Source organism: Pseudomonas sp. BP11-1-1 (assembly GCF_052112105.1).
In the GTDB taxonomy this organism is placed as follows: domain Bacteria; phylum Pseudomonadota; class Gammaproteobacteria; order Pseudomonadales; family Pseudomonadaceae; genus Aquipseudomonas; species Aquipseudomonas alvandae.
The window spans coordinates 226629-283542 of sequence record NZ_JAUTYU010000004.1; the positions used below are offsets into that span (position 1 = coordinate 226629).

A 56914-nucleotide genomic window follows, 5' to 3' on the forward strand; every position below is an offset into this window, starting at 1 on the left:
AGCAAGGTATCAGCCCAGAGAAGCCCGCTTCGGGGAAGGTAATGCTGCGCATCCGCCCGGAAGTGCACGCCGCGGCTACCATTGCAGCCCAAGCCGCTGGCAAAAGCCTGAACCAGTGGGCGGAAGAAGTGTTTGAACGAGCAGCACACGCTTGACCACAAACAAGCCCGGCACCAAACCGGGTCTTCAATGAAGCACTCTGCGGCTTTCCCCTATCCTTATGCGGTCAAGGGCGCGGTTTAACGCATCCAGCGCCTTTAAGAGTGCCTGTGCCTCGGCTTCCCGACCATCTCCCCACAGGCGCTCAGCCATCTTGTTGAGCGCCAGGATAGATCGCTCGATTTCGGCAGCACTGGCTGTCGTTTTGTCGTCTGGTTGTTTCTTTGGCATGTTCACTGATGCTTTCTTCAAGGTGGGTCGGCGCTTTCACATTACAGGCATACCACGAGGCACCCGACGGTGCACCTAAGCATCGCAGAGCGCCACGCTCAAGCCCAGATGGCCGACTCTCTGTGAATAATCAGCGCCAGCCTTAGCCTACTTCGCACCACCGTTGCCACGATTCGTCTGGGCGTCCTGGTCGGACCCGGGGTTTCCAGGCGGCGGATTCCAATCTTCAGGCCTCTCGCCAGTGCCCTGCTTTGGCTCAGACTCAGCCTGCTCAAGACCGGAACCATGTCCTTTGCCCGTATCAGGCGCTTTCTCATCTGGCCCCGGATATGGCGCTTCCGGACCGTTATTATCAATCACCATAATCCCTCTCCTGTCTGGAGCGCAGTTCTGCGCATACGTATGAGAGGGCTTGCTTACATAGGAAGTGCTATGTCCGCGACGAGTGGAAGACCCCTTCGAAAAGCGAAAAGGCTCGATGCACGAAACTGTTGAAGCGAGCGGCATCACGCCGCAACCCTGATTGTTGTCCGCCAATCAGGCACAGGTGGGCCACATGACCAATCACTTCTGCTTCGCCTGGCAGATGAGCCAAGCGGCGACCCGTTCGTATCGCGAAGTCGAGTCGTGTTGTGTCAACTCGCTGCTGGAACTCGCCTACCAACGGATCGTGCAGCGACCAGGCGCGGATGGAAATTTCCCGGCCAGGTTGTTTCTCAGCGGCAATGCTCAAGTAGCGTTTCAAGGTATCGCCCGCGCTACGCCCCTCCCCCGCATAAGCGAGCATGCGCTCCGTGTAGTCTTCTTCCCAGGCGGTTAGCAAAGTGCGAACAAAATCTTCGCGATTATGGAAATGGTGATAGAACGATCCGCGCGTCACATTCAATCGGCGCGATAGACTTTCGGCTGAAATGCCAATATGCCCTACCTGGTCGAGGGCCTCAAAACCAGCCGCGATCCAATGGTTACGCGTTAGTTTTTCCATTCGTTATTTCGCTCCTATTTCGCACCATACAGGCTGTGTATGGCGCGCAACCGATTGATACCTTGCGAATACCGGCAAAGATGGCCGTTGCGTTTCATACGCCAGCAGTTTTGATGGAGCTCGCCTTGAAGAAAATCGTTCTAGTTGCTTTCGACCAGTTCACGGATATCGACCTATTCCTGATGTGGGACATCTTGGGCCGCAACACCAAAGACTGGCACGTCCGAATATTGGCTTCCAGCGCTATCGTGCGTTCGGCCCATGGCCTGCCTGTTTCAGTGCACGGTCCGCTTTCCGAGGCCAACAGCGCCGACGCGGTATTGTTCGTCAGCGGCAAGGAAGGGATACCCGCCGCACTGGCCGCCCCGGATTTCCTGCCATCGTTCGAACTTGCCCCCAGACGCCAGCGAATCGGCTCCATCTGCGCTGGAGCTTTCATTCTCGAACGGCTTGGGCTGCTCAGCGGCCGGGCAACTACGCACCCGGATGCACGATCGGGCTTGCAAGCCCTGGGACTCGAATCCGTGGACCAGCCGCTTGTATGCCAAGGGAATGTGGCAACCGCGGGTGGATGCCTTTCGGCGCTCTATCTGGTGGGATGGTTGATCGAATCCTGGTTCGATGTCGACAAGCGCCGTGCGACATTGCTCCCTGTTCTGCCAGCGGGGCAACAAGCACTCTATGATGCCTTGATCGGGCTCAGTATCCGACAAGCAGAAATGGGCGCCGCCCAACAAAAAAAGCGACATGGCATGTCGTCTAATGGTAGTAGCACTCAGCAGAGATCCCCTATGCCCCGAAAATTTGAGCTCATCACGTCCGTGCCAGTCCCCTCAAGGTCCGGCATCACGCACCTTTACAAGTCGATGAACCTGGCGGACGCTTTTGCGATTCGGCTACCTGCGGGCACATCCGGCGATCCAGATTCGCTGGCTCGATTCATCCTTTCCAACCAACCATCCTGGATCGGATGGCTCATGAAAGTCCGAGACACCATCGCTGCCTGCTTTGGTCTCAAGACAGCCAGGCATCTGGCGACGCTTGCTGATCGGATTCAAATCTTCAAGGTCTACAGCACGAACCAGACCGAAATCGTCTTGGGAGAGGACGACAAGCACCTCGACTTCCGGATATCGATCCTGTGTTCAGGAGAGGCAGAGCCAGAGGGCAATCGCCAACTGGTGTTTTCAACCGTGGTCCATTGTCACAACCGTCTGGGCCGGGCCTACCTTTTTGTTATTGCTCCGTTTCACCGCTTGGTTGTCAAGGCCAGCCTCCGCCGTGCAGCGCGCGTTGGTTGGCCTATGGCTGCCTGAGGCGCGACACAAAAAATCCCGTGGCGAGGGAGCTTGCTCCCGCTGGGACGGTCCGACGCTTCGGGCGAAGCCGCCCCAAAAGGCATGGCGCTTTTTTCCAGAAAACCGAACAAAGATTGAAAGCGAACCGGGCTCCTCGCCTTACTTGGCTTTTGCGCCCTTGATGTCACTGATGATTTTCTGGGAAATAGCCTCGACCTGCTCCTTGGTCATCGCCGACATGACGCCTTCCCAGGCAGACGACGACGTGTCATACGTCCGGGTGCCGATCAGGCGGCCTGATTTCAAGTCCGAGTAATCTGCGCTGGAGTTGACCCACGCATTCCCCACCATGACTCCTGCACCGTAGCGTGCGCCAGGCGTCAGATAACGGAAATTGCTCACGTTGATCTTGATGCCAACCCCCTCTTTACCCCCAGGACTCGAAGCCTGGCCCTCCGCAAGGCTGTAGCCGGCGCGAGTCGCTTCGACTTGCAGTGCATCGTGCCATTCCTGTTTCAAGCGAGGCCAGTCCTCGTTCTGTTGAACCTTGCTGTTTCCCTGGAAGTTCACCACCAGGTTTTGCTTGGCTGACTCTTGGATGACCAGCGTTTCTGTCCCGCCGCTTTTGACGGAAGCAGCGCATCCGCTCAACATCAAAAGCGCAACAGCACAGGACAGTGCAATCGAAAGCTTGGAGTTGTTCATTGATTTCCCTATCCAAAAATCGGTGAGATGGAGGTCAAGTATGTCCGCCGGGGCAGACCGGTTATGAGCCGCCCATTAACGGGCGCTTGCCGGGGTCACTTCAGCACGAAGAGCGATCCATGCCAAGGCCGCAATCCACACGACGCATACCCCGTAATTAAGCCTTTGGTACAGGCCAAATCCATGCCCTTCGGCGAATGCCTTGGACATCATCGCGACCGTCACGACAGCCAGGATCAAGCAAAGCATCGAGAACCTTCCGAAACCAGGTGACGACAACAGTCGTTTGCCGAGGAAAGTCCACAACACAATGGCCAGCGCCAGCGTGACGAACATGATCAAACCCGCCAGGTTATGAACCTGCTGGGAAATTGAAGGCTGCGCCGGCGCACATCCCTGATCACACGAAAAATAGCCAGCAGCAAAGCTCGCCAAGCCATGGAGCAATACTAAAACGGCGCTGAACAGAGCGAGGCGCGATCCCCCGAAGTTGCGTATCAAACCTATCGCGAACAGTACGAATAGCACACCCAGCGGAAAGTTATTCACCCAGGCCGAATAACCATGCGTGGGAGCCCCTACCGCGCCCAACATACTCATCGCCTGGTCGAGATGGCTATAACCCGGATAGCCCAGCGACGTCAGCGCCACACCCGCGAACAACCAAAGAGGAATCAACAGACCCAGTCCCAGCAAAATCCGGTCAATGGTTTTCAAAGTACGACGCTCCTTTTTAATGGCAATGGACCGCTCCGTCTCCTACGAAGCGTCGTCATGCTAGCGGGCGTCCGGCATGGAGGGTATCTATTTTTGCAAGCCAGCGGGTAGATGCGTCATCCTGTGGCCCCTTCGAACCATGGACGGTCCTCATGAGCAAATGCTTGCCGAGCACTTTTTCGCCGATTGCGAGAAAGCTACTCATTGCTGCGCTAGGAATCTTATCGCTCATACAGCCTTCGTCTTCCTTCGCAGATAACGTCAACGGCGAAAAACTCTATTTGCAGAGATGTGCCATGTGTCACGGAACAGACCTCAAGGCAACGGGACCACTGGCTGGAAAAAGCAACCCTCCCACGCCTGACCTCACGACGTCCGCCTTCAAAAAGCGGCTGAGTGATTATCCGGGCGTAATTGTGTCATCGATAATCCTTCGTCCGAATGGCGACTTGATTCCGAAGACGTTGCGAGAGAATGGGGTACGGTTACCACCACATGCTTGGAGCGTTATGGATCTGCGGGATTTGAATCAGTATATGCGTGGGGTGATTGCGGGAAATCGGTGATCTTTGAAACGAAGATGGGTTTCAGAGTTGCGCGTGGACGTAGGCGCTGGGTACAGAGTCTATTTCACCATGCGCGGTGGAGTGGTCATCGTGCTATTGGCAGGTGGTGACAAATCTTCACAAAATGCTGATATTCGGCGAGCGAAAAAATTGGCAAAGGAGATTTGAACATGAGCCAAAACCTGACGACATTTGATATGGCCGCGCTGCTCGATAACGATGAAGCAATCAGTGAATACCTCTCCCAAGTGTTGGCTGACGGAGACAGCGAAGAGTTCCTCCGAGCGATTGGTTATGTAGCCAAGGCCCGCGGCAAGGCGCAGATCGCCAAGGACCCCGGCTAGGGACGAGAAAGCCTACATGCCCATCACCGGCACCGACTGCATCCCGCAACCCTGCTCATCGACACCGAAGCGCCTCTAGACGCAATCTCAATGCTGCAATGTGCTGGCTTCTGAGATTTGTGTAGGAATTTGCGCTAATGCCTTTCGCGGCGCTCATTTTGGCGCTGTCGCGAGTTTTAAAGATAGTTATCTTCTGCTGTGATGCTTCGTATTCAGCGCTTGAAAAGTACATTGCACCGGGCACACCACCCTTCAACTGCGCTCCGGCTCATTGGAAAACGGAGCAGAGGATGACCTGCATCGGCAACCGTCAAAACCAGAGAGAATCTTATGAATCTGCGCCGAATTTCGTCGGCTGGAACGCTCGTGCCTGCCCCTTCGACTATTTGAAGAACGCCGCCCGATACCTTGCTGTCAATCTGTTGCCACTCACACTGCCAGCCTGTTACCCACGTGAAGTCTTGAATTTGATAATCGCCGGTGGCGCTTTGGCATTGAGCGAGTTTCTTGTTGGAGGGGTCAAACACAAAAAATAGGGGGGTTGGAAAGCCGAGCAACTGATTATCGTCAAGGCTCAGACCTTCTTTTAGGTTGATGGACGCTACAAGAACTTTTGCTCGCCGCTTGCGCCGTATCAAATGCCATATGGAGAGGCAAAAAATAGAAATAGAAGCCAAGAAGAGCTGACGTCCTTCGACTGTAAGCTTATCGGGCGAAAACCGTATCATGCCCCACAAGAGTCCTGTCGTCGCAAGCCCCGATAACCAAGCGGCGGGGATCACTACACTGTTAGCGAGGTTAGCTCCGAGCGTCCTCAAACAGCTTGTCATAACTCCCCTATCCTTCTATTTGCCAAGCAAGCACGACTTGCTTCATTGCTGCCATCATCGCAATTAAGGCCAAATCCTGCTTATTTCCTGTCATCAAATTTTGCAGGCCACCTGCGGAGCCGCAGCAGGCGTCAACTTTTGGGGAATCACAATTGAAGTGCCAGGCACCGCGCTCAGCTCAAGAACTGCCAACATGCAAATAAGCGCTTGGTCGCCATCTTTGTTTGGACTGCTATCGACCCCTACCACTGCTTCGTAGTCCTTTCCCGGCTCCAGCTTGTAGACGAGCGCCCGGCCACCGCAGGTTCGGTAAGTGTTGCCATTGCCAGCAATGGTCGCGCCCCGGGTTGCGATTTGGAAAGGCAGATCCGTCCTGACGCGATATTCGGTTACGATCTCCTTGTATACCCCTTCCCCCCTCCGAAGCGCAGGGATGTACTGGGTCAGAGTGGGCCAAACTCTCTGCGGCATGCCTAAGCTCGCCGACTTCAGGGGATACTGCGGATAATTGATGTTCGCCGTTCCATCCTGCCCGAAACGTCCAGCTTCAGCCATTTTATGTTGGGTGGCAGGAGCACAACCGCCGACGATGCTATCGCCTAACACGTCGGAGTTCGTGATAACGCGTACACGCGCCGTGCCCTCTGATTGAGCAGGCTCTTCGTAGGGAACTGATGGTATTCCAGAGCAGCCAGCAAGTGCTGCAGCAAAAAAAGTTACGAAACCGACAACCCGCATGACCATATCCTTATGTAATCGAGGTCCGCCCAATAAAAGGGGCAAAATCCTGCTGTAAAATCCGCAGCCAACAAAAAAGGGCCCACCTTTCGGTGAGCCCTTCTAGACCGCCCAGCAGAGCGGATTTTGTTTGGTAGGCGCGATTGGACTCGAACCAACGACCCCCACCATGTCAAGGTGGTGCTCTAACCAACTGAGCTACGTGCCTGCTGTGAGGCGGCATTCTACGGAATTCCGGAGGGGTGTCAACACCTTTTTTTCACCTAACCCTATGAATATGCAAAATATTTAATTTCACCGATACAACGAAGATTTAGGGGTGGCTGGCGGCGGATTTTTATCTCGGGTAGGATCGCCGCATTCGTAAAAAATATAAAACAGAGGTTCCAGAATGGCGAACACATCCTACCCAGCGTCGTATTACGCCGCATCGGCCAATCCGGCGCCTTCGCGCCCTGCCCTGCAGGATGATGTCGAAACCGATGTGTGCGTGATCGGTGCGGGCTATACGGGGTTGTCTTCCGCGCTGTTTTTGCTGGAGCACGGTTTCAAGGTCACGATCGTTGAGGCAGCCAAGGTTGGGTTTGGTGCTTCGGGTCGCAACGGCGGTCAGATCGTCAACAGCTATAGCCGCGACATCGATGTGATCGAGCGCAGCGTTGGTCCGCAGCAGGCGCAGTTGCTCGGCAACATGGCGTTCGAGGGTGGGCGGATCATTCGCGAGCGGGTGGCGAAGTATCAGATTCAGTGCGATTTGAAGGACGGCGGTGTGTTCGCCGCCCTCACTGCTAAACAGATGGGTCACCTGGAGTCGCAGAAGCGTCTATGGGAGCGTTTCGGTCATACGCAACTGGAGCTGCTGGATCAGCGGCGTATTCGCGAGGTGGTGGCTTGCGATGAGTATGTGGGTGGCATGCTGGACATGAGCGGTGGGCATATTCATCCGCTCAATCTGGCGTTGGGCGAAGCGGCGGCTGTGGAGTCGCTGGGCGGGGTGATTTACGAGCAGTCGCCAGCAGTGCGCATCGAGCGTGGCGCCAGTCCGGTTGTGCATACGCCGCAGGGCAAGGTCAGGGCCAAGTTCATTATCGTGGCGGGCAATGCTTACCTGGGCAATCTGGTGCCGGAGCTGGCAGCCAAGTCGATGCCCTGCGGTACGCAGGTGATCGCCACCGAGCCACTGGGTGATGAACTGGCTCATCGCCTGTTGCCACAGGATTATTGTGTCGAAGACTGCAACTACCTGCTCGATTACTACCGACTGACAGGCGACAAGCGTCTGATTTTCGGTGGCGGCGTGGTGTATGGCGCGAGGGACCCAGCGAACATCGAGGCGATCATTCGACCGAAGATGCTCAAGGCGTTTCCGCAACTCAAGGATGTGAAGATCGATTACGCCTGGACCGGAAATTTCCTGCTGACGCTGTCGCGTCTTCCGCAGGTCGGGCGGCTGGGGGATAACATTTATTATTCGCAGGGCTGCAGCGGCCATGGCGTGACGTATACGCATTTGGCGGGCAAGGTGCTGGCCGAGGCGCTGCGTGGGCAGGCAGAGCGTTTTGATGCGTTTGCGGACCTGCCGCACTACCCCTTCCCGGGTGGTCAGTTGTTGCGTACGCCGTTTGCCGCGATGGGGGCTTGGTATTACGGGTTGCGGGATCGGTTGGGGTTCTGAGGCGAGTTCGCCATTTCACCGAGGGGCTGCTTTGCAGCCCAGCGGGAGCAAGCTCCCTCGCCACAGGGGGCTGTTCCAATCTTCAAATCCCGGAAACAAAAAACCCCGGTCTTTCGACCAGGGTCTTTGCTATCGATTGGAAGAAGCTCTTCAGCTTTCTTCTTAGCTTCAAGGCGTTCAGTGGGCCTCGAAGCAGATATGGCGCAGCGGACGGGACTCGAACCCGCGACCCCCGGCGTGACAGGCCGGTATTCTAACCGACTGAACTACCGCTGCGTATCGCTGTGGACTTTCGTCCATCTAACTCGTCTGATCAAAACCCGTAGGCTTGGATCTCGAACCAGGCGAACCTGCTTCGGAAAATATGGCGCAGCGGACGGGACTCGAACCCGCGACCCCCGGCGTGACAGGCCGGTATTCTAACCGACTGAACTACCGCTGCGCGTCGGTGGAGGCTTTTGACAGCTTCCATCTTGCTTTCGCAAGACTCTCAAGAAACATGGTGGGTGATGACGGGATCGAACCGCCGACATTCTGCTTGTAAGGCAGACGCTCTCCCGGCTGAGCTAATCACCCTTTGCTGCGTTGAGGCCGCGAAATTTACGCAGATACTGAAGCTAAGTCAATAGCAGGATTGAGTTTTTTTCAAAAACAGCTTCGAGCGGCAAGCGCCAAGCTACAAGTAAAAAGCACCGGACCCGCACCACGCTGCTTGCAGCTTAAAACTTGCCGCTTGCAGCTGCCCCTCACTCATAAATCATTTTCTTGGTCATGCCGCCGTCCACCACGAACTCCTGCCCCGTGACAAAACCGGCGTTGCGCGACAACAACCACGCCACCATCGCCGCCACGTCCTCCACCGTGCCTACCCTGCCCGCCGGGTGCTGGGCGTGATCGGCGTCGGTGAGCGGCTGCGCACGACGTTGTGAAGGGTCTCGCGCGTCGATCCAGCCAGGGCTCACGGCATTGACCCGAATCTCCGGCCCGAGGCTGATCGCCAAGGCGTGGGTGAGCGCCAGCAGGCCGCCCTTGCTCGCCGCATAGGCCTCGGTGTCCGGCTCCGATTGCGCTGCGCGGGTCGAGGCCAGGTTGACGATGGCCCCGTTGTGGGCACGCAGGTACGGAGCACAGTGCTTGGCCAGCAGCATCGGCCCACCCAGGTTCACCGCCAGGACCCGGTTCCAATAGGCAAGATCGAGGCTTTCCAAGGTGATGTTGTGCGGGTCGGCGATAGCGGCGTTGCATACCAGCGCATCGAGGCGTCCGAACTGCCCGAGCACCTCGGCGATACCTGTGGCGACCTGCCCTTCGTCCGCCACGTCCATGGCAATGAACCAGGCGTTGTCGCCCAACGCCTTCGCCACCTTGGAACCGCGCTCGCGATCCAGATCGGTCAATACGACCTGCCAGCCTTCACAGATCAACCAGGCGGCAATACCGAGGCCGATGCCCCGCGCGGCGCCCGTAACCAATGCAACCCGGCCATGAGTACCGCTCGGCGGCGTTGCCAGCTCAATCACAAGGCCGCCAACCCGCGAGCCAGGTCGGCTTGCAAATCCGCCACATCTTCGAGGCCGACCGCCACGCGGATCAGGCTGTCACGAATACCCGCCGATTCACGCTCCTGGGGGGACAGGCGACCGTGGGACGTGGTGCTCGGATGGGTAATGGTGGTCTTGCTGTCACCCAGGTTGGCGGTGATGGAAATCAATCGGGTCGCGTCGATGAAGCGCCAGGCGCCCTCCTTGCCCCCTTTGACCTCGAAGCTCACCACTGCACCGAAACCGCGCTGCTGACGCAAGGCCAGTTCGTGTTGTGGATGGCTCTTGAGGCCGGCGTAATGCACTTTCTCGATGCCGTCCTGTTGTTCCAGCCACTCGGCCAAGGCTTGGGTATTGGCGCAATGGGCCTTCATCCGCAGGCCCAGGGTTTCCAGGCCTTTAAGGAAGACCCAGGCGTTGAACGGGCTGAGGGTCGGCCCGGCAGTGCGCAGGAAGCCAACGACCTCTTTCATCTGCTCGCCACGACCGGCGACGACACCGCCCATGCAACGGCCCTGGCCATCGATGAACTTGGTTGCCGAATGCACCACCACGTCCGCGCCCAGCTTCAGCGGTTGTTGCAGCGCCGGGGTGCAGAAACAGTTGTCGACCACCAGCATGGAGCCCTTGGCATGGGCGATTTCCGCCAGTGCGGCGATGTCCACCAGCTCAGCCAGGGGATTGGAAGGCGATTCGACGAAGAGCAGCTTGGTATTGGCCTTGATGGCAGCGTCCCAAGCGGATAGGTCCGCCAAGGGTACGTAATCGACTTCCACGCCGAAACGCTTGAAGTATTTTTCGAACAGGCTGATGGTCGAACCGAAGACGCTGCGCGACACCAGCACATGGTCGCCGGCGCTGCACAGGCTCATCACCACGGCCATGACCGCGGCCATGCCAGTGGCGGTGGCAACCGCTTGCTCGGCGCCTTCCAGGGCGGCGATACGTTCCTCGAAAGCCCGCACGGTGGGGTTGGTATAACGCGAATAGACGTTACCCGGCACTTCACCAGCAAAGCGCGCAGCCGCATCGGCAGCGGTGCGGAATACGTAGCTGGAGGTAAAGAACATCGGATCGCCATGTTCGGCTTCCGGTGTACGGTGCTGGCCCGCGCGAACCGCCAGGGTATCGAACGCTACGCCGTCAAGGTCGCTGTCCAGCCGACCGGCATCCCAATCCTGACTCATGCTGCCACTCCTTTATTCGGTTGAACGCAAACCGGCCCCTCAGGGCCGGTTGGGTGTCACTTAGTTGTTGTACAGATCGATGATCGCGCTGACCGCCTGAGTCTTGGCCTTGGACGCGTCGTTACGCGCGTTCTCGATCCGGTTCAGGTAGGCCTCGTCGATGTCGCCGGTGACGTACTTGCCGTCGAATACCGCGCAATCGAACTGCTCGATCTTGATCTTGCCGCCACCCACCGCTTCGATGAGGTCAGGCAAGTCCTGGTAGATCAGCCAGTCGGCGCCGATCAGGTCGGCCACTTCCTGGGTCGTGCGGTTATGAGCGATCAGCTCATGGGCACTCGGCATGTCGATGCCGTAGACGTTCGGGTAGCGCACGGCCGGGGCCGCCGAGCAGAAGTAGACGTTCTTGGCGCCAGCTTCGCGGGCCATCTGGATGATCTGCTTGCAAGTGGTGCCGCGCACGATGGAGTCGTCCACCAGCATCACGTTCTTGCCGCGGAATTCCAGCTCGATGGCATTGAGTTTCTGGCGTACGGATTTCTTCCGTGCGGCCTGGCCCGGCATGATGAAGGTACGGCCGATGTAGCGGTTCTTCACGAAGCCTTCGCGAAACTTCACGCCCAGGTGGTTCGCCAGTTCCAGGGCCGCGGTGCGGCTGGTGTCCGGGATCGGGATGACTACGTCGATATCATGGTCCGGGCGCTCGCGCAGGATCTTGTCGGCCAACTTCTCGCCCATGCGCAGGCGCGCCTTGTAGACCGAGATACCGTCGATGATCGAGTCCGGGCGCGCCAGGTAGACGTGCTCGAAGATGCACGGGGTCAGGCTCGGGTTGGTCGCGCACTGGCGGGTGTACAGCTTGCCGTCTTCAGTGATGTAGACCGCTTCGCCCGGGGCCAGGTCGCGAATCAGGGTGAAGCCGAGCACGTCCAGGGACACGCTCTCGGAGGCGATCATGTACTCGACGCCTTCGTCGGTGTGACGCTGGCCGAACACGATCGGACGAATACCGTGCGGGTCGCGGAAGCCGACGATGCCGTAGCCGGTGATCATCGCCACCACCGAGTAGCCACCCACGCAACGGTTGTGCACGTCGGTCACGGCAGCGAACACGTCTTCTTCGGTCGGCTGCAGCTTGCCGCGCTGGGCCAGCTCGTGGGCGAAGACGTTGAGCATCACTTCCGAGTCGGAACTGGTGTTGACGTGGCGCAAGTCAGATTCGTAGATCTCCTTGGCCAACTGCTCGACATTGGTCAGGTTGCCGTTGTGCGCCAAGGTGATGCCGTACGGCGAGTTGACGTAGAACGGCTGGGCTTCGGCCGAAGTCGAACTGCCCGCTGTCGGGTAGCGCACATGGCCGATGCCCATGTGGCCAACCAGGCGTTGCATGTGACGCTGGTGGAACACGTCACGCACCAGGCCGTTGTCCTTGCGCAGGAATAACCGGCCGTCATGGCTGGTCACGATACCGGCAGCGTCCTGGCCGCGGTGCTGGAGCACGGTTAGCGCGTCATACAGCGCCTGATTGACGTTCGACTTACCGACGATACCGACGATGCCACACATGCGACGCAACCCCTACTTAATGGATCTGAACTGAACAACACTCACTGCGGCGTTTTGGCCGTCGGCAAGAGGTGTTCCTTGAACGGTATTTCAGCGGGTACGCTGATACCGCTGGCAAGCCACTGACTGCTCCAACCCAGGATCAGGTTCTTGGACCAGTCTGCGACCAATAGAAATTGTGGCACGAGCCGGGACTCCTGCCACCACGTATCCTGCTGTACCGGCCCCAGGCTCAACAGCCCGACGGCGACGACCACCAGCAAGGCGCCACGCGCCGCACCGAAGGCCATGCCCAGGAACCGGTCCGTCCCGGAAAGCCCGGTGACGCGAATCAGTTCGCCGATCAGATAATTGATCATTGCGCCCACCAGCAAGGTGGCGATAAACAAGATGGCACAGCCCGCGATCACGCGGGCCGACGGTGTTTCGATGTATCCGGCGAGGTACTGGGACAACGAGCCACCAAACATCCAGGCTACGACTCCCGCAATGATCCAGGTCAGCAGCGAGAGCGCTTCCTTGACGAAGCCGCGACTCAGACTGATCAAAGCGGAGATGGCGACGATTGCAACGATCGCCCAGTCAACCCAGGTAAATGGCACGGTGCAGCCTACAGACGGATAAGGCGGCGCATTTTAGCAGAGCGCAGGGCTGTCGGTAAGCTGCGTGATTCAAATCAGCCAAATGGCGGTCAACCGCGCTCTGGCTGGAAGCGCACCACGAAGCCCTTGAGGTTCTGCTGGCGATTGAGCAGGTCGCGCAGGCGGTCGGCCTCGGCACGCTCGATCAACGGACCGACAAAGACCCGATTCTTGCCATCGGCAGAACGGATGTAGGCGTTGTAGCCCTGGCTGCGCAGGTTTTTCTGCAGTTTTTCGGCGCTGTCACGACTGGTAAGGCTGGCCAGTTGTACCGACCAACTGACCGACAGGCCATTGGCATCCACACGGCTTTGCGTGGTGTCCGGCTTGGGGGCTGCGGTGATCGGCTGGGTCGGGGCTGGCTTGATAGCGGGTGCCGCCGGAATAGGCGTTGGCGCGACGGCTGGCTTGCTCGGCACAGTCGGAGCGGGCGCGACAGGCGCTGTTGGCGCAGCAGGTTCCTGGGCGAGTTCTTCATCGCTCGGCACCGGCTCCTGAGGCAGCGCCTGGGGCTCGGGAACCGCGACCTGCTCAACCTGCACAGGCGGCACCGAAGGCGCCTGCGGGGCGGCCGGCGCATCAACCGTGACCTGGCGCTGCTCGTCCTGACGGGAAAACAGCATCGGCAGGAAGATCACCGCCAGGGCCACCAATACCAGGGCCCCGACCATGCGCTGCTTGTACGCCTTATCCAGCAATGCCATCTGCAGCTTCCTCCGTGGAGCGCCGGGCCAGCCATTGCAGGGCCTCGGCAACGCAAAAAAATGAGCCGAACAACAGGATCTCGTCATCGGGTGTCGCCAGGGCACACTGCCCTTCCAGGGCGGCGGCGACGCTGCCATAAGCATCCACCGAAGCGCCACGACGCTGCAAGGCTGCCTGCAACTCTCTGGCCGGACGCGAACGCGGTGATTCCAGCGGCGCCACGGCCCAGTGCTGGACACTAGCATTCAACGCGTCGACAACGCCATCCAGGTCCTTGTCCGATAGCAGCCCGAACACCGCCAGGCGCTTACCTGTCACCGGACGGCGCGCCAGGCGTTCCGCCAGATACAGCGCCGCGTGGGGGTTGTGGCCGACATCCAGCAACAGGTTCAGGCGCTTGCCTTGCCAATCGAACGAGCGGCGATCAAGACGACCGACGACGCGAGTCGCCTGCAACGCCTGGACAATCTGCCCGGACTCCCAGGGCAAGCCCAGCAATAGGTAGGCCTGGAGTGCCAGCGCGGCGTTCTCCATCGGCAAGTCCAGCAGCGGCAGGTCATGCAGCTCCACCGGGTTGCCCTTGGCATCGCTGCCACGCCATTGCCAGTGCTGCTCGGTCATGGCCAGGTCGAAGTCCCGCCCACGCAGAAAGAACGGGCAACTCAGCTCGCGAACTTTATCCAGCAACGGTTGCGGCGGATCGAGATCGCCGCAGAGTGCCGGCGCACCCTGGCGAAAGATGCCGGCCTTCTCGAAAGCCACGGATTCACGGGTGTCGCCCAGGTAATCGGCGTGATCCACCCCGATACTGGTGACCAGGGCGATATCCGCGTCCACGAGATTGACCGTATCCAGACGCCCACCCAGGCCAACTTCGAGCACGACGGCATCCAGGCCGGCACGGGCGAACAGCCAGAACGCTGCCAGGGTGCCCATCTCGAAATAGGTCAAGGAAGTCTCGCCCCGCCCGGCTTCCACCGCCGCGAAGGCTTCGCACAGTTGAGCGTCAGAGGCTTCGACGCCGTTGACCTGCACCCGCTCGTTGTAGCGCAGCAGGTGCGGCGAACTGTAGACACCGACATTCAATCCCTGGGCCCGCAGCAGCGAGGCCAGGAAGGCGCAGGTCGAACCCTTGCCGTTGGTGCCGGTGACGGTGATGACCCGAGGCGCCGGCTTGGCCAGTCCCATGCGGGACGCTACCGCTTGCGAGCGTTCCAACCCCATGTCGATGGCCGATGGATGCAGCTGCTCGAGGTAGGCAAGCCATTCGCCCAGGGTGCGTTGGGTCATAGCCCGGCAGGCACTGGCGGAACTACGATCGGTTCGATCGGCGTGGCGACGAACTTGGGCGTCGGCAGGCCCATCAGTTGCGCCAACAGGTTGCCCAGGCGCGGACGCAGTTCCTGGCGATGAATGATCATGTCGATTGCGCCGTGTTCAAGCAGGAATTCACTGCGCTGGAAACCTTCCGGCAGCTTTTCACGCACGGTCTGTTCGATTACGCGCGGCCCGGCAAAGCCGATCAGCGCTTTCGGCTCGCCGACGATCACGTCGCCCAGCATCGCCAGGCTGGCGGAAACGCCGCCGTAGACCGGATCGGTCAGCACCGAGATGAACGGAATGCCTTCTTCACGCAGGCGCGCCAGTACCGCGGAGGTCTTGGCCATTTGCATCAGCGAGATCAGGGCTTCCTGCATCCGCGCGCCACCGGAGGCGGCGAAGCAGATCATCGGGCAACGGTTTTCCAGGGCGTAGTTGGCGGCGCGAACGAAGCGCTCGCCGACGATGGCGCCCATGGAACCGCCCATGAAGGAAAATTCGAAGGCCGAAACCACCACCGGCATGCCCAGCAGGGTGCCGCTCATGGACACCAGGGCGTCTTTCTCGCCGGTCTGCTTCTGGGCCGCGGTCAGGCGATCCTTGTACTTCTTGCCGTCGCGGAACTTCAGGCGGTCCACGGGCTCCAGGTCAGCGCCCAGCTCCACGCGACCTTCGGCGTCCAGGAAAATATCGATACGGGCACGCGCGCCGATGCGCATGTGGTGATTGCACTTGGGGCAAACGTCCAGGGTCTTTTCCAGCTCAGGGCGGTACAGCACCGCTTCGCAGGAAGGACATTTGTGCCACAGACCTTCAGGCACCGAGCTTTTCTTTACCTCGGAACGCATGATCGAAGGGATCAGTTTGTCTACCAACCAGTTGCTCATGCTTTCTTTCTCCAGTACCGGCGGCCCGAACGCTCTGGTTCGCGGCCCCGCGTATGCCCTTGAGCTTAAATTCATTGTGCGGCGAGGATCGAGGAACCACCGCGGTCAGCGCGAAACATGACCTGCGCCCAGCTCCACCATCCCTGCCATTCCCGACAACCGCTGCACCGCGATTGCCACTACGCTATCGGCCCACCCGGAGGCGGCGCCTGCCTGCTTTGTACAGTGCAGGTATGGACGGCGGCAGTCTGCCAGCCGTCACATTGACGATTGGCTGCTGCGCACAGCCGCCATGAACGCCCGGATCTTCGCCGGGTCCTTGATGCCCCTGGCCTGCTCCACCCCGCCGCTGACGTCCACCGCATAAGGGCGAACCCGCACAATGGCCTCACCGACGTTGTCCGCCGTCAGGCCACCGGCCAGGATGATCGGCTTGCTCAAGCCCTGCGGTACCAGCGACCAGTCGAAGGCTTCGCCAGTCCCACCCGGAACCCCTTCCACATACGTGTCCAGCAAGATACCGCTGGCACTGGCGAAGGTTGCACAACTGGCCGCGATGTCATCGCCCGCCTTGACCCGCAACGCCTTGATGTACGGCCGATGCCAGCCTTCACAGTCAGCCAGGGCCTCGTCACCGTGGAACTGCAAGAGACCCAACGGCACCGCATCGAGGATTTCCCCCAGTTCGCAACGGCTGGCATTGACGAACAGTCCCACCGGGGTCACGAACGGCGGCAGAGCCTGGATGATCGCCCTCGCCTGCTGCACCGTCACCGCCCGCGGGCTCTTGGCGTAGAACACCAGCCCGATGGCGTCCGCACCGGCCTCGACCGCCGCCAGCGCGTCTTCGACCCGGGTGATTCCGCAAATCTTGCTGCGAACGACCGGCATGGTGGCTAAAACCTCAGGCAAATCCGTGAAAGTCCCGGATGGTAACAAATGCAACGAAGGGCGTCAGCCGTCGAGTTCCGAGAAGCCCGTGAGGAAATGTGGCCCGATGTAACGCTCCGGCAGCTCAAACTCGTCACGGTATTCGACCTGCACCAGGTACAGGCCGAAGGGGTGCGCCGTCACGCCACCGGAACGGCGAATGCGACTGTCGAGCACTTCCTTGACCCATTCCACCGGCCGCTCGCCGGCGCCGATGGTCATTAGCACGCCGGCAATGTTGCGCACCATGTGGTGCAGGAACGCGCTGGCGCGGATGTCGAGCACGATCATCTTGCCGTGACGGGTCACGCGCAGGTGATGCAACTCCTTGATCGGCGACTTGGCCTGGCATTGGCCGGCACGGAAGGCACTGAAGTCATGCACACCCACCAGGTATTGCGCAGCCTCGGCCATGCGCTCGACGTCCAGCGGACGGTGATTCCAGGTGATTTCCTCGTTCAGGTGCGCCGGGCGAATCTGATCGTTGTAGATGACGTAGCGATAACGCCGGGCGATGGCCTTGAAGCGCGCATGGAAATGCGCCGGCATCACCTTCGCCCAGCTGACGCTGACATCGTGCGGCAGGTTGATGTTCGCGCCCATGACCCAGGCCTTCATCGAGCGCTCGACCTGGGTGTCGAAATGCACCACCTGGCCGCAAGCGTGCACACCGGCATCGGTGCGTCCGGCGCAATGCAGCGACACGGGCGAATCGGCGACTTTGGACAGCGCATTCTCGAGGGTTTCCTGCACCGTCAGGACACCGGAGGCCTGACGCTGCCAGCCGCGATAGCGAGAGCCTTTGTATTCAACGCCCAAGGCGATTCGAAAAAAGCCGTCGGCCGCCATTTCGGCGGCCGGGTTGTCTATGTTTGCCAAGGAATTACAGCCTGCTGAGGTACGCAAAGGCGGGCATTATAAAGCGGGTGCGGTGGGATGCCAGTGTAACGATGATCCGGGTTGGAACGACGGGCCCTTGTGGCGAGGGAGCTTGCTCCCGCTGGCTGCGCAGCAGCCCCTACCTTGGTGCGCCGGCTATTATTGCGAGCGCTGCGCACTCGAGCGGGAGCAAGCTCCCTCGCCACTACAGCCGCGTGAACTGCTTGCAAACAAAAACGGCAGCCTCATCGGCTGCCGTCATTGCTCATCCCGCCGACTCACGCCAGTCGCGACAACATCTCCTTCGCTTCGCTCTGCTGGGTCGCATCGCCCTCACTGAGGACTTCGCCAAGGATATCCCGCGCACCATCGTTGTCGCCCATGTCGATATAGGCCTGGGCCAGATCGAGCTTGGTCGCCACTTCGTCGGTGCCGCTGAGGAAATCGAAGTCCGGCTCGTCGTCGGCGGTCGCCAGGGCATCTTCAGCCGTGAAGGTTGGCTGGGCCAGACTGTCGGAGAGCCGGTCCAGCTCGGCGTTGACGTCGTCCAGCTCGGATTCGAAGGCATCCTTCGGCTGCTCATGAGCGTCCATCTCGTCGGCCAGGGACAGATCGAAATCCGCCGGCAGCTCAAGATCGTCCGACGGCGTATCGTCCAGGAGCGGCGTTTGCTCTGCTGGAACGTCCAGCCCCTTGAGGTCGTCATCCAGGTCCAACAGGAAATCTTCATCGGCCAAGGCCGGTGCCGGAGCATCGGCGCCGAGGTCCAGATCGAATTCCGGCAGATCGTCCAGGCTTTCATTAGCCTGGGTCTGCTGCTTGAGCACCGATTCGAAACTCAGGTCGTCGTCTTCCGGAAACGCGTCCAGCTCGGCCAGCGGCTCGGGTGCCGGGGCGGTCGGAGTTGTGTCCAGGTCATCCAGGCTCAGGTCGAAGGCGCTGTCGAGTTCTTCATCGGTTGCCGGCTTGTCTTCCAGCAGGTCCTTGACGTACTGCGCGTCCAGCTCAGCGGCCACAGCCGCTGCTGCCAGGCCTGCCGAGGCGGCGACGACCATGGCCGGGAAACGGCTCTTGAGCTGTTCCACCTGGGCATAGTTCTCGCCATTGGCGACCAATTGGCGCTCCTGGGCGATGAACGCATCGCGGTCGCCCTGCTGGCCGTAGACTTCCATCAGTTTCAAACGCAGGTCGCTGCGCTGAGGCTCGGCCTTGATGCCTTGCTCAAGCAGGTCAGCCGCCTGGTTCAAGCGACCACGATCGATGTGGGACTGTGCCTGGGGCAACACATCGTCGGAGCGGTCGGCGGCCGGGGCCACCAGCGGCGCGGCGATCGGTGGCGTGACGACGACGGGCGCGACCACCGGGGCTGGCTTCGGTGCCGGTGCCGGTACTGGCTTGGGTTCGAGTTTTACGCTGGGGGATGGAACCTCAATGCCCTCGAAGCTGCTCGGGGGCAGATCGAGCTCCGGGGAGAAGTCGGCCTCCTCCTCGAGGGCTCGGGCCATACGCAAATGTTTCTCGGCTTCCTGCTGGGCCTTGCGGCGACGCGCAAGCAGCAATAGCAGCAGCAACAGGACCAACGCACCGCCACCAATCAACCCCAGCAGGATCGGATTGGTCAGCAGGTCATTGTATTTTTTCTCATCGGAAGCCGCCGGCGTCGGCTCGACCGGCGTGGCCGGTGGGGTCGCTTCAGGAGCCGCCTCGGGAGTCGCTGCTGGCGCGGTTGCCGGTGCTTGTGCCGACGGTGCGGGCGTCAGTTCTGCCGACATCGCCGGGGTCGATCCGCCCGTGGGCGGGACAGCGGCGCCTTCGGCCTGCATCTTGGCCAGTTGATTGTTCTTCAGCTCGATCAGACGCTGCAGCTTATCCAACTGGCTCTGTAAATCCGCCATGCGACTTTTCAGTTCTTCGTTGTCGCGACGAGCCGAATCGAGGCTTTCCTGGGTCACGGCAAGCTTGTTGCTCAGCGCCTGGGCATCGCCCGCAGCCCCTTTGCCCTTGCCGCCCGCCTTCGCCGACTCGGCGGAAACCAGGCTCAGGTTATCGCGACCGGCGGCCTGTGCCGGCGCGCCTTCCTTGCCGCCACGCTTGGTGGCATCCAACTGTTGCCGGCCGTTACCCGCCACGCCTCGACGGCCCTGGCGCCAAGCGGCATTCTGGGCCGCCACTTCGGCGATCGCCTGGGGTTGCGGCAGCGCCGTGCTCTGCACCGGATCGGGCAGGCGCAATACCTGGCCGGTCTTGAGCAGGTTGATGTTGCCATTGATGAAGGCGTTCGGGTTCAACGCCTGGATCGCCAGCATGGTCTGCTGGACCGACCCACCGTTGCGTACCTTGGCGGCGATTTCCCACAGGGTGTCGCGCGGCGTGGTGGTGTATTGGGACGGCTTGGTCGCGCCAGTAACCGGCGTGGCAACCACTTGGGACGGCTTCGCCCGGGCGGCATCGGCGGCCTGCGGCGAGAATTTGGACGGATCGAGCAGTACGCTGTAGTCGCGCAGCAAGCGGCCGTTGGGCCACATCACCTGCACGAGGAACTTGACCATCGGCTCGGACACCGGCCGGCTGGACGTAACGCGCAGGACGCTCTTGCCGTTGGCGTTGATCACCGGGGTGAAGCTCAAATCGTTGAGAAAGGCTTGGCGATCAATGCCCGCCTTGGCGAATTCTTCGGGTGGGGCCAGGCTCGGCACCACTTCGGCAGCGGTCAGTTGCTGGACATCGAGCAGTTCGATTTCGGCCACCAGAGGCTGGTTCGGCGGCGATTTCAGGGTCAACTCCCCGAGCCCGAGCGCATGCGCCATACCGGAGGACAGCGCCGAGGCGGCCGCTATTGCTAACACCAGTTTGCGAACTTGAACCATAGCCTCTTCCTTTGTTTGAACATTCCTCGGCCAGCGAGAAGGTGTTGATGCCGCTGCCGTAAGGCATTGCGCGCAGCCCCGAAGCGACGGTGCGCGCGATCGTTTCACTCATGCCCGGGAAAGCGTCCCCGGGAGGGAGGTTCGCCTTCAGCACTCTGGCCAAGCATAGCGCCCAGCTAGAATCATTCGACAAATTGTTGCCAAGTATCTTTTACAGCAGGTCTTTTATCAACAACTCAGCCACCTGCACCGCATTGAGTGCCGCGCCCTTGCGCACGTTATCTGACGTCAGCCACATATTTAGTTCCGCCGGATCGTCGATACCGCCGCGCACGCGACCGATGTAGACCACATCCTGCCCTACCGCATCGCCTACCGGGGTCGGGTAATCCCCCGCCTCCACCAGTTCGATACCAGGCGCCGCCTCCAGGGCCGCGTTGACCTTAGCCAAGTCAACAGGACCGGCAGACTCTACGGTCACGCTAAAGCTATCGCCAAAAAACACCGGGGCTTGAATGCAAGTGACGGAAATCTTTAACAAAGGTTGCTCCAGCACTTGGCGCAACTCACTCACCAGGCGTCTTTCAAGCTGGGTATGGCCCTGCTCATCGGGAGTGCCCACCTGGGCCAACAGATTGAATGCCATCTGCCGATCGAAGAATTTCGGCTCGAGCGGACGAGCATTGAGCAACTCGGCGGTCTGGCGCGCCAGCTCGCTCACAGCTACACGGCCCTGGGCGGACACGGCGAGGCTGGCGGTCAGGCTCACGCGCTGTATATCCAGGCATTGGCGCAGCGGTGCCAAGGCAACGGCCAGGACCGTGGCCGAGGGGCTGGGGCTGCTGACCTGAAACGGTTTGGACAGGTTGGCCAGCACCTGCGGGTTGGCCTCCGGCACGATCTGCGGCGCCTGGTCGGCTGGCAGCGCACCGGACAGGTCGATCAGCGCGCAACCGGCGGCGGTGGCTCGCGGGGCGAAGCTCAGGGTCACTGCCGGCCCCGCCGCGAAAAACACCAGTTGGACTTTGCTGAAATCGAACTCATCGACCTCGCGCACCCGCACGTTTTTGCCACGGAACATCACCGAGCTGCCCGCCGATTCGCTGCTGGCCAGCAGGTGCAGGTTGCCTATGGGGAAGTCGCGTTCTTCGAGAATCTGGACGAGGGTTTCGCCGACAGTACCGGTGGCGCCGATCACGGCAATATCAAAGGACTGGCTCATGGGTCTACCTCAGGTAAAACGTGGGGAGCGGCACTTTACCGGGTGGTGGGTGGGCAGGCAATTGGCAAGGGATTTGCGGAGCCTGGGCTGGCCCCACATGCCTCAAGCGGCTCTTCCAATAAAAAACCCGCACCTCTCACAAGGCGCGGGTTCTTTCACAGCAGCAACCGATCAACGTTCAAGCAGGATCCGCAGCATGCGGCGCAGCGGTTCAGCCGCGCCCCACAGCAGTTGGTCGCCGACGGTGAAGGCACCGACGAACTGCGAGCCCATGTTCAGCTTGCGCAAGCGGCCCACCGGTACGTTCAGGGTGCCGTTGACCTTGGTCGGGCTCAGCTCCTGCATGCTGGTCTCACGGTTGTTCGGCACCAGCTTGACCCAAGGGTTGTGCTGGCTGATCAAGCCTTCGATGTCGGCGATCGGCACGTCTTTGTTCAGCTTGATGGTCAGCGCCTGGCTGTGGCAACGCATGGCGCCGATGCGCACGCAGATGCCGTCCACCGGGATCGGGCTCTTGAAGCGACCGAGGATCTTGTTGGTCTCGGCCTGGGCCTTCCACTCTTCGCGACTCTGGCCGTTCGGCAGTTCCTTGTCGATCCACGGAATCAGGCTGCCGGCCAGCGGCACGCCGAAATTCTCGGTCGGGTAGGCATCGCTGCGCATCGCTTCGGCGACCTTGCGGTCGATGTCCAGGATGGCACTGGCCGGGTTCGCCAGTTCATCGGCCACGGCGCCGTGGGTCACGCCCATTTGCTTGATCAGCTCACGCATGTGCTGCGCGCCACCGCCGGAAGCCGCCTGGTAGGTCATCGCGCTCATCCACTCCACCAGACCAGCCTCGAACAGACCGCCCAGGCCCATCAGCATCAGGCTGACGGTGCAGTTGCCGCCGATGTAGTTCTTGGTGCCCGCATCCAGCTGCTGGTCGATGACCTTGCGGTTCACCGGGTCGAGGATGATCACCGCGTCGTCCTGCATGCGCAGGCTGGAAGCGGCGTCGATCCAGTAACCCTGCCAGCCGGCTTCACGCAGCTTGGGGAACACTTCGCTGGTGTAGTCGCCGCCCTGGCAGGTCAGGATCACGTCGAGGGTCTTGAGCTCTTCGATGCTGTAGGCATCCTTGAGCACACCGGTGTCCTTGCCCACGGACGGGCCTTGGCCACCAACGTTGGAGGTGGTGAAAAACACCGGCTCAATGAGATCGAAATCCTGCTCTTCCAGCATTCGCTGCATGAGCACGGAACCGACCATGCCGCGCCAACCGATCAGACCTACACGTTTCATCGCAACTACACCTTTACAAAAGTGGGCCACCGTCGAAGCGGTGGGCCCGAAAGATTACAGATTCCGCAGCGCGGCGACTACTGCATCGCCCATTTGCTGCGTACCGACTTTGGTACAACCTTGCGACCAGATATCACCGGTGCGCAAGCCTCGGTCCAGGACCACGCTGACGGCTTTTTCGATCGCGTCGGCGGCATCGTTCAAGTTGAAGCTGTAGCGCAGCATCATCGACACCGACAGGATGGTCGCCAATGGGTTGGCAATGCCCTGCCCGGCGATGTCCGGTGCCGAACCGTGGCACGGCTCGTACATGCCCTTGTTGTTAGCGTCCAGGGAAGCAGACGGCAGCATGCCGATGGAGCCGGTGAGCATTGACGCTTCGTCAGACAGGATGTCGCCGAACATATTGTCGGTGACGATCACGTCGAACTGCTTCGGCGCGCGGACCAGTTGCATCGCGGCGTTGTCGACGTACATGTGGCTCAGCTCGATGTCCGGGTAATCCTTGGCCACTTGCTCGACCACTTCACGCCACAGTTGGCTGGAAGCCAAGACGTTGGCCTTGTCCACCGAGCACAGCTTCTTGCCCCGCACGCGGGCCATGTCGAAGCCGACCCGGGCGATACGGCGGATTTCGCTTTCGCTGTACGGCAGGGTGTCGTAGGCCTGGCGCTCGCCGTTTTCCAGCTCGCGGGTGCCGCGCGGAGCGCCGAAATAGATGCCGCCGGTCAGCTCACGGACGATGAGAATGTCCAGGCCGGAGACGATTTCCGGCTTCAGGCTCGAGGCGTCGGCCAGTTGCGGGTAAAGGATCGCCGGACGCAGGTTGCCGAACAGGCCCAGTTGCGCACGAATCTTCAGCAGGCCGCGCTCAGGGCGGATGTCGCGTTCGATCTTGTCCCATTTCGGGCCGCCCACGGCGCCCAGCAGCACGGCATCGGCGGCACGGGCCCGGTCGAGGGTTTCATCGGCCAGCGGCACGCCGTGCTTGTCGATGGCCGCGCCACCGATCACGTCGTGGCTGAGCTCGAAGCCCAGGCCGTACTTGTCGTTCGCCAGTTCCAGGACCTTGACCGCCTCGGCCATGATTTCCGGGCCGATGCCATCACCTGGGAGAATCAGAATCTGCTTGCTCATGCTTTCCTCGTTTGTTCGGTTTTCGGCACCACCCGCTGGGCTGGCCGGGGAAAATCCTATCGCTCGGCCCACAGCACCAGTACATCTGTACTGAACGAACCATCGGCCTCAATCTCAAAATATTCACGCACTTCGTCGCCCATCGAACGCTGCAGCTCGAGGATCGCAGCACGCATTACCTCGGGGGTGCGCATGCGCTCGACCCAGGACTGGTATTCCAGGCGCAGGCGCTGGCGCGAAGTACTGCGAGTGTGCAGCCCCGCTTCGCTGACCTGGCGCAACCATTCATCAGCCGAATAATCACGCACATGGCTGGTGTCGCGCAGCACTTCGATGCTCTGCAAGTAGGTGTCCAGCAACGGCGTGCCCGGCGACAGGATGTCGATGAACGCCATCACCCCGCCCGGCTTGAGCACCCGGCGCACTTCTCGCAACGCCAGGCCGAGATCGCTCCAATGATGCGCCGAATAACGGCTGAACACGAAGTCGAACTCGCCGTCGGCGAACGGCAACCGCTCGGCGGCGCCGCGAACCGTGCTGATATTGCCCAGGCCGCGCTCGGCAGCCGCTGCCGTCACCACGTCGAGCATCTGCTGCGACAGGTCGTAGGCCACTACTTCACCGGCCAATGGCGCCACGTGGAAACTCACATGGCCGGCGCCGCAGCCCAGGTCCAGCACACGGGCATCGCCACGACCGGCCAACGCTGCCTGTAGCAGCGCGAACTCAGCGCCCTGGGCGTGCACGGCACTGCTCAGGTAGGCCGAGGCCTGTTCACCGAATTGCTTTTGTACGACTTGGCTGTGGGCGGTGCTGGTCATGGGGACTTCCTTTTGGGGTATAGCCTTGTGGTGTCGGTACTGCCGCCTTCGCGAGCAAGCTCGCTCCCACAGAGGATTTGCGGTGTTCACAAAACACCTGTGGGAGCGAGCTTGCTCGCGAAGGGGCCCGCACTGACGACATCAATCTCAGGTCAATCAAGCATCGCGAAACAACCAAGGCTGGCTCGCCCGATGCTTGGCTTCGAACGCGGCAATCGCCTCGCCGTCCTGCAAGGTCAGGCCGATGTCATCCAGGCCATTGAGCAGGCAATGCTTGCGGAACGCATCGATCTCGAAACCCAGCACCTTGCCGTCGGGACGGGTCACGGTCTGGGCCGCCAGGTCGATCTGCAATTGATAGCCAGGGTTGGCCTCGACCTGCTGGAACAGCTCATCCACTTCGGCGTCGCTGAGGATGATCGGCAGCAAGCCGTTCTTGAAGCTGTTGTTGAAGAAGATGTCGGCGTAGCTCGGCGCGATGATGCTGCGGAAGCCGTACTCTTCCAAGGCCCATGGCGCGTGTTCGCGGCTCGAACCGCAGCCGAAGTTCTCCCGGGCCAGCAACACACTGGCGCCCTGGTAACGCTCGGCGTTGAGGACGAAATCCTTGTTCAGCGGACGCTTGGAGTTGTCCTGGTACGGCTGGCCGACGTCCAGGTAGCGCCATTCGTCGAACAGGTTCGGGCCGAAACCGGTGCGCTTGATGGATTTCAAGAACTGCTTGGGAATGATCTGGTCGGTGTCGACGTTGGCACGATCCAAAGGCGCGACAAGACCGGTGTGCTGGGTAAAAGCTTTCATGCTGCGCTCCTTCAGATCAATTCGCGGACGTCGACGAAACGGCCGTTGACAGCCGCCGCGGCGGCCATCGCCGGGCTCACCAGGTGCGTACGGCCACCGGCGCCTTGACGGCCTTCGAAGTTACGGTTGGAGGTGGAAGCGCAATGCTCGCCCGACTCCAAACGGTCCGGGTTCATGGCCAGGCACATCGAGCACCCCGGCTCACGCCATTCGAAACCGGCTTCGAGGAAAATCTTGTCCAGCCCTTCTGCTTCGGCTTGGGCCTTCACCAGGCCAGAGCCTGGGACCACGATCGCCTGCTTGATGGTCGAGGCGACCTTGCGGCCCTTGGCGATCACGGCAGCGGCGCGCAGGTCTTCGATCCGCGAGTTGGTGCAGGAACCGATGAACACGCGATCGAGCTGAATGTCGGTGATCGCCTGGTTGGCGCTCAAGCCCATGTACTTCAAGGCGCGGACAATGGAATCGCGCTTGACCAGGTCCATTTCCTTGGCCGGATCCGGCACGTTCTGGTCCACCGCCAACACCATTTCCGGCGAAGTGCCCCAACTGACTTGCGGCTTGATCTGCGTCGCGTCGAGCTCGACCACGGTGTCGAACTTCGCATCGGCGTCGGACACCAGGTCTTTCCAGGCTTCGACCGCCATGTCCCATTCCGCGCCCTTTGGCGAGAACGGACGGCCCTTGACGTATTCCACGGTTTTTTCATCGGCGGCCACCAGGCCGACGCGGGCCCCGGCCTCGATGGACATGTTGCAGATGGTCATGCGGCCTTCGACGGACAAGTCGCGGATCGCGCTGCCAGCGAATTCGATGGCATGGCCGTTACCGCCAGCGGTGCCGATCTTGCCGATTACGGCCAGGACAATGTCCTTGGCGGTCACGCCGAACGGCAACTTGCCCTCGACGCGCACCAGCATGTTCTTCATTTTCTTGGCGACCAGGCACTGGGTGGCGAGCACATGCTCGACCTCGGACGTGCCGATACCGTGGGCCAAGGCGCCGAATGCACCGTGGGTCGAGGTGTGCGAGTCGCCGCAGACCACGGTCATGCCCGGCAAGGTCGCGCCCTGCTCCGGGCCGATGACGTGGACGATGCCTTGGCGCACGTCGTTCATCTTGAATTCGACGATGCCGTATTCGTCACAGTTGTCGTCGAGGGTCTGGACTTGCAGGCGCGAGACCTGGTCGGCAATCGCCTCGATGCCGCCCTTGCGCTCCGGCGTGGTCGGTACGTTGTGGTCCGGGGTCGCGATGTTGGCATCGATGCGCCACGGCTTGCGCCCGGCCAGGCGCAGGCCTTCGAAGGCTTGCGGCGAGGTCACTTCGTGGATGATGTGACGGTCGATGTAGATCAGCGCCGAGCCATCGTCGCGCTGCTTGACCAAATGCGAATCCCAGAGCTTGTCGTAGAGCGTTTTGCCGGCCATCAGACGGTTTCCTCATCAGCTTGTTTCTATGCCCTGGGCCTTGAACAGGTCAATGACCCCTTGGCTTGTGAGGCTGATGTTATGAGGCTACATTAAATAACTCAAATTCATATTTTTCATACTTTGCATAACCAACAGGAATTCGACTGAAACGGCCATGGACCTCGCCAACCTCAACGCCTTTATTGCCATCGCCGAAACGGGCAGCTTCTCCGGTGCCGGCGAACGCCTGCACCTGACCCAACCCGCCATCAGCAAGCGGATTGCCGGGCTGGAACAGCAGCTCAACGTGCGCCTGTTCGATCGACTGGGCCGCGAAGTCGGCCTGACCGAAGCCGGTCGGGCCCTGCTGCCGCGGGCCTACCAGATCCTCAACGTACTCGACGACACTCGCCGCGCCCTGACCAACCTGACCGGTGAAGTCACCGGGCGCCTGACCCTCGCCACCAGCCACCACATCGGCCTGCACCGCTTGCCGCCTTTATTGAGGGAGTTCACCCGACGCTACCCACAGGTGGCCCTGGATATTCAGTTCCTGGATTCGGAAGTGGCCTACGAAGAAATCCTCCATGGCCGGGCAGAACTGGCCGTCATCACCCTCGCCCCCGAACCCCACGCGCTGGTACGCGCCGCGCCCGTGTGGGACGACCCGCTGGATTTCGTCGTGGCCCCGGAGCATGCGTTGCTGGAAAACGGCGCGGTGAGCCTGGCGGACATTGCCTTGCACCCAGCAGTCTTCCCGGGCGGCAATACCTTCACCCATCACATCGTGCGGCGATTGTTCGAAGCCCAGGGCCTGACGCCGAACATCGCCATGAGCACGAATTATCTGGAAACCATAAAGATGATGGTCTCCATCGGCCTGGCCTGGAGCGTTTTGCCGCGCACCATGCTCGATGAGCAGGTAGCGCGCATTCCTTTGCCGGGCATACAGCTCAGTCGCCAGCTAGGCTATATCCTGCACACCGAACGGACGCTGTCGAACGCCGCGCGGGCCTTCATGGCTCTATTGGACGCACAAATCGATCTGCCAGGGACAAGGGCATAAGTTGTGCTACTCCTATAGGGCCACTACGCCTGCGCATAACGCCCATCTGCCCAAGGCCCGCTAGAGAATGCCCAAACCCGCTGACCATCTCCCGCCCCTGCCGCGTATCCAGGCGCTGGACCCGAAACGGTCCGAGCAAAGCTGGGACAGCGCGCCACAATTGCTGGCCGCCCTGAACGGAGCGCGGCTGGGGGCTTGGTCTTGGGACATCGATACCGGGCAGATCAGTTGGTCGCGGGGCACCCAGGCACTGTTCGGCTTCGATCCGCGCCAGCCGTTGCCCGCAGACGTGGATTACCTCGACCTGCTGCTGCCTGAGGACCGATCCAGGGCCGTGCGCGCGTTCCACGCGGCGGTGGCCGGCGCACCGCTTGAACAGGCGATGCACCACCGCATCGTCTGGCCCGACGGCAGCCTGCACTGGCTGGAAATCAGCGGCAGCGTGCTACCCGACAAGCACGGTCGGCCGCGCATGATCGGGGTCATTCGGGAAATCACCCACCAGCGCGAACGGGAACAAGCGCTGCGCAGCTCGGAAAAGCGCTTCGCCACGCTCTTTCACCTGTGCCCGAACATGGTCCTGCTCACCCGTCAGGAGGACGGGCTGATCAGCGAAGCCAACCAGTATTTCGAAAGCCTGTTCGGCTGGCCGGTGCATGACGTGATCGGCCGCACCACCCTGGAACTGGGCTTGTGGGTAGACCCCAGCCAACGGGCGAAACTGGTGGAAGCGACCAAGGCCAAGGGCGAACTGATCAGCATGGAGGTGGAGTTCCGCGCCAGTAACGGCCAGATCCACAATGGCATTCTCAGCGCCCAGAAGGTCGAGCTCGAAGGCCAGCCTTACTTGCTGAGCACGTTCCTCGACACCACCGAGCGCAAACTCGCTGAACAGGCTCTCAAGGACAGCCAGGAGCGCCTCGACCTGGCCCTCGACTCGGCACAACTGGGGACTTGGGACTGGCACATTCCCAGCGGCATGCTCTACGGCTCGGCCCGGGCAGCGCAGCTTCATGGCCTGGAGCCCAAGGCATTCCATGAATCGTTCGATGCGTTTTTCGAAGGTGTACCTACCGAAGAGCGCAATAACATGCGCAACGCCTACCGCAGCCTGCGGGAAGGCCCGGCGGGCAACTATCAACTGACCTACCGCGTACAACTGCCGGACGGCAGCTCGCGCTACCTGGAAAGCCGTGCCCGCCTCTACCGCAACGACGACGGCAGCCCCCTGCGCATGGCCGGCACCTTGCTCGACATCACCGACCAGGTGGAGCGCGAACAGAGCCTGGCGGCCTCGGAAGAAAAATTCGCGACACTGTTCCAGGTCAGCCCCGACCCGATCTGCGTCACCCACCAGGACGACGGCCGGTTTATCGAAATCAACTCCAGCTTCACCCAGACCTTCGGCTGGGCCGCCAGCGACGTGCTCGGTCGCAGTGCCGACGAGATTGGCCTGTGGGACGCTTCGGGCAGCAGCCTGCAACGCATCGAGCGGGTGATTCGCGAACAATCGCTGAGCAATGTCGCCGTGGTGGTCTATCACAAGAATGGCCAGCCGCTGACGTGCGTCATTTCCAGCCGCCAGATCAACGTCGGCAACCAGCCTTGCATCGTCACGACCCTGCGGGACATCACCCAGCAGCAACGCTCCGAAGCGGCGCTCAAGGCCAGCGAGGAAAAGTTCGCCAAGGCGTTCCACTCCAGCCCGGACGCCATCACCATTACCGAATTCGAAAGCGGCCGATACCTGGAAGTCAACGACGGCTTCTGTCGCCTCACCGGTTATCGCGCCGATGAAGTGATTGGTCGTACGGTCTACGAAGTTGGCATCTGGGCCGAGGAGAAACAGCGCGCGGCCCTGTTGGCGGAATTGCAGCTCAAGGGCCGTGTCCTTCACCAGGAAATGCTCGGGCGCAACAAGCGCGGGGAAGCCCTCACGGTGGAGGTGTCGGTCGAGCCGATCACGCTCAACGAGAAGGCTTGCCTGCTGCTGACCGCCCGGGACGTGAGCCTGCTGCGCAACGCCGAGGCCCAGATCCGCCACCTGGCCTACCACGATTCCTTGACCAACCTGCCCAACCGGGCGCTGTTGATGGACCGACTGAGCCAGCAGATCGCCTTGCTCAAGCGCCACAATCTGCGCGGGGCATTGCTGTTCCTCGACCTGGACCACTTCAAGCACATCAACGACTCCCTTGGCCATCCGGTAGGCGACACGGTGCTGAAGATCATTACCGCTCGCCTCGAAGCCAGCGTGCGCCTCGAAGACACCGTGGCACGGTTGGGCGGCGACGAGTTCGTGGTGTTGCTCAGCGGCCTGGAAGGTACGCGCGGCGTGGTCAGCCAACAGGTGCAGAACCTCGCGGACACACTGCGCGAACTGCTTTCCGAGCCGATGTTCCTCGACGGCCAACGACTGCAAGTCACGCCAAGCATCGGCATGGCACTGATTCCGGACCATGGCTCGACGCCCACTGACCTGCTCAAGCGCGCCGACATCGCCCTGTACCGCGCCAAGGATTCGGGACGCAACACCTCGCAGATGTTTCACACCACGATGCAAAAAGCCGCCAGCGAACGGTTGCGCATGGAAACCGACCTGCGCCAGGCCTTGGCCCGCAACGAGTTCAGCGTGCATTTCCAGCCCCAGGTCGACGCCCGGGACAACCGCATCATCGGAGCCGAGGCGTTGGTGCGCTGGCATCACCCGGACCTGGGCGCACAATCGCCCAACGAATTCATCAAGGTCCTGGAGGACAGCGGGCTGATTCTCGAGGTCGGTACCTGGATCCTCGATGAAGCCTGCGATGGCTTCAGGCAACTGATCGCCAAGGGCAAGATCGATCCGCAGCAATTCAGCCTGTGCGTGAACATCAGCCCACGGCAATTTCGCCAGAGCGATTTCGTCGAACGCATCGAAAACAGCCTCGCCCACCACGGCCTGCCGTGTGGCATGTTGAAACTGGAAATTACCGAGGGCATCGTGATCCAGAACCTGGACGACACCATTGCCAAGATGCGCCGGCTCAAGAAGCTCGGGGTGAGCTTCGCCATGGATGACTTTGGCACTGGTTATTCGTCGCTGACGTACCTCAAGCGCCTACCGGTGGACACGTTGAAAATCGACCAGTCATTCGTGCGGGACGCCACCAGCGACCCGAACGACGCCGAAATCATCCGCGCCATCGTCGCCATGGCCCGTAGCCTCAACCTGGTGATGATTGCCGAAGGCGTGGAGACCTTGGAGCAACTGCAGTTCCTGCAAGGGCTCGATTGTCATTTGTACCAGGGTTATCTGCACAGCCGGCCGTTGCCGCTGGAGGCGTTTGAGCGGTTGTTGCCGTGACATGGAAACGCGGCGGGGAACCCTTGTGGCGAGGGGATTTATCCCCGTTGGGCTGCGAAGCAGCCCTAAAGCCGTCGCCTCGGTGTGCCAGGATAAACAGCGTCGTCTGTTCTTTTTTGGGGCCGCTTCGCAGCCCAGCGGGGATAAATCCCCTCGCCACAATTAATCTTCCACCGATCTCAAAAATGAAAAAGGGCGCCATTTCGGCGCCCTTCTTCAATGACGATGGGATCAATTCTCCAGCGCGGGTTTCTGTTGCGCACCGTTGATAGGGATGCGCTTGGCTTTCGCCTCTTCCGGTACCACGCGCAACAGGTCGATGCTCAACAGACCGTTGCTCAGGCCGGCGGATTTGATCTCGATATGATCCGCCAACCGGAAGGACAGCTTGAACGCACGCTGGGCGATGCCCTGGTGCAGGAAGGTCACGCTGTCGTTGCTGGCCTCGCGCTTGCCGCCACTGATGGTCAGCACACCTTTCTCCACTTGCAGGTCCAGGTCTTCTTCCCGGAACCCGGCGGCGGCGACTACAATGCGGTATTCGTCATCGCCATGTTTTTCCACATTGTAGGGTGGATAGCTGCTGCCCGGCTCGTTGCGCAGTGCGGTTTCGAACAGGTCGTTGAAACGGTCGAAGCCCACCGAGGAACGGAACAGAGGGGCCAGCGAAAATGCAGTACTCATGATTCAAATCTCCTGAAAGTTCAGCAAGTTTTTTTGTCTCCGCGACCCGAATTCGGCATCGCGTACCCCTTATCTAGGGTCTGCCAAAAACTTTTCAAGAGCCTTTTTTTGAAATTTTTTCAGGCCGCTTGGGTGCGCTGCACACCCAATAAATGGCCCACCGCGTCCAGGTCGGTTTCCCGGCGCACGGCACTGAACAGCTCAACCGCCTCAGGGTAGTTGCGGGTCAGCATGGCCAACCATTGTTTCAAGCGACCCGGCGCCTGGCGTGGCGTCAGTTGCTCGACCACTTGCAACCAGAAATCCTGGAGCATCGGTTGCAGGTCGGCCCAGGTCATCTCGATGATCTCCTCACCGGCCCGGGCAGCGGCGATCTGCCGGGCCAGGTCGGGACGGGACACCAGGCCACGGCCGAGCATGATGTCCTCGACACCGCTGATTTCGCGGCACCGGCGCCAGTCTTCGACGCTCCAGATATCGCCATTGGCGAACACCGGCACCTTGACCACGTCCTGGACGCGGGGAATCCACTCCCAGTGGGCCGGTGGCTTGTAGCCGTCAACCTTGGTCCGCGCATGCACGACGATATGCGCCGCGCCACCTTCAGCCAGCGCCGTGGCGCAGACCAGCGCGCCGTCCGGGCTGTCGAAGCCGAGGCGCATCTTCGCTGTAACCGGAATGTGCTTGGGCACGGCGCGCCGTACGTGCTCGACAATTTCGTTGAGCAGCTCAGGCTCTTTGAGCAACACCGCCCCGCCCCGGGATTTGTTCACGGTCTTGGCGGGGCAGCCGAAATTCAAGTCGATCACCTCGGAACCCAGCTCGCAGGCCAGCGCCGCGTTCTCCGCCAGGCACACCGGGTCGGAGCCCAGCAATTGCACCCGCAGCGGCACGCCCGCGGCAGTCCGGGCACCGGCCAGCAGTTCAGGGCCGAGCTTGTGGAAATAGGCCGGCGTGAGCAGACGGTCGTTGACGCGGATGAACTCGGTGACGCACCAGTCGATACCGCCAACACGGGTCAGGACGTCCCGCAGGATGTTGTCGACCAACCCCTCCATGGGCGCCAGGGCAATTTGCATGGAAACACACACTCGAACGAAAAAACGTGCGGCAGTTTAGCGGATTTTGCCCCCGACATCGGAATTCACCACCAAACCCTGTGGGAGCGGGCTTGTTCGCGATGGCGGAATGTCAGTTTGCGGGGAGGTTGGCTGTGCCGACGCCTTCGCGAGCAAGCTCGCTCCCACAGGGTACTTGAGCGTTCAAAAATCCAACATTCACCACAAATCCCTGTGGGAGCGAGCTTGCTCGCGATGGCGGCGGGTCAGTTTGCGAGGATGTTGGATGTACCGCCGCTATCGCGAGCAAGCTCGCTCCCACAGGAATTTAGCGCTACGCCATACCCTTCGATGAATTCCGCCGGCATGCGCTTGGGCCGGCCAGTGGACAGTTCAATGCAGACGAACGTGGTCTGGGCCCGCAGCAACGTGGTGTTGTCGCTGGGACGGACCAGTTGGAAATGCCGGGTCATTTTCAGCCGCTGGTCCCAGTCGACGATCCAGGTCGCCAACTGCAATTCGTCGCCCTCATAGGCCGCCGCCAGGTAATCGATTTCATGCCGCACCACTGCCATGGCCCGATCCAGCCGGCGGTACTCCACAAGGTCCAGGCCCAGGCGCTGAGAATGGCGCCAGGCGCAGCGTTCCAGCCAGGTGACGTACACCGCATTGTTGGCGTGGCCCAGCCCGTCGATGTCTTCGGCATTCACCTGAAGGTCAATGATGAACGGCGTTGCCCGATCCCAGCCCATGCCCGTCTCCTGTCAAATGTGGATCGGGGCAGTGTAACGGAAGCTCAAGCCGATTGCCGCGCTTGCAGGCTGCGTCCGGCCAACAGTGATAACACGCCATCAATGACACGGGGATCGGCCAGGACTCGCTGATGGCCGCCCTGGGGTAACCGCAGCAAGCGACTGTCGAACCAGGCCTCATGGATCAGCTGCGATTCCTTCACCGAAACCGACGTATCGTCCTCGGCGTGGACGATCAAGCCCGGAATATCCAACTGGTATTGCGCGACGTCCATCTTCGAAGCCTGCATGCCCACGTCTTGCTCCACCTGGCGAATAAAGGCCGAGCGCGCCCGGGGTGGCATTCCCATCATCCGGGCAAAGCCACGCAGCACGCCGAGGATCCGCGCCGGCGCGGCGATGCTCACCAGCGTCTCGGTGCGCAAGCCCAACTGAACTGCCAGCATGGCACTGGCGCCTCCCATGGAATGGCCGATGACCGCTTGCAATGGTGGCAATTCCGCCGCGGCCTCAAGCATTGCCCGGGCAAACAACAGGACGTTGGCCTCATGACCGGGCGAGCGGCCATGGGCCGGCCCATCCAGCGCCACTACCGTATAGCCGGCATCGACGAGCGCGTTGATCAAGGCCGCGAACTGCGTTGGCCGCCCTTCCCAGCCGTGCATCAGCAGGACGGCCGGGCCTTTGCCCCAACGCAAGGCGGACAGGCCGAAGCGCAAGGTGATGCGCTCCGACGAAGCCAGCAATGGCAGCTCCCAATCTCGCGGTGGCAGGTTGCGGGGACTCATGAACACCTTACGCATTTTCTTCGCCACCAGGCGCGGAGCTATCCGGCCAAGGGTGCCATTGACGCCACGAATCCAGCTCAACCTGTCCATGCTCATCTCCAGGGCTTGCGCCTCAGCTCAGCGCACCGCCGACTTGGCGGCGCGCAGCAAACGATCCGATAACTCGCCCGGGCCCAACGCCCGTGCCAGGGCCAGGCCGCCAACCATCAAGGCAATGTCGGCCAGCGCTTTGTCAGCGTCTTCAGGGCTGGCCGCCAACTGCGCGACCATCAACTCGATATGTTCGTTAAGCACCTCGCGAAACGCATCCGGCAGCCGCCCGAGTTCACCGACCGACGCCGGGATCGGGCACGCCTGCTCGGTGGAGTCACGGTGCTTGCGCGACAGGTAGAACGCTGCGACCAAGGCGCGCCGCTCCTCACCCGTCAGTTCCGAATCCATGTCGGCGATCAAGCCACGGCGGCGATTCAGCAATTGCTTGAACGCCTCCAGCATCAACGCGTCCTTGCTTTCGAAATGGGCATAGAAACCGCCCACCGTCAGCCCGGCCGCGCCCATCACCTCGCCCACGCTCGGCTCGGCCGGCCCGCGCTGGATCAGTGCATCACTGGCGGCCTTGAGAATGCGCTCACGGGTTTGTGCTTTTTTATCGCTCATCGTTGCCTCCGAATATTACGATTGAAATATTATTCCCATAATAAATTTCCGCAAGCGAAATATTGACCGCTGGTCAGAAGTATTTTTCGAGGATAAGGAAATTGGCTGAACGCCAGACAAACAAAAGGGCCATTCAATAATTGAATGACCCTTATAAAATCCCGCAGAGCGGGTAATCGTGGCGTCCCCTAGGGGACTCGAACCCCTGTTACCGCCGTGAAAGGGCGGTGTCCTAGGCCACTAGACGAAGGGGACACAAACCTTCTGAACATGATCAGCGCTGAGAACTGATCGCTTCAAGGCCGGTGTGGCCAGACCTTGAAGTGTAAATTGGTGGAGCTAGACGGGATCGAACCGTCGACCTCTTGCATGCCATGCAAGCGCTCTCCCAGCTGAGCTATAGCCCCGGATTTTTCGCCTCGCGGCGGAGCGACATCTTGTAACATCGCTTCTGTAAAACTGGCGTCCCCTAGGGGACTCGAACCCCTGTTACCGCCGTGAAAGGGCGGTGTCCTAGGCCACTAGACGAAGGGGACGCAAACCCTTCTATACAACTGATCAACGCTGAGTGTTGATCGCTTCAAGGTCGGTGTGGCCAGGCCTTGAAGTGTAAATTGGTGGAGCTAGACGGGATCGAACCGTCGACCTCTTGCATGCCATGCAAGCGCTCTCCCAGCTGAGCTATAGCCCCTCATCGCTGAGGACGGGGCGAATCTTAAGGGCGTATCGGAGGGCTGTCAAATTTATTTTCAAAGAATTTGAAAATTTTTTGCCGGGATAACAATCACTTACCGACAAACCCCGGAAAACCGGGGCATGCCCTGCTCCATCGACCGCTTAAGCAATCGCGCCCAGCAGTTTTTCCCACTCCTTGTTTTCCTTCTTCGACACGCCACCGAGCAGATCGATGGCCTGGCGCAGGCGGAAACGGGTCAGGTCCGGCCCGAGGATTTCCATCGCATCGAGCACCGACACCGAGCTCGCCTGGCCGGTAATGGCGGCGAACATCAGCGGCATCGCATCGCGCAATTTCAGTTCCAGGGATTCGACCACGGCCTGGATGGTCGCGGTGATGCTGTCCTTCTCCCACTGACGCAGGCTTTCGAGCTTCCACAGGATCAGTTGCATCAACTGCCGTACCTGGTCGCCCGAGAGCTTCTTGGATTCGAACAGCTTCGCATCAGGCGTCACGCCGCCGGCAAAGAAGAACCCGGCCAATGGCGCGATCTGGCTGAACGTCTCGACCCTGCCCTGCACGTGCGGCGCGATCTTCATCATGTATTCGGGGTTGAATGCCCACTTCTGAACGCGTGCGGCGAACTCTTCAACCGGCAAGTCGCGCAGCCACTGGCCGTTGAGCCAAGATAGCTTCTCGACGTCGAAGATCGGCCCGCCCAGGGAAACGCGGGATAGGTCGAAGTGCTCGACCATTTCCTGCAGGGAGAACTTCTCGCGCTCGTCCGGCATCGACCAGCCCATGCGCCCCAGGTAGTTGAGCATCGCCTCGGGCATGAAGCCCATGCGCTCGTAGAACGTCACCGAAGTCGGGTTCTTGCGCTTGGAGAGCTTGCTCTTGTCCGGGTTACGCAGCAGCGGCATGTAGCACAGTTGCGGTTGTTCCCAGCCGAAGTATTCGTAGAGCAGGATCAGTTTCGGCGCCGACGGCAGCCATTCTTCACCACGCAGGACGTGGGTGATGCCCATCAAGTGGTCGTCGACCACGTTGGCCAGGAAGTACGTCGGCAGGCCGTCGGTCTTCATCAGCACTTGCATGTCCATGCGATCCCACGGGATCTCGACATCGCCACGCAGCATGTCCGGCACCACGCAGACGCCTTCGGTCGGCACCTTCATGCGGATCACGTGGGGCTCGCCAGCGGCCAGGCGACGGGCGACTTCTTCCTTGGACAGCAGCAGCGCGCGGCCGTCGTAGCGCGGGGTTTCGCCCCGGGCGATCTGCTCGGCGCGCATCTGGTCGAGCTCCTCGGCGGTGCAGAAGCAAGGGAATGCGTGCCCCATGTCCACCAGTTGCTGGCAGTACTGCTTGTAGATCTCGCCACGTTCGCTCTGGCGATACGGGCCGTGCGGACCGCCAACGTCCGGGCCTTCGCTCCAGTCGATGCCGAGCCAGCGCAGGGCGTCGAAAATCTGCTGTTCCGACTCGCGGGTCGAACGCAACTGGTCGGTGTCCTCGATCCGCAGGATGAACTCACCACCGTGCTGCTTGGCAAAGCAATAGTTGAACAAGGCGATGTAAGCGGTGCCGACATGGGGATCGCCAGTAGGCGAAGGCGCGATGCGGGTACGGACGGTGGTCATGGCATGTCTCGGAAAGAAGATAAAAGCAAAGATCAAACAGGGGGCGAATGGTAACAGGCGATGGTGGGCGGGCTCCAGTGAGAGCGGGATTTGTGTGGCATCTCTCAGACCGAGTCGCCTCCTTCGCGAGCAAGCCCGCTCCCACAGGAGATCGCATGCAGCCTGGACGACTCGGTCAACTGTGGGAGCGGGCTTGCTCGCGAAGAGGCCGTCGAAGCCACCGCAAATTCAGACAGCCAGCAACCGCTCCCGCAACTTGCCAATCTCATCGCGCAATTGCGCCGCGGCTTCGAACTCCAGGTCCCGAGCCAGTTGATACATCTTCTCTTCCAACTGCCGGATTCGCTTGGTGATCTCACTCGGCGAGCGCAGTTCGGCCTCGTAGCGGGCGCTCTCTTCGGCGGCCTTGGCCATGCCCTTGCGCTTCTTGCTGCGCGAGCCGGGCACGGTGGCGCCTTCCATGATGTCGGCGACGTCCTTGAACACACCTTTAGGGGTGATGCCATTGGCCAGGTTGAAGGCGATCTGCTTGTCGCGGCGGCGCTCGGTCTCGCCGATGGCTCGCTCCATGGAACCGGTCATGCGGTCGGCATACAGAATCGCGCGGCCATTGAGGTTACGCGCCGCGCGGCCGATGGTCTGGATCAACGAGCGCTCGGAACGCAGGAAACCTTCCTTGTCTGCGTCCAGGATCGCCACCAGCGACACCTCGGGCATGTCCAGGCCTTCACGCAGCAGGTTAATGCCCACCAGCACGTCGAAGGTGCCCAGGCGCAGGTCGCGGATGATCTCGACCCGCTCCACGGTGTCGATGTCCGAGTGCAGGTAACGCACCCGCACGCCATGGTCGGCCAGGTAGTCGGTGAGGTCTTCGGCCATGCGCTTGGTCAGCGTGGTGACCAGCACCCGTTCCTCCAGCGCCACGCGCTTGGTGATTTCCGACAACAGGTCGTCGACCTGGGTCAGCGCCGGACGCACCTCGACTTGCGGGTCGACCAGGCCGGTCGGCCGTACCACCTGCTCGACCACCCGCCCGGCATGCTCGGCTTCGTAGTTGCCAGGGGTGGCCGAGACAAAAATCGTCTGCGGGCTGACGCTTTCCCATTCGTCGAAGCGCATCGGCCGGTTGTCCAGTGCCGAAGGCAGGCGGAAACCGTATTCCACCAGGGTTTCCTTGCGCGAACGGTCGCCTTTGTACATGGCGCCGACCTGAGGCACGCTGACGTGGGATTCGTCGATCACCAGCAAGGCGTCAGGCGGCAGGTAGTCATACAAGGTCGGCGGCGGCGCACCCGCCGGACGGCCCGACAGGTAGCGCGAGTAGTTCTCGATGCCGTTGCAGTAGCCCAGTTCCAGGATCATCTCCAGGTCGAACCGGGTCCGCTGCTCCAGACGCTGGGCTTCCACCAACTTGTTGTTCGAACGCAGATACTCCAGGCGCTCCTGCAACTCGACCTTGATCCCCTCGATGGCGTCCAGCAGGGTTTCCCGGGGCGTCACGTAGTGGCTCTTGGGGTAGAAGGTGAAGCGTGGCAACTTGCGGATCACTTCGCCGGTCAGCGGATCGAAGGCCGAGATGCTCTCGACTTCATCGTCGAACAGCTCGATGCGGATCGCTTCCAGGTCCGATTCCGCCGGGTAGATGTCGATCACATCGCCGCGCACCCGAAACGTCGCCCGGGCGAAATCCATGTCGTTGCGGGTGTACTGCAAGTCCGCCAGGCGCCGGAGCAAGGCGCGCTGGTCGAGTTTGTCGCCGCGGTCCACGTGCAGCACCATTTTCAGGTAGGTTTCCGGGCTGCCCAAGCCGTAGATGCACGACACCGTGGTGACGATGATCGCGTCCTTGCGTTCGAGCAGTGCCTTGGTCGCTGACAGCCGCATCTGTTCGATGTGGTCGTTGATCGAGGCGTCTTTCTCGATGAAGGTGTCCGACGACGGCACATACGCTTCGGGCTGGTAGTAGTCGTAGTAGGAAACGAAGTATTCCACGGCGTTGTTCGGGAAAAACGCCTTGAACTCGCCGTACAACTGCGCCGCCAGGGTCTTGTTCGGCGCCAGCACCAAAGTCGGTCGCTGCACCTGGGCGATCACGTTGGCGATGCTGAAGGTCTTGCCCGAGCCGGTTACACCGAGCAATGTCTGGTGCGCCAACCCGGCCTCGATGCCTTCGACCATCAGGCGGATGGCTTCTGGCTGGTCGCCGGCGGGCTGGAAGCGAGTGACGAGCTGGAATTCAGACATGACATGACCCCTGGGTTCATTCCTGTCGGCCAGGCGACGGGAACAAGAAAGACCGAAACGACTGACGCCGCCCGAGGAAAAAGTTGGAATTCACACAATGTGGAGGTGAATGCCTTCGCTTTCAAGACGAACGTCCTACACGCCTTGCAGACTTTGACGCTGCGAAGGGACTAACGGTCGAAAAAAATCGAAAATACTTACGGTAAACGCCGATTAGCCTGTCGCCCTGCCCGGTGATGGCCTCTATACTAGCTCCCCGTTTGTGCACCGCTCTAGTGCATCCGGCTGGAGCGCGACACGTCCCCTCACTCTCCATTCAGAGCCGCGCACTAATGAGCCTGTTTTCCGCTGTCGAATTGGCACCACGCGACCCCATCCTGGGCCTCAACGAAGCTTTCAACGCCGACCCCCGTACCAATAAGGTCAACCTGGGCGTGGGTGTTTACTGCAACGAAGAAGGGCGCATTCCATTGCTGCGCGCCGTGGTCGAAGCCGAGACGATTCGCGTGGCCCAGCACGTTTCCCGTGGCTACCTGCCGATCGACGGCATCGCCGCCTACGACCAGGCGGTCCAGACCCTGCTGTTCGGCAAGGACTCCGCGCTGATCGCCTCCGGTCGCGTCATCACCACCCAGGCCGTAGGCGGTACCGGCGCATTGAAGATCGGCGCCGACTTCCTCAAGCAACTGCTGCCTGACGCAGTCGTGGCCATCAGCGACCCGAGCTGGGAAAACCACCGCGCCCTGTTCGAAACCGCCGGCTTCCCGGTGCAGAACTATCGCTACTACGACGCCGCCACCCACGACGTGAACCGCAGCGGCCTGCTGGAAGACCTCAACGCCCTGCCCGACCGTTCGATCGTTGTGCTGCACGCCTGCTGCCACAACCCGACCGGCGTGGACCTGAGCCCGGAAGACTGGAAAAACGTGCTGGCCGTGGTCAAGGCCAAGAACCACGTTCCGTTCCTGGACATGGCCTACCAGGGCTTCGGCAAAGGCATCGATGAAGACGCCGCCGCCGTGCGCCTGTTCGCCGAGTCGGGCCTGACCTTCTTTGCCTCCAGCTCGTTCTCCAAGTCGTTCTCGCTCTACGGCGAGCGCGTCGGCGCCCTGTCGATCGTCAGCGAGTCGAAAGAAGAAAGTGCCCGCGTGCTGTCCCAGGTCAAGCGCGTGATCCGCACCAACTATTCCAACCCGCCGACCCACGGCGCCAGCATCGTCGCCGCCGTGCTCAACAGCCCGGAGCTGCGGGCCCAGTGGGAAGAAGAACTGGCCGAAATGCGCCTGCGCATCCGTGGCATGCGCGACCAGATGGTGGACATGCTGGCCAAGGCCGCACCGCACCACGACTTCAGCTTCGTCGCACGCCAGAGCGGGATGTTCTCCTACTCCGGCCTGACCGTTGAACAAGTGACGCGCCTGCGCAACGAGTTCGGCATCTATGCCCTGGACACCGGCCGCATCTGCGTGGCCGCGCTGAACCAGAACAACATCGAAGCGGTGACCAAGGCCATCGTCCAGGTGATCTGACACTCGACGGGTTGAAAAATGGGAGGCCCTTGGCCTCCCGTTTTTTTGGGCCAACCTTGTGGCGAGGGTTAGTGTTCCGGCCGGAGCTGTGTGAAGCGGTAACATTTGCTACCTGAACGCCTCAGCCACGAAAATCCCGCCCAATCATCAACCCAAGCTTGACTTCTCTTTTCCAATCAGTAACATACGCGTCATTCCGCGATAGCTCAGTTGGTAGAGCAAGTGACTGTTAATCACTGGGTCCCTGGTTCGAGTCCAGGTCGTGGAGCCAGACAGCAATAATCAAAGCCCCTGAATCGAAAGATCCAGGGGCTTTTTTGTGGGCGCTTTTCCAGCCTCCAAGGCCCGCTGATGGCCGTGGATCGCCTGTCCAAGGTCGCTACCAGAACAATAATCTGGCGCCAATGCGGCATCATGGTCTGAATCCTGCTTTGTTTTTCCAACTCCCCAAGCTGTCACCTGAGCGTCATGGCGGTGCCGCACACTGTCCCGGTCCGCCATTGCAGCTTCATAACAACAAGGACGAAGCCATGCCAACACAAAACCCTCACCGCATCGTCGGACTGTGCACCTCGAGCAAGGTGTACAACGCACTGACCGAGCTCAAGCACCTGGAAGGCCACCGCAGCGCCAAGTTCCTTTCCCTGCTCGCGGAAAACCTGGTCCGCAAGGGCCTGCTCAACGAGCAGGAAGTGGTGCACATGCTCGATCTGGTGGTCGATTGAGCGACATCGATTCCAACTATCGAGCCTGTTGATTTTTCCTCATCCCGCAGGACACGTAAGGTAACCCCATCGATTGATGGAGGTTCCCATGCCGAAGGTTCAAATCATGTCTGTTGTTGGCAGCGCCGTCCCCGCCCCGCTCAGGGAGCGCGGCCTGTTGGCTTGCTGGTATCTGGTGCAGGACGGCGTGACCGTCAGCGGCCCGCTGACTTCCCTGCCCGCCGCCCAAGCCATGTCGCAGCGTATCGGCCCTTACTTGCTGCGCGCCTAGGGCAATTGCACCCGAGGCGTGTTCTCGACGAACAACGCCCAGCAGGACATGAACAGCGCCGCGATCAACGGGCCGATGACGAAGCCGTTCAGGCCGAACACCGCCAACCCGCCCAGCGTCGAGACCAGCACCATGTAATCGGGCATCTTGGTGTCCTTGCCCACCAGGATCGGACGCAGGAAGTTGTCCACCAGGCCGATCACGAAGACGCCGAACAGCACCAGCACCACGCCCTGCCAGATCGAGCCGGAAAGCAGGAAATACACAGCCACCGGCGCCCAGACGATACCCGCGCCCACGGCCGGCAACAGTGACAGGAACGCCATCAGCACCGCCCAAGGCAACACCGTCGGAATGCCCAACACCCAGAAAATCAAGCCCCCCAGCGCACCTTGGGTGATCGCGACGAGCAGGTTGCCCTTCACGGTCGCCCGCACCACCCGGTTGAATTTCAGTTGCAGGCGGCGCTTCTGGTGCTCGGCCAAAGGCACGGCCGAGCGCACCTTGCGCACCAGCTCCGGACCGTCGCGCAGGAAGAAGAACAGCAAATAAAGCATCACGAAAAAACTCACCAGGAACTGGAACGTGCCCTGGCCGAAACTGAATGCCTGGGTGGCGAAGAACTCGCTGCCCTGCATCGCGCTCTTGACGATCTTGTCCCGCAGCCCGCTCAGGTTGCCCAAGCCGAAACGATCCAGCAGGTGCTGGAAGTACGGCGGCAGCGCGTCCTTGAAGCGAGCCAGGTAATCGGCAACATCCAGCTCGCCGCTTTCCAGGCTCTTGTACAGCGCCGCACCTTCCTGGACCAGCAAGGTACTGATGACAATCACCGGCAAGATCGCAATCAGCGTGCAGATGGCCAGGGTCAACAGCGTGGTGAGGTTGCGCGGCCAGTTGAGCTTGAATTGCAGGCGACGCTGCAGCGGCGCGAAGACGATACCCAGGATGACCGCCCAGAACACCGCCCCATAGAACGGCAGCAGGATCCAGACGAAGGCGATGCTGACCAGGATCAGCAGTACCATCTGCGACTTGTTTTGGAGGTTCTTGCGGTTCATTTGCTTTCCATGTCCTTGGCAGATAAACGTTAGTCCGCCAGGACTCGCCGGAGTGCCGTCGCGTCTGCCGCGCATCCTTGATCCAGATCAATACCGCCTGGCCGGCCGTGGCCTACCCTCGCCGCTTTTTGCGATCCGACGCCACCATGCCCCTCGTAGCCCCCGAACTGCTCGCCCCCGCTGGCACCTTGAAAAACATGCGCTATGCCTTTGCCTACGGTGCCGACGCGGTATACGCCGGTCAACCGCGCTACAGCTTGCGGGTGCGCAACAATGAATTCGACCACGCCAACCTGGCCGTCGGCATCGACGAGGCCCACGCGCAGGGCAAACGTTTCTACGTGGTGGTCAACATCGCCCCGCACAACGCCAAGTTGCGCACGTTCCTCAAGGATCTTGAACCGGTGATCGCCATGGGACCGGACGCCTTGATCATGTCCGACCCTGGACTGATCATGCTGGTCCGCCGGCATTTCCCACACATGCCGATCCACCTGTCGGTGCAGGCCAATACGGTGAACTGGGCGAGTGTCGAGTTCTGGCAACAACAGGGCGTGAGCCGGATCATCCTGTCCCGGGAGTTGTCGCTGGAGGAAATCGCCGAGATTCGCCAGCAGGTGCCGGCCATGGAACTGGAAGTGTTCGTCCACGGCGCGTTGTGCATGGCCTATTCCGGACGCTGCCTGCTGTCCGGCTATCTGAACAAGCGCGATGCCAACCAGGGCAGTTGCACCAACGCCTGTCGCTGGAAATATTCAGCACAACCGGCAGTGGAAAACACCGTGGGCGATATCGTCCAGGTGTATCAGCCGGAACCGACCCTGGGCCTCGGGGCGCCGACCGACCAGGTGTTCCTGCTGCAAGAGGCCAATCGCCCGGACGAATCCATGCCGGCCTTCGAAGACGAACACGGCACCTACATCATGAATGCCAAGGACCTGCGAGCCGTGCACCATGTGGAGAAACTCACCCACATGGGCGTGCATTCATTGAAGATCGAGGGCCGGACCAAGTCGCACTTCTATTGCGCGCGCACCACCCAGGTGTATCGCCGCGCCATCGATGACGCGGTGGCGGGCCGGGAGTTCGATCGCAGCCTCATGGCCGACCTGGAATCCCTCGCCCAGCGCGGCTATACCGAAGGCTTCCTGCGCCGGCATGTGCATGACGAATACCAGAACTACCAGAACGGCAGCTCGGTATCGGAGCGCCAGCAGTTCGTCGGGGAGCTGACCGGCGCCCGGCGCGAGCGCTTGGCCGAGGTCCGGGTAAAGAACCGCTTCGGCCTGGGGGATCACATGGAGCTGATGACACCCAAGGGCAATTTCCACTTCGACCTGCACCAGTTGCAAAACGTCAAGGGCCAAGGCATCGACGTCGCGCCGGGGGATGGGCACGTGGTGTATGTGCCGATTCCGGATGCGGTGGATTTGCGGTTCGGGTTGTTGATGCGGGATGTGCGGGAGCCATAGCACTGGCACTGATCCGATAATGCAGGCGCAACCAAACAACTGTGGGAGCGAGCTTGCTCGCGATGGCGGTGGGTCAGTCAAATGAATGCTGGCTGATCCGCCGCCATCGCGAGCAAGCTCGCTCCCACAAGGTTTTGTTGTGTTTGCGTCTGTCGAACCCGGCAGAAACTGCCGAAGGCTGCGATCCTCCGCTCTCGATAAGGCCTGGCGGGCCAGGCGAAAAACGTCTGGATCGAAAGCGAAAGATCGCAGCCTTCGGCAGCTCCTGCTGCCCCGGGATCAGATCCGGAACTGCCCCACCAACTTGCCCAGGCGCTGGCCCAGGTCGGCCAGGCTACGGGAAGTCTGGGCGCCGAGCTGGGTTTCGTCGGCGACGCTGTCCACGGCCACGGCAATCTGGTGCACGCTGCGGTTGATTTCCTCGGCCACGGCGGTTTGTTCCTCGGCGGCGCTGGCAATCTGGGCGTTCATCGAGTTGATGGTGCCGATCAGCTGGGCCATGGTATCCAGCGACGCGCCAGCCTCGTTGGCCCGTTCCGAAGTACCATCGCCAGCCTCGCTGGAACGGCGCATGGCCTCCACCGCCGCATGGGTACCCGACTGCAGGCGGTCGATCATCCCCTGGATTTCCTGGGTACTTTGCTGGGTCCGGCTGGCCAGGGCGCGAACTTCATCGGCCACCACCGCAAAACCACGCCCCGCCTCACCGGCACGCGCAGCCTCGATAGCAGCGTTGAGGGCCAGCAGGTTGGTCTGCTCGGCAATCGAACGAATCACCCCAAGCACGCTGACAATCGAAGCCACGTCCTGTTGCAGGCTGTCCAGGGACACCCCGCTGCTGCGGATATCGTTCACTAGTGCATGAATCTGCTGGATGCTGCCGGCCACCACCCGCTTGGCGGACTGGCCTTCTTCATCGGTCTGCTGGGCCGCGACGGCAGCACCCTGGGCACTGCGAGCGACTTCCTGGGCTGCGGACGACATCTCGTTGATCGCCGTGGCGACCTGATCGGTCTCGTGGCGCTGGCGCTCCATCGCCTGTTCGGAGCGCTGTGCCTGCTCGGACACCTGTGTTACCAGGCCGGTCAGTTGCGAGGTCATGTCGGTGATCTGCCGCACCAGGCCATGGATCTTGTCGACAAAACGGTTGAACGAACCGGCCAGTTGGCCCAGCTCATCCTGACTGGTGATCGCCAGGCGCCGGGTCAGGTCGCCCTCGCCCGCCGCGATGTCGTCGAGGTTGTCTTTCATCAGGTGCAGCGGCCGCAGGATGGTGTTGGCGAGCAGCAGGCCCACCACCGCGATCACCAGCAACACCACGGCGGCAATCCCGACGATGCTCAGGATCACGCCTTGCACGCGGTCGTGGACCTTGGCTTCCACCAGTGCGACCTGGGCTTCGATGCCGTCCAGGTTGACCGAGCTGCCGACCGCCATGTCCCATTTGGACAGGTATTCGGTATAGCCGAGCTTGGGCACCAGGTCCTTGCTGCCGGGCAGCGGCGAGCTGTATTCCAGGTAATGCGTACCGTCCTTGGCGACTTTCACCAGGTCGCGGTTGACGTAGACACCGTTCGGGTCGCGGTTGTCCTTGAAACTCTTGCCCACGCCATCGGGGCTGTTGGCCTTGAACAGGCGAATGGTCTCGGAGTCGTAGCCGAAGAAGTAACCATCCTTGCCATAACTGACGTTGGACAACAGCTTGATCGCCTGGGCGCGTGCCTCGTTGTCGCCAGGCGCGGCGGCATCGTAGAGCGGCTTGATCGCGGTAAGGCCCACCGCCACGTAGTTCTGCAACGTGGCCTTGGCTTCGCTGAGCAGACGCTCGCGAGTTTGCTGGACTTCGTTGCTGGCTTGCTCCTTCAAGATGAATGCCGTGGTCAAGCTGATGATCACCGCAGACAGCAAAACCGGCAGTATTGCCAGGGACAGGACTTTAGCCTTCAGGCTCAGGCGCATGCTGTTCACTCTTGTAGATGTTATGGCGTGGTTAGCTGGGTTAACGGCAGCGCACGGCAAAACTGTAGGACAAGGTGAACGGTTGGCGGGAGTCATTGAATTCAAGGGCCCCATCGCGAGCAAGCTCGCTCCCACAGGGGGATGATGCGAACACAAAATGTGTGAGCACCACCGGACCCTGTGGGAGCGAGCTTACTCGCGAAGAAGGCGGCGCGGTCTTGGCCTACAACACCATCGCCGCCACCCAACCAAACGCCAGCAGCGGCAGGTTGTAGTGGAGGAAGGTCGGGACCACGGTGTCCCAGATATGGTGGTGCTGGCCATCGATGTTCAGGCCGGAGGTCGGGCCCAAGGTCGAGTCCGAGGCGGGCGAGCCGGCGTCGCCCAGGGCACCCGCGGTGCCGACGATGCAAACGATCGCCAGCGGGCTGAAGCCCAGTTGCAGGCACAGCGGCACGAAGATGGTCGCCAGGATCGGCACCGTGGAGAACGACGAGCCGATGCCCATGGTCACCAACAGCCCCACCAGCAACATCAGCAGCGCACCGACGCCCTTGTTGTGGCCGATCCAGGCCGCCGAGGTTTCCACCAGGCTCTGGACTTCACCGGTGGCCTTCATCACTTCGGCGAAGCCCGAGGCGGCGATCATGATGAAACCGATCATCGCCATCATCTTCATGCCTTCGGTGAACAGGTCATCGGTCTCGCGCCAACGCACCACACCCGAGACCGAGAAGATCAGGAAGCCCGCCAGCGCACCGATGATCATCGAATCGAGCAGCAGTTGGATGGCGAATGCCGCCGCGATCGCCAGCCCCGCCACCAGCAGGCTGAGGGGGTTGTAGCGTACGGTGACCTGCTCGGCGCGAGCGATCTTCTTCAGGTCGTAGACGCGTTTTTTTCGATAGGAAATGAACGACAGCACCAGGCCAAACACCATGCCCAGCGCCGGGATGCCCATGGCGTGGGTGATGTTGATGCCGCTGACGTCCACGCCACTGCGGGCGATATTGGCGAGCAGGATCTCATTGAGGAAGATGTTGCCGAAGCCCACCGGCAGGAACATATACGGTGTGATCAGGCCGAAGGTCATGACGCAGGCGATCAGCCGGCGGTCCAGCTGCAGCTTGGTCAGCACATAAAGCAGCGGCGGCACCAGCAGCGGGATGAAGGCGATGTGAATGGGCAAGATGTTCTGCGAGGCGACGGCAACCGTGCCCAGCAGGCCGATCAGCACCCATTTGACGCCTGTGCCGCCCGCGGCGTCCTGACGATCCACCATGGCCAGGGCCTTGTCGGCCAGGGCGTGGGCCATGCCCGATTTGGCAATCGCCACCGCGAAAGCGCCCAGCAGCGCGTAGGACAATGCCACCGTAGCACCGCCACCGAGGCCTGCGTTGAACGCCTTGAGCGTCGCCTCGATCCCCAGGCCACCCATCAAGCCGCCGACCAATGCGCCGACAATCAGCGCGATCACCACGTGCACGCGGGACAAGCTGAGCACCAGCATGACGCCAACCGCGGCAATTACTGCATTTATCATCGTTACCTCAAAGCACAGCGATGGAAAGCCACCGGACAAAAAGGTCGCGACTTTGCAGCAAGCGGCGGCAAGCTGCAAGGGTCATGCAGCGGGTTTTGCAGTCACTGCCCATCCATTGTGGGAGCGAGCTTGCTCGCGATAGCGGAGGGTCAGTTGATATTCATTTTGCTGAACTGACGCTATCGCGAGCAAGCTCGCTCCCACAGGGGCTCTGCGCCACCATTGGTATGTTTCAGCGCCTGGGCAAGTCGATCACGACCTTCAACCCGCCCCATTCGCTTTCATCCAACGCCAACGTCCCGCCCCAGGTATCGACGATGTCGCGCACGATGCCCAGGCCCAGGCCGTGGCCGTCCGTCTGCTCGTCCAGGCGCGTGCCGCGGCTGAAGACCTGGTCGCGGCGGTCTTCGGGGATGCCCGGGCCGTCGTCCTCCACGGTCAGGCTGAAGCCCTCGGCCGTCTCGGTCACGCTCAAGCGCACTTCGGCGTCGGCCCATTTGCAGGCGTTGTCCAACAGGTTGCCCAACAGTTCCAGCAGGTCTTCCCGATCCCACGGCAGGTGCAAGCCGGGCGGCGCGACGCAGGCCAGATGCAGGTGCTCGCCATGGATCATGTTCAGCGTCGCCAGCAACCCCGGCAACTCGGCGTCGCAGTCCAGGTGTGCACCAGGCAAGGCATCGCCCGCCAACCGGGCGCGGTTGAGTTCGCGGTTCAGGCGCTGGCGGACCTGCTCAAGTTGTTCAAGCAACAGTTTGCGCAACTCCGGATAGGGATCGAGCTTTTCGTTCGAGGCCAGGCTTTGCAGCACCGCCAGCGGGGTTTTCAAGGCGTGGCCCAGGTTGCCCAGGGCATTGCGTGATCGCTTGAGGCTGTCTTCGGTATGGGCCAGCAGGTGGTTGATCTGTGCCACCAGCGGCTCCAGCTCCCTCGGTACCTGTTCATCGAGCTGCGAACGCTGCCCGCGCTGCAATTGGGCGATCTGCTCCCGGGCTTTCTCCAAGGGACGCAAGGCGCGCTGCACCGTAAGCCGTTGCAACAGCAGAATCAGCAGCAAGCCCGCCAAGCCAAGGCCAAGGCCGACCTGCTGCATTCGCAGGAAGCTGTCACGCACCGGGGTGTAGTCCTGGGCGACGCTGATGGAAATGGCCTGGCCCAGGCGTCGATAGTCGGTGCGCAAGACCAGCAGTTTCTGGCCTTCGGGGCCCAGTTGCAGGTTGCTGTGCAGCCCCGGATGGTCGAGCTGGGGCAGTTCCTGGTCCCATAGAGAACGAGAGCGCCAATGCTCTTCGGCAAAATCGATACGGAAGTAATGTCCCGAAAACGGTCTTAGATAAGCCGGGGACAAGCGTCGCTCATCCAGTTGCAGGCCTTGCGGACCACGTACCAGCGCCACCAACAGGTTTTCACTGTCGTTGCGCAATCCTGCTTCCAGGTAACGCTGCAAGCCCAACTCGAACAACCACAGACTGGTCTGTGCCAGGATCAGGCCGACCACGACCATCACACCGATCAGTCCAAGGCTCAGGCGCCGCTGGATGGATCTCACTGCGCCTGTCCGCCGAACAGGTAACCCTGGCCGCGGCGGGTTTCGATCACGCTGCGCCCCAATTTGCGGCGCAGGTGGTTGACGTGGACCTCCAGCACATTGGAATCGCGCTCGGTTTCACCGTCATATAGGTGCTCGGCGAGATGACTTTTGGACAGGATTTGTTCGGGATGGAGCATGAAATAGCGCAACAGGCGGAACTCGGCGGCGGTCAGTTGGATTTCCGCGCCGTCGCGAATCACGCATTGCCGACCTTCGTCCAGATGCAATCCCGCCGCCTGTAGCGTGGGCTGATTGACCTGGCCATGGGAACGGCGCAGCAGCGCCTGGATGCGCAGGTGCAGTTCCTCGGGATGGAACGGCTTGGTCAGGTAATCATCGGCCCCGGCCTTGAGCCCTTCGATGCGCTCGGCCCAGGAGCCGCGGGCAGTGAGGATCAGCACCGGAGTGCTCAAGCCTGCGGCCCGCCATTGGGCCAGGACGTCGAGCCCCGGCACTCCGGGCAGGCCAAGGTCGAGAATGATCAAGTCGTAGGGCTCGCTGCTGCCCTGGTACACCGCATCGCGACCATCGGCGAGCCAATCGACAGCGTAACCCTGTCGGGCCAGCCCGGCCATCAGCTCGTCGGCCAGGGGCACATGGTCTTCCACGAGGAGCAGGCGCATCAATCTTCCTTATCTTTGAGTAAACGGCCGGTTGCGGCCTCAAGGTCCAGTTCGCGCACTACGCCATCGGTATCCAGCAGCTCGACTTCATAAATATAGACGCCGTGCTTTTCCTCAAGCTCGGCTTCCAGCAACTTGGCGCCGGGGTGGCGGTCCAGTGCCTGTTGGAGCAAGTGTTCCAAGGGCAGGATCACACCCTGCTGGCGCAATTGCAGGGCTTCGTCCTGATCCAGGTCTCGGGCTGCCGCCAGCGAGCAAAACGTCAACAGCGCCAGCGCCCAGCGGCTGCGGGCGCGAAGATTAAGCTTCATTACGTATCCTGATGATTCTTGAGCACCTCGCCGGTAACGGCGTCGAGTTCCAGGTCCCACTCGATGCCTTTGGCATCACGCAGGTCCACCTTGTAACGGTACTTGCCGTAATCCTCTTCCAGCTCGGTATCGGTCACCTTGGCATCAGGGTGTTTGGCCAGGGCAGCGGCGTTGAGTTTCTCGAAGGACAGGATGGTACCAGCGTCCAGCAGTTTTTTGGCCTCGTGGTCATGGAGGTCTCTGGCTTGAGCCAAGCCAGCGGTCAGGATCATGAACGTCGCGATAAAAAAGGCAGTCAGGCGGTTCACGGGTTATCTCCTTTTTATAATTTCACCGGAAAACTGTATCGGGGTGAACTTAACTGAAACTGAATTGCCATCATGGAACACATGTCAATCTGGGAGCTTGCTCGCTCCCACAGGGTCTTGTGTCGTTATAATTCACCGCTTGCCAGCATTCGAGACCGGTATGACCGCCATCCATATCAAGTTCCCCGCCCTTGCCCTCAAGGCCGGCCCCCGTGCCTTCCAGCGTATCCGCCAGGCGGGCCTCAGTGCCGCCGACGTCGGCACCCTGCCCGGCGCCGCCGGTGGTCCGAAGGCATTGGGTATCCAGGGGCTGGACCTGGCACTGTTCGGTGAATGGCTCCCCGCCGCGCCCCGGGAGCGTTCGCTGATCGGCGCTTCGGTTGGTTCCTGGCGCTTTGCCAGCGCCTGCCTGCCGAACGCAGCCGAGGGCATCCAGCGCCTGGGCACGTTGTATAACGAACAGAGTTTCGCCAAAGGCGTGACCATGGCTGGCGTCAGCCAAAGCTCCCAGCGCATGCTCGATGACTTGCTGGAAGGCCGCGACCTGACGATCCTCGACAACCCGCATTACCGGCTCAACATCATGGTAGTCAAGAGCCACGGCCTGCTGTCACAAGACCACCGAGGCCGGCTGGGCCTGGGTCTGTCGTCGGTGATTGCCGACAACCTGCGGGGCCGCGCACGCCTGTCGCGGCATTTCGAACGACTGATCGTGCACGACCCACGCCTGGCCCCACCGCTGCATCCGCTGACAGACTTCCCATCGCGCTTCGTGCCCCTGGTGGCCGGCAACCTGCGCCAGGCACTGCTGGCGTCCGGCTCGATCCCGATGGTGATGGAGGGCGTGCGCGACCTCCCCGGTGCCGGCGCGGGCACCTACCGCGACGGCGGCTTGCTGGACTACCACCTCGACCTGCCCTACAGCGGCGAAGATATCGTCCTCTATCCGCATTTCACCGACCGGGTCATTCCCGGCTGGTTCGACAAGGGCCTGCCATGGCGCAAGGGCAACGCCGAGCGTCTCCAGGACGTGCTGTTGCTCGCCCCATCGCGCGAATACCTCGCCCGCCTGCCGTACGGCAAACTACCGGACCGCAACGACTTCAAGCGCTTCATGGGCGACGACGCGAGCCGCCGCAAATACTGGCGCACGGCGATGGACGAAAGCCGCCGGCTCGGCGACGAATTCCTGGAACTGACGGCCAACGGTGGATTGGGCGAGCGTTTGCTGACCCTTTAGTCAGCATGCTCGCGCATCACACGGATCAACCTGATAAACTCCGCCGCCTGCCTCGCGACCGCTACCTTAAAGAGCCTGAACCTGTGGAAATCTTCAAAGAATTCACCTTCGAATCCGCCCACCGTCTGCCCCACGTGCCCGAAGGCCACAAGTGCGGCCGGCTGCATGGCCACTCGTTCAAGGTGGCGATCCACCTCAGTGGCGACATCGACCCGCATACGGGCTGGATTCGCGACTTCTCGGAAATCAAGGCGATCTTCAAGCCGCTCTACGAGCGCCTTGACCACAACTACCTCAACGACATCCCTGGCCTGGAAAACCCGACCAGCGAAGTCCTGGCCAAGTGGATCTGGAATGAGTTGAAGCCGCTGCTGCCGGAACTCAGTGCCATTCGCATCCACGAGACCTGCACCAGCGGCTGCATCTATCACGGCGAATAACGCCGCTCTCCGGCAAGGGCGCTTTTGTGGTGAGGGCGCTTGCTCCCTCGCCACGGTTTGTTCTGCCGATGTATTGGCCTATGATTCCAAAGCCAATTCAGACGGGAGCTCGAGCATGACCCACTGGCCGCTGGATCAGGTCTACGACTTCAACGGGCACTCTGTCCGCTACGCCATCCACGGCGAAGGCCCGCCGCTGGTATTCGTCCATGGCACGCCGTTTTCTTCCTATGTATGGCATCGGATCGCGCCGCTGTTCTTCACTACGCACCGAGTGCACTACTTCGACCTGCTGGGTTATGGCCAGTCCGCGCAACCAGATGCCGACGTGTCCCTGGGCGTACAGAACCAACTGCTTGCCCAACTGCTGGAACACTGGAAGCTGGAACACCCCGACGTGGTGGCCCATGACTTCGGGGGCGCCACCGCGCTGCGTACGCACTTGCTCAATGGCAAGGACTACCGCAGCCTCACCCTGATCGACCCGGTGGCCCTTTCACCGTGGGGTTCACCTTTTGTCCAGCACGTGCGCCGGCACGAAGCGGCGTTCAGCGGCCTCCCCGACTACATCCAGCGCACCATCGTCCCGACTTACATCCGCGGCGCGATCAAGCGGGACATTCCCGATGAAGAATTGGCGCCCTACGTGCAACCGTGGCTTGGCGAGCCGGGCCAGGCGGCGTTCTATCGGCAGATTGCGCAGATGGACGAGTGCTACACCTGCGAGGTCGAAGGGCTGTACCCGAGCGTACGCTGCCCGACCCAGATATTGTGGGGCGAAGATGACCAGTGGATCCCCATCGAGCGCGGTCGGACGTTGCACGGGATGATTCCGGGGGCGCTGTTTCAGCCCGTTCCGAACGCTGGGCACCTGGTCCAGGAAGACGCGCCGGAAGTGATTGTCGCGGCAGTTATGCGGTTCCTGGCGTGACTTCCCTCGATACAAGCACGGCGCATTCCCCTGTGGGAGCGGGCTTGCTCGCGAAGGCGGTGTGTCAGGTCCAGATACATTGACTGACACACCTTCGCGAGCAGGCTCGCTCCCACAAAAAACCGGATAAGCAGTGAGCGCTGTGTTCCAACTTGAATCACCGCCGCACCGCTTTCGCTCCTCGCAGCACACCCAACCCACAAATTGACTATAAATAACCAGCCCTCACCCGCTTGGCACGGCCGCTGCACGCTTGCGACTTCCCTTCTCCTACGCAAGGACCGCCACAATGACTCAGAACGATCCGGGCAACGACTATCCCTTGAGCGAAGTCCCGATGAGCGCTCGCAAGGGTTTGGCCTCCACGGCCATGGTGCTGCTGGGCTTCACGTTTTTCACCGCGACCATGTTTGCCGGCGGCAAGCTGGGCGTGGCGTTCGGTTTTGCCGAGATGCTCACAGTCATCGTCATCGGCAATCTGCTGCTGGGCCTTTATGCCGCGGGCCTGGGTTATATCGCCTTCAAGAGCGGGCTCAATTCGGTGCTGATGGGCCGCTTCTGTTTTGGAGAGGTGGGCAGCAAGCTCAGCGACTTGATCCTCGGCTTTACCCAGATCGGCTGGTACGCCTGGGGCACGGCCACCGCGGCGGTGGTGCTGGGCAAGTATTTCGAATTGGGCCAGGGGACGGTGCTGGGGCTGATGGTGCTGTTCGGGCTGGGCTTCTGCGCCACGGCGTACATCGGCTATCGCGGACTGGAGATTCTTTCGTACGTCGCCGTACCGGCCATGCTGTTGCTGCTGATGCTCTCGATGTGGGTCGCGACGCAGAAGATCGGCGGCCTCGACGGGCTGCTGGCAGTCGTGCCCACGGGCAACCTGGACTGGTCGACGGCGATCACCCTGGTTTTCGGCACGTTTGTCAGCGGCGCCACCCAGGCGACCAATTGGACTCGATTCTCCCGTTCGGCGAAGGTCGCGGTGCTGGCGAGCCTGATCGGCTTTTTCCTCGGCAACGGCCTGATGGTGCTGATCGGTGCCTACGGGGCCATCGTCTATCAACAGCCTGACGTGGTCGAAGTGCTGCTGTTGCAGGGCTTTGCCATGGCCGCGATGGCGATGTTGCTGCTGAACATCTGGAGCACCCAGGACAACACCATCTACAACTTCGCCGTGGCCGGCTGCAACCTGCTGCGCACCCGTCGACGCAAGGCGGTCACCCTGGCCGGCGCGGTGATCGGCACGCTGCTGGCGCTGCTGGGCATGTACGACATGCTGGTGCCTTATCTGATTCTGCTCGGCACGGTCATCCCGCCGATTGGCGGGGTGATCATGGCCGATTTCTTCTTCCGCTGGCGCGGTCGTTACCCGCGCCTGGCAGAGACGCAGCTGCCAGCGTTCAACTGGCCCGGGCTGTGCGCCTATGGCGTCGGCACCGTGGCCGCTTTCAACTCGCCATGGATCGCACCACTGGTAGGAATCGCCGCCGGCGCGCTAACGTATGTGCTATTGATCGGCGTAACCGGCACTCGCACTGCTGACGCGCCCCTACAAGACCTCTAAAGGACTCGCCCGATGCACATCATCAACGCCCGCCTGCGCAATCGTGAAGGCTTGCATGAACTGCACCTGGAAAACGGCCTGATCGCCAGTATCGCCCGGCAGACCGAGGCCCCCAGCCTGGGGGCCGAAGACATCGACGCCGGCGGCAACCTGGTCGTGCCGCCCTTCGTCGAGCCGCACATTCACCTGGACGCCACGCTGACCGCTGGCGAACCGCGCTGGAACATGAGTGGCACGTTGTTCGAGGGCATCGAGTGCTGGGGCGAACGCAAGGCCACCATCACCCACGAGGACACCAAGACCCGCGCCCGGAAAACCCTCCAGGCCCTCGCTGCCCATGGCATCCAACATGTGCGCACCCACGTCGACGTGACCGATCCCACACTCACCGCCCTCAAGGCAATGCTCGAAGTACGCGAAGAGAGCCGTCATCTGGTGGACATGCAGATCGTCGCGTTTCCCCAGGAAGGCATCGAGTCCTACCGCAACGGCCGCGAGCTGATGGAAGAAGCGATCCGCATGGGCGCCGACGTGGTGGGCGGCATTCCACATTTCGAGTACACCCGCGACCAGGGCGTCAGCTCGGTGAAATTCCTCATGGACCTGGCCGAACGCACCGGTTGCCTGGTGGACGTGCATTGCGACGAAACCGACGACCCGCACTCGCGCTTTCTCGAAGTGCTCGCCGAAGAAGCCCGCAGCCGCGACATGGGCGCCCGCGTCACCGCCAGCCACACCACCGCCATGGGCTCCTACGACAACGCCTACTGCGCCAAGTTGTTCCGCCTGCTCGGGCACTCGGGCATCAGCTTCGTCTCCTGCCCGACCGAAAGCATTCACCTGCAGGGACGCTTCGACAGTTTTCCCAAGCGCCGCGGCGTCACGCGGGTCAATGAACTGCTCGAAGCCGGGATGAACGTGTGCTTCGGCCAGGACTCCATCGTCGATCCGTGGTACCCGCTGGGCAACGGCAACATCCTGCGGGTGCTCGAA

Annotated in this window: 51 protein-coding genes, 9 tRNA genes and 4 pseudogenes (2 of these 64 only partly in view); 19 read left to right on the forward strand and 45 right to left on the reverse strand. The window is 61.2% G+C overall.

Annotated features, from left to right (window positions below; genetic code table 11):
* On the forward strand, positions 1-155 hold the 3' portion of the coding sequence (locus tag Q7C33_RS10760; RefSeq protein WP_407683372.1) for a type II toxin-antitoxin system HicB family antitoxin. 178 nt of this gene lie to the left of the window's left edge; only the last 155 of its 333 coding nucleotides appear in the window; its start codon lies off the left edge, out of view; the stop codon is at positions 153-155.
* A 31-nt stretch (positions 156-186) separates the two neighbouring features.
* On the opposite strand, the gene Q7C33_RS10765 is transcribed toward Q7C33_RS10760, so the two are convergent.
* Together Q7C33_RS10765 and Q7C33_RS10770 are read right to left on the reverse strand one after the other, a co-directional pair.
* Complete coding sequence (locus tag Q7C33_RS10765; RefSeq protein ID WP_030138076.1) at positions 187-390, reverse strand: hypothetical protein; 204 nt, start codon at positions 388-390, stop codon at positions 187-189.
* 430 nt (positions 391-820) lie between these two features.
* Positions 821-1375, reverse strand: a complete 555-nt coding sequence (locus Q7C33_RS10770; protein ID WP_030138074.1) for a TetR/AcrR family transcriptional regulator — start codon at positions 1373-1375, stop codon at positions 821-823.
* Between the two features lie 125 nt (positions 1376-1500).
* Here Q7C33_RS10770 and Q7C33_RS10775 point away from each other — a divergent pair.
* Both Q7C33_RS10775 and Q7C33_RS10780 read left to right on the forward strand, forming a co-directional pair.
* Positions 1501-2139: pseudogene (locus tag Q7C33_RS10775) on the forward strand (DJ-1/PfpI family protein); the annotation flags it as partial.
* A 27-nt stretch (positions 2140-2166) separates the two neighbouring features.
* Entirely contained in the window at positions 2167-2691 is a 525-nt protein-coding gene (locus Q7C33_RS10780) for a DUF2867 domain-containing protein (protein WP_198796069.1), read from the forward strand.
* Between the two features lie 141 nt (positions 2692-2832).
* Here Q7C33_RS10780 and Q7C33_RS10785 read toward each other — a convergent pair whose 3' ends face one another.
* Both Q7C33_RS10785 and Q7C33_RS10790 read right to left on the reverse strand, forming a co-directional pair.
* On the reverse strand, positions 2833-3378 hold the full coding sequence (locus Q7C33_RS10785) for a DUF4410 domain-containing protein (RefSeq protein ID WP_030138071.1): 546 nt from the start codon (positions 3376-3378) through the stop codon (positions 2833-2835).
* Between the two features lie 75 nt (positions 3379-3453).
* Positions 3454-4095, reverse strand: a complete 642-nt coding sequence (locus Q7C33_RS10790; protein ID WP_217859960.1) for a DUF998 domain-containing protein — start codon at positions 4093-4095, stop codon at positions 3454-3456.
* Between the two features lie 152 nt (positions 4096-4247).
* Between Q7C33_RS10790 and Q7C33_RS10795 the strand changes: the two genes are divergently transcribed.
* The 3 genes and pseudogenes from Q7C33_RS10795 to Q7C33_RS10805 form a co-directional block, all read left to right on the forward strand.
* A complete protein-coding gene (locus Q7C33_RS10795; protein WP_080628503.1) occupies positions 4248-4661 on the forward strand; it encodes a c-type cytochrome in 414 nt (137 codons plus the stop codon).
* Between the two features lie 18 nt (positions 4662-4679).
* Positions 4680-4829, forward strand: a pseudogene (locus Q7C33_RS10800) (type II toxin-antitoxin system RelE/ParE family toxin); the annotation flags it as partial.
* Positions 4830-4831: 2 nt separating this feature from the next.
* Positions 4832-5002, forward strand: a pseudogene (locus tag Q7C33_RS10805) (addiction module antidote protein); the annotation flags it as partial.
* Between the two features lie 215 nt (positions 5003-5217).
* Here Q7C33_RS10805 and Q7C33_RS10810 read toward each other — a convergent pair.
* From Q7C33_RS10810 to Q7C33_RS10820, 3 genes are all read right to left on the reverse strand, one after another.
* On the reverse strand, positions 5218-5733 hold the full coding sequence (locus tag Q7C33_RS10810) for a hypothetical protein (RefSeq protein WP_323155705.1): 516 nt from the start codon (positions 5731-5733) through the stop codon (positions 5218-5220).
* A gap of 195 nt (positions 5734-5928) precedes the next feature.
* Positions 5929-6573: a hypothetical protein gene (locus Q7C33_RS10815; RefSeq protein WP_030138067.1), complete on the reverse strand. Its 645-nt coding sequence runs from the start codon at positions 6571-6573 to the stop codon at positions 5929-5931.
* 131 nt (positions 6574-6704) lie between these two features.
* A tRNA-Val gene (locus tag Q7C33_RS10820) sits at positions 6705-6781 on the reverse strand.
* 183 nt (positions 6782-6964) lie between these two features.
* Here Q7C33_RS10820 and Q7C33_RS10825 point away from each other — a divergent pair.
* Entirely contained in the window at positions 6965-8248 is a 1284-nt protein-coding gene (locus tag Q7C33_RS10825; protein ID WP_258647982.1) for an NAD(P)/FAD-dependent oxidoreductase, read from the forward strand.
* A gap of 199 nt (positions 8249-8447) precedes the next feature.
* Here the strand turns inward: Q7C33_RS10825 and Q7C33_RS10830 are convergent.
* The 19 genes from Q7C33_RS10830 to leuC form a co-directional block, all read right to left on the reverse strand.
* Positions 8448-8524 (reverse strand) — tRNA-Asp (locus Q7C33_RS10830).
* 89 nt (positions 8525-8613) lie between these two features.
* Positions 8614-8690, reverse strand: a tRNA-Asp gene (locus Q7C33_RS10835).
* 58 nt (positions 8691-8748) lie between these two features.
* Positions 8749-8824 (reverse strand) — tRNA-Val (locus tag Q7C33_RS10840).
* A 170-nt stretch (positions 8825-8994) separates the two neighbouring features.
* Positions 8995-9768, reverse strand: a complete 774-nt coding sequence (locus tag Q7C33_RS10845; RefSeq protein WP_217859967.1) for an SDR family oxidoreductase — start codon at positions 9766-9768, stop codon at positions 8995-8997.
* Positions 9765-10976 (reverse strand): O-succinylhomoserine sulfhydrylase, encoded by a 1212-nt coding sequence (locus tag Q7C33_RS10850; protein ID WP_407683373.1) that lies wholly within the window; start codon positions 10974-10976, stop codon positions 9765-9767. The genes Q7C33_RS10845 and Q7C33_RS10850 overlap by 4 nt, the downstream gene beginning before the upstream one ends.
* Positions 10977-11036: 60 nt before the next feature.
* The gene (gene purF / locus Q7C33_RS10855; RefSeq protein ID WP_030142021.1) at positions 11037-12542 is read right to left on the reverse strand and encodes an amidophosphoribosyltransferase; all 1506 of its coding nucleotides are present in this window, start codon (positions 12540-12542) and stop codon (positions 11037-11039) included.
* 41 nt (positions 12543-12583) lie between these two features.
* The gene (locus Q7C33_RS10860; protein ID WP_030142022.1) at positions 12584-13144 is read right to left on the reverse strand and encodes a CvpA family protein; all 561 of its coding nucleotides are present in this window, start codon (positions 13142-13144) and stop codon (positions 12584-12586) included.
* Positions 13145-13233: 89 nt separating this feature from the next.
* Positions 13234-13887, reverse strand: a complete 654-nt coding sequence (locus tag Q7C33_RS10865) for an SPOR domain-containing protein (protein ID WP_407683374.1) — start codon at positions 13885-13887, stop codon at positions 13234-13236.
* The gene (gene folC, locus Q7C33_RS10870; protein WP_407683375.1) at positions 13871-15178 is read right to left on the reverse strand and encodes a bifunctional tetrahydrofolate synthase/dihydrofolate synthase; all 1308 of its coding nucleotides are present in this window, start codon (positions 15176-15178) and stop codon (positions 13871-13873) included. Before folC ends, Q7C33_RS10865 begins: the two co-directional genes overlap by 17 nt.
* Positions 15175-16095: an acetyl-CoA carboxylase, carboxyltransferase subunit beta gene (gene accD, locus Q7C33_RS10875; protein ID WP_407683376.1), complete on the reverse strand. Its 921-nt coding sequence runs from the start codon at positions 16093-16095 to the stop codon at positions 15175-15177. The genes folC and accD overlap by 4 nt, the downstream gene beginning before the upstream one ends.
* Before the next feature lie 258 nt (positions 16096-16353).
* Positions 16354-16986 carry a phosphoribosylanthranilate isomerase gene (locus Q7C33_RS10880; RefSeq protein ID WP_407683377.1) on the reverse strand — a complete coding sequence of 211 codons (633 nt, stop codon included), beginning with the start codon at positions 16984-16986 and terminating at the stop codon, positions 16354-16356.
* A gap of 63 nt (positions 16987-17049) precedes the next feature.
* Positions 17050-17874 carry a tRNA pseudouridine(38-40) synthase TruA gene (gene truA, locus Q7C33_RS10885; protein WP_030142027.1) on the reverse strand — a complete coding sequence of 275 codons (825 nt, stop codon included), beginning with the start codon at positions 17872-17874 and terminating at the stop codon, positions 17050-17052.
* Between the two features lie 308 nt (positions 17875-18182).
* Positions 18183-20771: a FimV/HubP family polar landmark protein gene (locus Q7C33_RS10890; protein ID WP_407683378.1), complete on the reverse strand. Its 2589-nt coding sequence runs from the start codon at positions 20769-20771 to the stop codon at positions 18183-18185.
* A 211-nt stretch (positions 20772-20982) separates the two neighbouring features.
* Complete coding sequence (locus Q7C33_RS10895) at positions 20983-21993, reverse strand: aspartate-semialdehyde dehydrogenase (RefSeq protein ID WP_198795935.1); 1011 nt, start codon at positions 21991-21993, stop codon at positions 20983-20985.
* A gap of 171 nt (positions 21994-22164) precedes the next feature.
* A complete protein-coding gene (asd, locus tag Q7C33_RS10900) occupies positions 22165-23277 on the reverse strand; it encodes an aspartate-semialdehyde dehydrogenase (protein ID WP_030142030.1) in 1113 nt (370 codons plus the stop codon).
* A 54-nt stretch (positions 23278-23331) separates the two neighbouring features.
* Complete coding sequence (gene leuB, locus Q7C33_RS10905) at positions 23332-24414, reverse strand: 3-isopropylmalate dehydrogenase (protein WP_407683379.1); 1083 nt, start codon at positions 24412-24414, stop codon at positions 23332-23334.
* Positions 24415-24470: 56 nt separating this feature from the next.
* On the reverse strand, positions 24471-25235 hold the full coding sequence (locus tag Q7C33_RS10910) for a class I SAM-dependent methyltransferase (RefSeq protein ID WP_407683380.1): 765 nt from the start codon (positions 25233-25235) through the stop codon (positions 24471-24473).
* 156 nt (positions 25236-25391) lie between these two features.
* Positions 25392-26036, reverse strand: a complete 645-nt coding sequence (gene leuD / locus Q7C33_RS10915) for a 3-isopropylmalate dehydratase small subunit (protein WP_030142033.1) — start codon at positions 26034-26036, stop codon at positions 25392-25394.
* Between the two features lie 11 nt (positions 26037-26047).
* The gene (gene leuC, locus Q7C33_RS10920) at positions 26048-27466 is read right to left on the reverse strand and encodes a 3-isopropylmalate dehydratase large subunit (protein ID WP_003203866.1); all 1419 of its coding nucleotides are present in this window, start codon (positions 27464-27466) and stop codon (positions 26048-26050) included.
* Between the two features lie 157 nt (positions 27467-27623).
* Here leuC and Q7C33_RS10925 point away from each other — a divergent pair, with 157 nt between their 5' ends.
* Together Q7C33_RS10925 and Q7C33_RS10930 are read left to right on the forward strand one after the other, a co-directional pair.
* A complete protein-coding gene (locus Q7C33_RS10925) occupies positions 27624-28514 on the forward strand; it encodes a LysR family transcriptional regulator (protein ID WP_030142034.1) in 891 nt (296 codons plus the stop codon).
* A 67-nt stretch (positions 28515-28581) separates the two neighbouring features.
* Complete coding sequence (locus Q7C33_RS10930; RefSeq protein WP_198795932.1) at positions 28582-31860, forward strand: EAL domain-containing protein; 3279 nt, start codon at positions 28582-28584, stop codon at positions 31858-31860.
* A gap of 231 nt (positions 31861-32091) precedes the next feature.
* Here the strand turns inward: Q7C33_RS10930 and Q7C33_RS10935 are convergent, their stop codons facing one another.
* From Q7C33_RS10935 to uvrB, 11 genes are all read right to left on the reverse strand, one after another.
* Positions 32092-32544 carry an Hsp20 family protein gene (locus Q7C33_RS10935; RefSeq protein ID WP_030142036.1) on the reverse strand — a complete coding sequence of 151 codons (453 nt, stop codon included), beginning with the start codon at positions 32542-32544 and terminating at the stop codon, positions 32092-32094.
* Positions 32545-32663: 119 nt separating this feature from the next.
* Entirely contained in the window at positions 32664-33623 is a 960-nt protein-coding gene (locus Q7C33_RS10940; RefSeq protein ID WP_407683381.1) for a tRNA dihydrouridine synthase, read from the reverse strand.
* A 245-nt stretch (positions 33624-33868) separates the two neighbouring features.
* Positions 33869-34354: an acyl-CoA thioesterase gene (locus Q7C33_RS10945; RefSeq protein ID WP_407683382.1), complete on the reverse strand. Its 486-nt coding sequence runs from the start codon at positions 34352-34354 to the stop codon at positions 33869-33871.
* Positions 34355-34398: 44 nt separating this feature from the next.
* Entirely contained in the window at positions 34399-35232 is an 834-nt protein-coding gene (locus tag Q7C33_RS10950; RefSeq protein ID WP_030142038.1) for an alpha/beta fold hydrolase, read from the reverse strand.
* Positions 35233-35259: 27 nt separating this feature from the next.
* Positions 35260-35799: a TetR/AcrR family transcriptional regulator gene (locus Q7C33_RS10955; protein WP_030142039.1), complete on the reverse strand. Its 540-nt coding sequence runs from the start codon at positions 35797-35799 to the stop codon at positions 35260-35262.
* A gap of 179 nt (positions 35800-35978) precedes the next feature.
* A tRNA-Glu gene (locus Q7C33_RS10960) sits at positions 35979-36054 on the reverse strand.
* A gap of 76 nt (positions 36055-36130) precedes the next feature.
* Positions 36131-36206: transfer RNA gene (locus tag Q7C33_RS10965), tRNA-Ala, on the reverse strand.
* A 53-nt stretch (positions 36207-36259) separates the two neighbouring features.
* Positions 36260-36335, reverse strand: a tRNA-Glu gene (locus Q7C33_RS10970).
* A 79-nt stretch (positions 36336-36414) separates the two neighbouring features.
* A tRNA-Ala gene (locus tag Q7C33_RS10975) sits at positions 36415-36490 on the reverse strand.
* A 146-nt stretch (positions 36491-36636) separates the two neighbouring features.
* Complete coding sequence (gene gltX, locus Q7C33_RS10980; protein WP_039593947.1) at positions 36637-38118, reverse strand: glutamate--tRNA ligase; 1482 nt, start codon at positions 38116-38118, stop codon at positions 36637-36639.
* 228 nt (positions 38119-38346) lie between these two features.
* Positions 38347-40362, reverse strand: coding sequence for an excinuclease ABC subunit UvrB (gene uvrB / locus Q7C33_RS10985; RefSeq protein WP_030142041.1), 2016 nt, complete (start codon positions 40360-40362; stop codon positions 38347-38349).
* Between the two features lie 332 nt (positions 40363-40694).
* On the opposite strand from uvrB, the gene Q7C33_RS10990 reads away from it, so the two are divergent.
* The 4 genes from Q7C33_RS10990 to Q7C33_RS11005 all read left to right on the forward strand — a co-directional run bounded on the left by Q7C33_RS10990 (position 40695) and on the right by Q7C33_RS11005 (position 42887).
* The gene (locus Q7C33_RS10990) at positions 40695-41891 is read left to right on the forward strand and encodes an amino acid aminotransferase (RefSeq protein WP_030142042.1); all 1197 of its coding nucleotides are present in this window, start codon (positions 40695-40697) and stop codon (positions 41889-41891) included.
* A 195-nt stretch (positions 41892-42086) separates the two neighbouring features.
* Positions 42087-42162: transfer RNA gene (locus Q7C33_RS10995), tRNA-Asn, on the forward strand.
* A 259-nt stretch (positions 42163-42421) separates the two neighbouring features.
* Positions 42422-42616: a hypothetical protein gene (locus Q7C33_RS11000; RefSeq protein WP_003179723.1), complete on the forward strand. Its 195-nt coding sequence runs from the start codon at positions 42422-42424 to the stop codon at positions 42614-42616.
* A gap of 88 nt (positions 42617-42704) precedes the next feature.
* A complete protein-coding gene (locus Q7C33_RS11005; protein WP_030142043.1) occupies positions 42705-42887 on the forward strand; it encodes a hypothetical protein in 183 nt (60 codons plus the stop codon).
* Here the strand turns inward: Q7C33_RS11005 and Q7C33_RS11010 are convergent.
* Positions 42884-43945, reverse strand: a complete 1062-nt coding sequence (locus Q7C33_RS11010) for an AI-2E family transporter (RefSeq protein WP_030142044.1) — start codon at positions 43943-43945, stop codon at positions 42884-42886. The genes Q7C33_RS11005 and Q7C33_RS11010 overlap by 4 nt on opposite strands.
* A gap of 146 nt (positions 43946-44091) precedes the next feature.
* Here Q7C33_RS11010 and trhP point away from each other — a divergent pair, with 146 nt between their 5' ends.
* A complete protein-coding gene (trhP, locus tag Q7C33_RS11015) occupies positions 44092-45417 on the forward strand; it encodes a prephenate-dependent tRNA uridine(34) hydroxylase TrhP (RefSeq protein WP_407683383.1) in 1326 nt (441 codons plus the stop codon).
* Positions 45418-45696: 279 nt separating this feature from the next.
* Here the strand turns inward: trhP and Q7C33_RS11020 are convergent, their stop codons facing one another.
* From Q7C33_RS11020 to Q7C33_RS11050, 7 genes and pseudogenes are all read right to left on the reverse strand, one after another.
* Positions 45697-46518 carry a methyl-accepting chemotaxis protein gene (locus Q7C33_RS11020; protein ID WP_371914218.1) on the reverse strand — a complete coding sequence of 274 codons (822 nt, stop codon included), beginning with the start codon at positions 46516-46518 and terminating at the stop codon, positions 45697-45699.
* 36 nt (positions 46519-46554) lie between these two features.
* Positions 46555-47490, reverse strand: a pseudogene (locus tag Q7C33_RS11025) (cache domain-containing protein); the annotation flags it as partial.
* 109 nt (positions 47491-47599) lie between these two features.
* On the reverse strand, positions 47600-48916 hold the full coding sequence (locus Q7C33_RS11030) for a Na+/H+ antiporter family protein (RefSeq protein WP_187293354.1): 1317 nt from the start codon (positions 48914-48916) through the stop codon (positions 47600-47602).
* A gap of 235 nt (positions 48917-49151) precedes the next feature.
* On the reverse strand, positions 49152-50465 hold the full coding sequence (locus tag Q7C33_RS11035; protein ID WP_030142048.1) for an ATP-binding protein: 1314 nt from the start codon (positions 50463-50465) through the stop codon (positions 49152-49154).
* Positions 50462-51130, reverse strand: coding sequence for a response regulator transcription factor (locus Q7C33_RS11040; RefSeq protein ID WP_030142049.1), 669 nt, complete (start codon positions 51128-51130; stop codon positions 50462-50464). The genes Q7C33_RS11035 and Q7C33_RS11040 overlap by 4 nt, the downstream gene beginning before the upstream one ends.
* Positions 51130-51441 (reverse strand): PepSY domain-containing protein, encoded by a 312-nt coding sequence (locus tag Q7C33_RS11045; protein WP_030142050.1) that lies wholly within the window; start codon positions 51439-51441, stop codon positions 51130-51132. The genes Q7C33_RS11040 and Q7C33_RS11045 overlap by 1 nt, the downstream gene beginning before the upstream one ends.
* Complete coding sequence (locus tag Q7C33_RS11050; RefSeq protein ID WP_030142051.1) at positions 51441-51749, reverse strand: PepSY domain-containing protein; 309 nt, start codon at positions 51747-51749, stop codon at positions 51441-51443. Before Q7C33_RS11050 ends, Q7C33_RS11045 begins: the two co-directional genes overlap by 1 nt.
* Positions 51750-51909: 160 nt before the next feature.
* Between Q7C33_RS11050 and Q7C33_RS11055 the strand changes: the two genes are divergently transcribed.
* The 5 genes from Q7C33_RS11055 to codA form a co-directional block, all read left to right on the forward strand.
* Positions 51910-52989, forward strand: a complete 1080-nt coding sequence (locus Q7C33_RS11055) for a patatin-like phospholipase family protein (RefSeq protein ID WP_198795926.1) — start codon at positions 51910-51912, stop codon at positions 52987-52989.
* Between the two features lie 83 nt (positions 52990-53072).
* Positions 53073-53429, forward strand: coding sequence for a 6-carboxytetrahydropterin synthase QueD (gene queD / locus Q7C33_RS11060; protein WP_025212792.1), 357 nt, complete (start codon positions 53073-53075; stop codon positions 53427-53429).
* A 115-nt stretch (positions 53430-53544) separates the two neighbouring features.
* Positions 53545-54360, forward strand: coding sequence for an alpha/beta fold hydrolase (locus tag Q7C33_RS11065; protein ID WP_407683384.1), 816 nt, complete (start codon positions 53545-53547; stop codon positions 54358-54360).
* Positions 54361-54649: 289 nt separating this feature from the next.
* On the forward strand, positions 54650-55921 hold the full coding sequence (gene codB, locus Q7C33_RS11070) for a cytosine permease (protein ID WP_030142054.1): 1272 nt from the start codon (positions 54650-54652) through the stop codon (positions 55919-55921).
* Positions 55922-55933: 12 nt separating this feature from the next.
* Positions 55934-56914, forward strand: the 5' portion of a protein-coding gene (gene codA / locus Q7C33_RS11075) for a cytosine deaminase (protein WP_407683385.1). The gene runs 267 nt beyond the window's last position; the window shows 981 of its 1248 coding nt (coding positions 1-981); the start codon lies at positions 55934-55936; its stop codon lies beyond the right edge, outside the window.

Coding starts and splice junctions, on each gene's coding strand:
- Q7C33_RS10765 (WP_030138076.1), bottom strand. CDS start 390: ATGCCAAAGAAACAACCAGACGACAAAACGACAGCCAGTGCTGCCGAA.
- Q7C33_RS10770 (WP_030138074.1), bottom strand. CDS start 1,375: ATGGAAAAACTAACGCGTAACCATTGGATCGCGGCTGGTTTTGAGGCC.
- Q7C33_RS10780 (WP_198796069.1), top strand. CDS start 2,167: ATGCCCCGAAAATTTGAGCTCATCACGTCCGTGCCAGTCCCCTCAAGG.
- Q7C33_RS10785 (WP_030138071.1), bottom strand. CDS start 3,378: ATGAACAACTCCAAGCTTTCGATTGCACTGTCCTGTGCTGTTGCGCTT.
- Q7C33_RS10795 (WP_080628503.1), top strand. CDS start 4,248: ATGAGCAAATGCTTGCCGAGCACTTTTTCGCCGATTGCGAGAAAGCTA.
- Q7C33_RS10810 (WP_323155705.1), bottom strand. CDS start 5,733: ATGATACGGTTTTCGCCCGATAAGCTTACAGTCGAAGGACGTCAGCTC.
- Q7C33_RS10815 (WP_030138067.1), bottom strand. CDS start 6,573: ATGCGGGTTGTCGGTTTCGTAACTTTTTTTGCTGCAGCACTTGCTGGC.
- Q7C33_RS10825 (WP_258647982.1), top strand. CDS start 6,965: ATGGCGAACACATCCTACCCAGCGTCGTATTACGCCGCATCGGCCAAT.
- Q7C33_RS10850 (WP_407683373.1), bottom strand. CDS start 10,976: ATGAGTCAGGATTGGGATGCCGGTCGGCTGGACAGCGACCTTGACGGC.
- purF (WP_030142021.1), bottom strand. CDS start 12,542: ATGTGTGGCATCGTCGGTATCGTCGGTAAGTCGAACGTCAATCAGGCG.
- Q7C33_RS10865 (WP_407683374.1), bottom strand. CDS start 13,887: ATGGCATTGCTGGATAAGGCGTACAAGCAGCGCATGGTCGGGGCCCTG.
- folC (WP_407683375.1), bottom strand. CDS start 15,178: ATGACCCAACGCACCCTGGGCGAATGGCTTGCCTACCTCGAGCAGCTG.
- accD (WP_407683376.1), bottom strand. CDS start 16,095: ATGAGCAACTGGTTGGTAGACAAACTGATCCCTTCGATCATGCGTTCC.
- Q7C33_RS10880 (WP_407683377.1), bottom strand. CDS start 16,986: ATGCCGGTCGTTCGCAGCAAGATTTGCGGAATCACCCGGGTCGAAGAC.
- truA (WP_030142027.1), bottom strand. CDS start 17,874: ATGGCGGCCGACGGCTTTTTTCGAATCGCCTTGGGCGTTGAATACAAA.
- Q7C33_RS10890 (WP_407683378.1), bottom strand. CDS start 20,771: ATGGTTCAAGTTCGCAAACTGGTGTTAGCAATAGCGGCCGCCTCGGCG.
- Q7C33_RS10895 (WP_198795935.1), bottom strand. CDS start 21,993: ATGAGCCAGTCCTTTGATATTGCCGTGATCGGCGCCACCGGTACTGTC.
- asd (WP_030142030.1), bottom strand. CDS start 23,277: ATGAAACGTGTAGGTCTGATCGGTTGGCGCGGCATGGTCGGTTCCGTG.
- leuB (WP_407683379.1), bottom strand. CDS start 24,414: ATGAGCAAGCAGATTCTGATTCTCCCAGGTGATGGCATCGGCCCGGAA.
- Q7C33_RS10910 (WP_407683380.1), bottom strand. CDS start 25,235: ATGACCAGCACCGCCCACAGCCAAGTCGTACAAAAGCAATTCGGTGAA.
- leuD (WP_030142033.1), bottom strand. CDS start 26,036: ATGAAAGCTTTTACCCAGCACACCGGTCTTGTCGCGCCTTTGGATCGT.
- leuC (WP_003203866.1), bottom strand. CDS start 27,466: ATGGCCGGCAAAACGCTCTACGACAAGCTCTGGGATTCGCATTTGGTC.
- Q7C33_RS10925 (WP_030142034.1), top strand. CDS start 27,624: ATGGACCTCGCCAACCTCAACGCCTTTATTGCCATCGCCGAAACGGGC.
- Q7C33_RS10930 (WP_198795932.1), top strand. CDS start 28,582: ATGCCCAAACCCGCTGACCATCTCCCGCCCCTGCCGCGTATCCAGGCG.
- Q7C33_RS10935 (WP_030142036.1), bottom strand. CDS start 32,544: ATGAGTACTGCATTTTCGCTGGCCCCTCTGTTCCGTTCCTCGGTGGGC.
- Q7C33_RS10940 (WP_407683381.1), bottom strand. CDS start 33,623: ATGCAAATTGCCCTGGCGCCCATGGAGGGGTTGGTCGACAACATCCTG.
- Q7C33_RS10945 (WP_407683382.1), bottom strand. CDS start 34,354: ATGGGCTGGGATCGGGCAACGCCGTTCATCATTGACCTTCAGGTGAAT.
- Q7C33_RS10950 (WP_030142038.1), bottom strand. CDS start 35,232: ATGGACAGGTTGAGCTGGATTCGTGGCGTCAATGGCACCCTTGGCCGG.
- Q7C33_RS10955 (WP_030142039.1), bottom strand. CDS start 35,799: ATGAGCGATAAAAAAGCACAAACCCGTGAGCGCATTCTCAAGGCCGCC.
- gltX (WP_039593947.1), bottom strand. CDS start 38,118: ATGACCACCGTCCGTACCCGCATCGCGCCTTCGCCTACTGGCGATCCC.
- uvrB (WP_030142041.1), bottom strand. CDS start 40,362: ATGTCTGAATTCCAGCTCGTCACTCGCTTCCAGCCCGCCGGCGACCAG.
- Q7C33_RS10990 (WP_030142042.1), top strand. CDS start 40,695: ATGAGCCTGTTTTCCGCTGTCGAATTGGCACCACGCGACCCCATCCTG.
- Q7C33_RS11000 (WP_003179723.1), top strand. CDS start 42,422: ATGCCAACACAAAACCCTCACCGCATCGTCGGACTGTGCACCTCGAGC.
- Q7C33_RS11005 (WP_030142043.1), top strand. CDS start 42,705: ATGCCGAAGGTTCAAATCATGTCTGTTGTTGGCAGCGCCGTCCCCGCC.
- Q7C33_RS11010 (WP_030142044.1), bottom strand. CDS start 43,945: ATGAACCGCAAGAACCTCCAAAACAAGTCGCAGATGGTACTGCTGATC.
- trhP (WP_407683383.1), top strand. CDS start 44,092: ATGCCCCTCGTAGCCCCCGAACTGCTCGCCCCCGCTGGCACCTTGAAA.
- Q7C33_RS11020 (WP_371914218.1), bottom strand. CDS start 46,518: ATGACCTCGCAACTGACCGGCCTGGTAACACAGGTGTCCGAGCAGGCA.
- Q7C33_RS11040 (WP_030142049.1), bottom strand. CDS start 51,130: ATGCGCCTGCTCCTCGTGGAAGACCATGTGCCCCTGGCCGACGAGCTG.
- Q7C33_RS11045 (WP_030142050.1), bottom strand. CDS start 51,441: ATGAAGCTTAATCTTCGCGCCCGCAGCCGCTGGGCGCTGGCGCTGTTG.
- Q7C33_RS11055 (WP_198795926.1), top strand. CDS start 51,910: ATGACCGCCATCCATATCAAGTTCCCCGCCCTTGCCCTCAAGGCCGGC.
- Q7C33_RS11065 (WP_407683384.1), top strand. CDS start 53,545: ATGACCCACTGGCCGCTGGATCAGGTCTACGACTTCAACGGGCACTCT.
- codB (WP_030142054.1), top strand. CDS start 54,650: ATGACTCAGAACGATCCGGGCAACGACTATCCCTTGAGCGAAGTCCCG.